Annotated in this window: 53 protein-coding genes (2 of these 53 cut by a window edge); 20 read left to right on the forward strand and 33 right to left on the reverse strand. The window is 36.2% G+C overall.

What is annotated here, in order from left to right:
* The 3 genes from ACWPWS_RS12800 to recG all read left to right on the forward strand — a co-directional run.
* Positions 1-1,422: the 3' portion of a peptide MFS transporter gene (locus tag ACWPWS_RS12800; protein ID WP_209785885.1), read on the forward strand. It extends 90 nt beyond the left edge of the window; 1,422 of the gene's 1,512 nt are visible here — the last part of the coding sequence; the start codon falls outside the window, past its left edge; the stop codon is at positions 1,420-1,422.
* A gap of 41 nt (positions 1,423-1,463) precedes the next feature.
* Positions 1,464-1,997 (forward strand): thioredoxin family protein, encoded by a 534-nt coding sequence (locus ACWPWS_RS12805; RefSeq protein ID WP_454046744.1) that lies wholly within the window; start codon positions 1,464-1,466, stop codon positions 1,995-1,997.
* Between the two features lie 155 nt (positions 1,998-2,152).
* Positions 2,153-4,240 (forward strand): ATP-dependent DNA helicase RecG, encoded by a 2,088-nt coding sequence (recG, locus tag ACWPWS_RS12810; RefSeq protein WP_454046745.1) that lies wholly within the window; start codon positions 2,153-2,155, stop codon positions 4,238-4,240.
* 627 nt (positions 4,241-4,867) lie between these two features.
* Here recG and ACWPWS_RS12815 read toward each other — a convergent pair.
* The 4 genes from ACWPWS_RS12815 to dapA all read right to left on the reverse strand — a co-directional run bounded on the left by ACWPWS_RS12815 (position 4,868) and on the right by dapA (position 7,681).
* Entirely contained in the window at positions 4,868-5,314 is a 447-nt protein-coding gene (locus tag ACWPWS_RS12815; protein ID WP_209785887.1) for a response regulator, read from the reverse strand.
* Complete coding sequence (locus ACWPWS_RS12820) at positions 5,307-5,888, reverse strand: helix-turn-helix domain-containing protein (RefSeq protein WP_105684247.1); 582 nt, start codon at positions 5,886-5,888, stop codon at positions 5,307-5,309. Before ACWPWS_RS12820 ends, ACWPWS_RS12815 begins: the two co-directional genes overlap by 8 nt.
* Before the next feature lie 296 nt (positions 5,889-6,184).
* Positions 6,185-6,688: a GNAT family N-acetyltransferase gene (locus ACWPWS_RS12825; protein ID WP_454046746.1), complete on the reverse strand. Its 504-nt coding sequence runs from the start codon at positions 6,686-6,688 to the stop codon at positions 6,185-6,187.
* 120 nt (positions 6,689-6,808) lie between these two features.
* Positions 6,809-7,681, reverse strand: a complete 873-nt coding sequence (gene dapA, locus ACWPWS_RS12830) for a 4-hydroxy-tetrahydrodipicolinate synthase (RefSeq protein WP_454046747.1) — start codon at positions 7,679-7,681, stop codon at positions 6,809-6,811.
* Between the two features lie 107 nt (positions 7,682-7,788).
* Here dapA and ACWPWS_RS12835 point away from each other — a divergent pair, with 107 nt between their 5' ends.
* The 4 genes from ACWPWS_RS12835 to recO are packed head-to-tail and all read left to right on the forward strand — an operon-like array spanning position 7,789 to position 12,446.
* On the forward strand, positions 7,789-8,547 hold the full coding sequence (locus ACWPWS_RS12835; protein WP_454046748.1) for a 5'-nucleotidase C-terminal domain-containing protein: 759 nt from the start codon (positions 7,789-7,791) through the stop codon (positions 8,545-8,547).
* Positions 8,547-9,497, forward strand: coding sequence for a bifunctional metallophosphatase/5'-nucleotidase (locus tag ACWPWS_RS12840; RefSeq protein ID WP_454046749.1), 951 nt, complete (start codon positions 8,547-8,549; stop codon positions 9,495-9,497). The genes ACWPWS_RS12835 and ACWPWS_RS12840 overlap by 1 nt, the downstream gene beginning before the upstream one ends.
* 1 nt (position 9,498) lies before the next feature.
* On the forward strand, positions 9,499-11,760 hold the full coding sequence (gene porZ / locus ACWPWS_RS12845; RefSeq protein ID WP_454046750.1) for a type IX secretion system anionic LPS delivery protein PorZ: 2,262 nt from the start codon (positions 9,499-9,501) through the stop codon (positions 11,758-11,760).
* On the forward strand, positions 11,760-12,446 hold the full coding sequence (gene recO, locus ACWPWS_RS12850; protein ID WP_105684253.1) for a DNA repair protein RecO: 687 nt from the start codon (positions 11,760-11,762) through the stop codon (positions 12,444-12,446). Before porZ ends, recO begins: the two co-directional genes overlap by 1 nt.
* 15 nt (positions 12,447-12,461) lie before the next feature.
* Here the strand turns inward: recO and ACWPWS_RS12855 are convergent, their stop codons facing one another.
* The 4 genes from ACWPWS_RS12855 to ACWPWS_RS12870 all read right to left on the reverse strand — a co-directional run bounded on the left by ACWPWS_RS12855 (position 12,462) and on the right by ACWPWS_RS12870 (position 17,248).
* Positions 12,462-15,131 (reverse strand): MGH1-like glycoside hydrolase domain-containing protein, encoded by a 2,670-nt coding sequence (locus tag ACWPWS_RS12855; protein ID WP_454046751.1) that lies wholly within the window; start codon positions 15,129-15,131, stop codon positions 12,462-12,464.
* Positions 15,132-15,269: 138 nt separating this feature from the next.
* Positions 15,270-16,079, reverse strand: coding sequence for a glucose 1-dehydrogenase (locus ACWPWS_RS12860; protein ID WP_454046752.1), 810 nt, complete (start codon positions 16,077-16,079; stop codon positions 15,270-15,272).
* Positions 16,080-16,152: 73 nt separating this feature from the next.
* Positions 16,153-16,626, reverse strand: coding sequence for a GNAT family N-acetyltransferase (locus ACWPWS_RS12865; RefSeq protein ID WP_454046753.1), 474 nt, complete (start codon positions 16,624-16,626; stop codon positions 16,153-16,155).
* A gap of 4 nt (positions 16,627-16,630) precedes the next feature.
* On the reverse strand, positions 16,631-17,248 hold the full coding sequence (locus ACWPWS_RS12870) for a DUF1684 domain-containing protein (protein ID WP_454046754.1): 618 nt from the start codon (positions 17,246-17,248) through the stop codon (positions 16,631-16,633).
* Positions 17,249-17,378: 130 nt separating this feature from the next.
* Here ACWPWS_RS12870 and ACWPWS_RS12875 point away from each other — a divergent pair, with 130 nt between their 5' ends.
* Positions 17,379-18,959 (forward strand): GMC family oxidoreductase N-terminal domain-containing protein, encoded by a 1,581-nt coding sequence (locus ACWPWS_RS12875; RefSeq protein WP_454046755.1) that lies wholly within the window; start codon positions 17,379-17,381, stop codon positions 18,957-18,959.
* 2 nt (positions 18,960-18,961) lie between these two features.
* On the opposite strand, the gene ACWPWS_RS12880 is transcribed toward ACWPWS_RS12875, so the two are convergent.
* The 3 genes from ACWPWS_RS12880 to mqo form a co-directional block, all read right to left on the reverse strand.
* Entirely contained in the window at positions 18,962-19,828 is an 867-nt protein-coding gene (locus ACWPWS_RS12880) for an AadS family aminoglycoside 6-adenylyltransferase (protein ID WP_454046756.1), read from the reverse strand.
* Position 19,829: 1 nt separating this feature from the next.
* A complete protein-coding gene (locus ACWPWS_RS12885) occupies positions 19,830-20,231 on the reverse strand; it encodes a hypothetical protein (protein ID WP_105684260.1) in 402 nt (133 codons plus the stop codon).
* A gap of 67 nt (positions 20,232-20,298) precedes the next feature.
* Positions 20,299-21,804, reverse strand: a complete 1,506-nt coding sequence (gene mqo, locus ACWPWS_RS12890; RefSeq protein WP_454046757.1) for a malate dehydrogenase (quinone) — start codon at positions 21,802-21,804, stop codon at positions 20,299-20,301.
* A gap of 512 nt (positions 21,805-22,316) precedes the next feature.
* Here mqo and ACWPWS_RS12895 point away from each other — a divergent pair.
* Genes ACWPWS_RS12895 through ACWPWS_RS12905 form a run of 3 tightly spaced genes read left to right on the forward strand, consistent with a single transcriptional unit; the run spans position 22,317 to position 25,034 of the window.
* Entirely contained in the window at positions 22,317-23,420 is a 1,104-nt protein-coding gene (locus ACWPWS_RS12895; RefSeq protein ID WP_209785896.1) for a hypothetical protein, read from the forward strand.
* Between the two features lie 10 nt (positions 23,421-23,430).
* Complete coding sequence (locus ACWPWS_RS12900; protein WP_209785897.1) at positions 23,431-24,252, forward strand: hypothetical protein; 822 nt, start codon at positions 23,431-23,433, stop codon at positions 24,250-24,252.
* Positions 24,253-24,263: 11 nt separating this feature from the next.
* The gene (locus ACWPWS_RS12905) at positions 24,264-25,034 is read left to right on the forward strand and encodes a hypothetical protein (RefSeq protein WP_454046758.1); all 771 of its coding nucleotides are present in this window, start codon (positions 24,264-24,266) and stop codon (positions 25,032-25,034) included.
* 76 nt (positions 25,035-25,110) lie between these two features.
* Here the strand turns inward: ACWPWS_RS12905 and ACWPWS_RS12910 are convergent, their stop codons facing one another.
* Positions 25,111-26,151 carry an NAD(P)H-dependent glycerol-3-phosphate dehydrogenase gene (locus ACWPWS_RS12910; RefSeq protein ID WP_309513074.1) on the reverse strand — a complete coding sequence of 347 codons (1,041 nt, stop codon included), beginning with the start codon at positions 26,149-26,151 and terminating at the stop codon, positions 25,111-25,113.
* Between the two features lie 224 nt (positions 26,152-26,375).
* On the opposite strand from ACWPWS_RS12910, the gene ACWPWS_RS12915 reads away from it, so the two are divergent.
* Positions 26,376-27,407 (forward strand): M23 family metallopeptidase, encoded by a 1,032-nt coding sequence (locus ACWPWS_RS12915; protein ID WP_454046759.1) that lies wholly within the window; start codon positions 26,376-26,378, stop codon positions 27,405-27,407.
* A 157-nt stretch (positions 27,408-27,564) separates the two neighbouring features.
* On the opposite strand, the gene ACWPWS_RS12920 is transcribed toward ACWPWS_RS12915, so the two are convergent.
* The 5 genes from ACWPWS_RS12920 to ACWPWS_RS12940 all read right to left on the reverse strand — a co-directional run bounded on the left by ACWPWS_RS12920 (position 27,565) and on the right by ACWPWS_RS12940 (position 31,470).
* A complete protein-coding gene (locus tag ACWPWS_RS12920) occupies positions 27,565-28,740 on the reverse strand; it encodes a MoaF-related domain-containing protein (protein ID WP_454046760.1) in 1,176 nt (391 codons plus the stop codon).
* Between the two features lie 15 nt (positions 28,741-28,755).
* Positions 28,756-29,409, reverse strand: a complete 654-nt coding sequence (locus tag ACWPWS_RS12925; protein WP_105684268.1) for an NAD(P)-dependent oxidoreductase — start codon at positions 29,407-29,409, stop codon at positions 28,756-28,758.
* A gap of 59 nt (positions 29,410-29,468) precedes the next feature.
* The gene (locus tag ACWPWS_RS12930) at positions 29,469-29,879 is read right to left on the reverse strand and encodes an Rrf2 family transcriptional regulator (protein ID WP_454046761.1); all 411 of its coding nucleotides are present in this window, start codon (positions 29,877-29,879) and stop codon (positions 29,469-29,471) included.
* Positions 29,880-29,944: 65 nt separating this feature from the next.
* Positions 29,945-30,895, reverse strand: a complete 951-nt coding sequence (locus ACWPWS_RS12935; protein WP_454046762.1) for a hypothetical protein — start codon at positions 30,893-30,895, stop codon at positions 29,945-29,947.
* A gap of 140 nt (positions 30,896-31,035) precedes the next feature.
* Positions 31,036-31,470 (reverse strand): FKBP-type peptidyl-prolyl cis-trans isomerase, encoded by a 435-nt coding sequence (locus ACWPWS_RS12940; protein WP_105684271.1) that lies wholly within the window; start codon positions 31,468-31,470, stop codon positions 31,036-31,038.
* A gap of 297 nt (positions 31,471-31,767) precedes the next feature.
* Here ACWPWS_RS12940 and ACWPWS_RS12945 point away from each other — a divergent pair, with 297 nt between their 5' ends.
* Positions 31,768-32,775 carry a catalase gene (locus ACWPWS_RS12945; protein ID WP_454046763.1) on the forward strand — a complete coding sequence of 336 codons (1,008 nt, stop codon included), beginning with the start codon at positions 31,768-31,770 and terminating at the stop codon, positions 32,773-32,775.
* Between the two features lie 162 nt (positions 32,776-32,937).
* On the opposite strand, the gene ACWPWS_RS12950 is transcribed toward ACWPWS_RS12945, so the two are convergent.
* The 9 genes from ACWPWS_RS12950 to ACWPWS_RS12990 form a co-directional block, all read right to left on the reverse strand.
* On the reverse strand, positions 32,938-33,351 hold the full coding sequence (locus ACWPWS_RS12950; RefSeq protein ID WP_454046764.1) for a DUF1348 family protein: 414 nt from the start codon (positions 33,349-33,351) through the stop codon (positions 32,938-32,940).
* A 3-nt stretch (positions 33,352-33,354) separates the two neighbouring features.
* On the reverse strand, positions 33,355-33,882 hold the full coding sequence (locus ACWPWS_RS12955; protein ID WP_454046765.1) for a TetR/AcrR family transcriptional regulator: 528 nt from the start codon (positions 33,880-33,882) through the stop codon (positions 33,355-33,357).
* Between the two features lie 365 nt (positions 33,883-34,247).
* Positions 34,248-35,291, reverse strand: a complete 1,044-nt coding sequence (locus ACWPWS_RS12960; RefSeq protein WP_209785907.1) for a TerC/Alx family metal homeostasis membrane protein — start codon at positions 35,289-35,291, stop codon at positions 34,248-34,250.
* 85 nt (positions 35,292-35,376) lie between these two features.
* Positions 35,377-35,985 carry a TerD family protein gene (locus ACWPWS_RS12965; protein ID WP_047382295.1) on the reverse strand — a complete coding sequence of 203 codons (609 nt, stop codon included), beginning with the start codon at positions 35,983-35,985 and terminating at the stop codon, positions 35,377-35,379.
* 68 nt (positions 35,986-36,053) lie between these two features.
* Positions 36,054-37,001 carry a hypothetical protein gene (locus ACWPWS_RS12970; RefSeq protein WP_209785909.1) on the reverse strand — a complete coding sequence of 316 codons (948 nt, stop codon included), beginning with the start codon at positions 36,999-37,001 and terminating at the stop codon, positions 36,054-36,056.
* A 16-nt stretch (positions 37,002-37,017) separates the two neighbouring features.
* Entirely contained in the window at positions 37,018-38,193 is a 1,176-nt protein-coding gene (locus tag ACWPWS_RS12975; protein ID WP_454046766.1) for a toxic anion resistance protein, read from the reverse strand.
* A 2-nt stretch (positions 38,194-38,195) separates the two neighbouring features.
* Complete coding sequence (locus ACWPWS_RS12980; protein WP_047377805.1) at positions 38,196-38,753, reverse strand: TerD family protein; 558 nt, start codon at positions 38,751-38,753, stop codon at positions 38,196-38,198.
* On the reverse strand, positions 38,743-39,567 hold the full coding sequence (locus ACWPWS_RS12985) for a phosphoribosyltransferase family protein (RefSeq protein WP_454046767.1): 825 nt from the start codon (positions 39,565-39,567) through the stop codon (positions 38,743-38,745). The genes ACWPWS_RS12980 and ACWPWS_RS12985 overlap by 11 nt, the downstream gene beginning before the upstream one ends.
* An 8-nt stretch (positions 39,568-39,575) precedes the next feature.
* Positions 39,576-40,244: an HAD family hydrolase gene (locus ACWPWS_RS12990; RefSeq protein WP_454046768.1), complete on the reverse strand. Its 669-nt coding sequence runs from the start codon at positions 40,242-40,244 to the stop codon at positions 39,576-39,578.
* 627 nt (positions 40,245-40,871) lie between these two features.
* On the opposite strand from ACWPWS_RS12990, the gene fusA reads away from it, so the two are divergent.
* Entirely contained in the window at positions 40,872-42,938 is a 2,067-nt protein-coding gene (gene fusA, locus ACWPWS_RS12995) for an elongation factor G (protein WP_454046769.1), read from the forward strand.
* 772 nt (positions 42,939-43,710) lie between these two features.
* On the opposite strand, the gene ACWPWS_RS13000 is transcribed toward fusA, so the two are convergent.
* A complete protein-coding gene (locus ACWPWS_RS13000; RefSeq protein ID WP_454046770.1) occupies positions 43,711-45,249 on the reverse strand; it encodes a SulP family inorganic anion transporter in 1,539 nt (512 codons plus the stop codon).
* Between the two features lie 622 nt (positions 45,250-45,871).
* On the opposite strand from ACWPWS_RS13000, the gene ACWPWS_RS13005 reads away from it, so the two are divergent.
* The 5 genes from ACWPWS_RS13005 to ACWPWS_RS13025 all read left to right on the forward strand — a co-directional run bounded on the left by ACWPWS_RS13005 (position 45,872) and on the right by ACWPWS_RS13025 (position 48,461).
* Positions 45,872-46,300, forward strand: a complete 429-nt coding sequence (locus tag ACWPWS_RS13005) for a transposase (protein ID WP_105684282.1) — start codon at positions 45,872-45,874, stop codon at positions 46,298-46,300.
* An 11-nt stretch (positions 46,301-46,311) separates the two neighbouring features.
* On the forward strand, positions 46,312-46,650 hold the full coding sequence (locus tag ACWPWS_RS13010; protein WP_105684283.1) for a hypothetical protein: 339 nt from the start codon (positions 46,312-46,314) through the stop codon (positions 46,648-46,650).
* Positions 46,637-46,774 carry a hypothetical protein gene (locus tag ACWPWS_RS13015; RefSeq protein WP_454046771.1) on the forward strand — a complete coding sequence of 46 codons (138 nt, stop codon included), beginning with the start codon at positions 46,637-46,639 and terminating at the stop codon, positions 46,772-46,774. The genes ACWPWS_RS13010 and ACWPWS_RS13015 overlap by 14 nt, the downstream gene beginning before the upstream one ends.
* 636 nt (positions 46,775-47,410) lie before the next feature.
* Positions 47,411-47,644, forward strand: a complete 234-nt coding sequence (locus tag ACWPWS_RS13020; RefSeq protein ID WP_454046772.1) for a hypothetical protein — start codon at positions 47,411-47,413, stop codon at positions 47,642-47,644.
* Between the two features lie 13 nt (positions 47,645-47,657).
* Positions 47,658-48,461: a GLPGLI family protein gene (locus tag ACWPWS_RS13025; RefSeq protein WP_454046773.1), complete on the forward strand. Its 804-nt coding sequence runs from the start codon at positions 47,658-47,660 to the stop codon at positions 48,459-48,461.
* A 1,244-nt stretch (positions 48,462-49,705) separates the two neighbouring features.
* Here the strand turns inward: ACWPWS_RS13025 and ACWPWS_RS13030 are convergent.
* From ACWPWS_RS13030 to ACWPWS_RS13045, 4 genes are all read right to left on the reverse strand, one after another.
* Entirely contained in the window at positions 49,706-49,927 is a 222-nt protein-coding gene (locus ACWPWS_RS13030) for a phosphate ABC transporter substrate-binding protein (RefSeq protein ID WP_454046774.1), read from the reverse strand.
* 344 nt (positions 49,928-50,271) lie between these two features.
* Positions 50,272-50,799, reverse strand: coding sequence for a DUF6584 family protein (locus tag ACWPWS_RS13035; RefSeq protein WP_454046775.1), 528 nt, complete (start codon positions 50,797-50,799; stop codon positions 50,272-50,274).
* Between the two features lie 238 nt (positions 50,800-51,037).
* The gene (locus tag ACWPWS_RS13040) at positions 51,038-51,700 is read right to left on the reverse strand and encodes a hypothetical protein (RefSeq protein WP_454046776.1); all 663 of its coding nucleotides are present in this window, start codon (positions 51,698-51,700) and stop codon (positions 51,038-51,040) included.
* Positions 51,701-51,859: 159 nt separating this feature from the next.
* On the reverse strand, positions 51,860-53,377 hold the full coding sequence (locus ACWPWS_RS13045) for a TROVE domain-containing protein (protein WP_454046777.1): 1,518 nt from the start codon (positions 53,375-53,377) through the stop codon (positions 51,860-51,862).
* A 588-nt stretch (positions 53,378-53,965) separates the two neighbouring features.
* On the opposite strand from ACWPWS_RS13045, the gene ACWPWS_RS13050 reads away from it, so the two are divergent.
* Positions 53,966-54,421 carry a VOC family protein gene (locus ACWPWS_RS13050; protein WP_454046778.1) on the forward strand — a complete coding sequence of 152 codons (456 nt, stop codon included), beginning with the start codon at positions 53,966-53,968 and terminating at the stop codon, positions 54,419-54,421.
* A gap of 137 nt (positions 54,422-54,558) precedes the next feature.
* Here ACWPWS_RS13050 and ACWPWS_RS13055 read toward each other — a convergent pair whose 3' ends face one another.
* Positions 54,559-55,902 (reverse strand): SWIM zinc finger family protein, encoded by a 1,344-nt coding sequence (locus ACWPWS_RS13055; RefSeq protein WP_454046779.1) that lies wholly within the window; start codon positions 55,900-55,902, stop codon positions 54,559-54,561.
* 3 nt (positions 55,903-55,905) lie between these two features.
* Positions 55,906-57,671, reverse strand: the 3' portion of a protein-coding gene (locus tag ACWPWS_RS13060) for a DUF6493 family protein (protein WP_454046780.1). 931 nt of this gene lie beyond the right edge of the window; the window shows 1,766 of its 2,697 coding nt (coding positions 932-2,697); the start codon falls outside the window, past its right edge; its stop codon occupies positions 55,906-55,908.

The following is a 57,671-nucleotide window of genomic DNA, read 5'->3' on the forward strand; positions in this document are numbered from 1 at the left end:
TTCTGTTTCTACGGAATGCGTGGAATGTTGGTTTTCTTTATGATCTCGCAACTTAATTTCCATGAAAAAGAAGCCAACCTTCAATACGGTGCCACCCAGGCTTTCGTATATGCCTTTACTTTTATAGGCGGTCTTTTTGCCGATAAAATTTTAGGATTCCGAAAATCCCTGTTCTGGGGTGGTCTCCTGATGATCGTAGGGAGTTTAATCCTTGCTACTGATCCACACAAATTCTTTTTCTTAGGAATAGCATTTACCGTAGTAGGTACAGGTTTCTTCAAACCTAATATTTCATCTATGGTAGGACAACTTTACAAACCTAATGATTCAAGAGCCGATGCAGGATTTTCACTTTTCTATGCAGGTATTAACCTAGGTGCTTTGCTGGGAGGTTATTTATGTATTGCCATTGGAAAAGGAGAATTTCTAAGTAATATTATCCCAGAAGAGATGAGATGGCATATTGCTTTTGGATTGGCTTCAATAGTAATGGTAATAAGCCTGATTAACTTTGTATTCACCCAAAGAACACTGGGAACTATTGGTCTACAGCCGGGACATCCTTTAGCAGAAGAAAAAACAGCTCCCATACCAAAATGGAAAGAATATGGAGTATATGTTTTGTCATTGGTTTTTGTACCCATTATTATGACCATGGTTGCCAAAACAGAATACACAGATTATTTCATGTGGACAATCGGGCCATTGACTTTAATCTATTTATTCTATGAAATGTCTAAAGTAACAGCTTCCGAGCGTAAAAAACTTTGGGCAGCATTGGTTTTCATTATATTCTCCATCATCTTCTGGGGAATCTATGAACAAAGTGGAGGTTCTTTAAGTATTTTTGCGGCTAAGAACCTGAACAAAGATCTTTTCGGGTTAGACCCAAATGGTGTGAATAACTCAGGTGGTGCTTTCTTCATTATATTCCTTGCTCCAATAATCGGACTTCTATGGATCTGGCTGAATAAGCGAAAAATTGAACCCAACACCATTATCAAATTCGGATTAGGATTCATTTTCCTGGGATTAGGATATTATGTCTTATTTGCTACCCGTTTATTTGCAGACCTTCAAGGAATTACTTCATTGAATTTCTTCACTCTGGCCTTATTAATCATTACTCTCGGAGAATTATGCCTCTCTCCTATCGGATTATCCATTATGACAAAGCTTTCTACCAAGAATCTTCAGGGGATGATGATGGGAATGTGGTTTCTTGCTTCAGCTTACGGACAGTATGTTGCAGGGATTATCGGAGCCAGTCTTGCCACGTCAAAAGAAGGTTCTACCAACTATGATGAATTGATCACTTATACTGATGGATATAAACAATTGGGATTATATGCGATAATTGCCGGAGTGGTATTAATTTTGATATCTCCGTACGTGAAAAAATTAATGCAAGATGTAAAATAAAAAATAAGTAATTATGCTTATTTTTACCTAAATATCACAATATGAAGAAAATTTTAAGCATAATCCTCTTACTTTTATTAAATTTCAGTTTTGCTCAGGTAAAGTGGATAACCATTGAGGAAGCTTTAAAAGCCCAAAAAGAAAATCCCAAGAAAATACTGATTGATTTTTATGCAGACTGGTGCGGCCCATGCAAAATCATGGATAAAAAAACATATGGACATCCTGTGATTGCGCAAATTCTCAATGAGAATTACTATCCGGTAAAGTTTAATGCAGAAGAAAAAAAGAGCATTGAAATCTTTGGAAGAACATTTTCCAATCCGAACAGTGAGCACAAAAAAGGAAAGAATTCCCTGCACGAGTTTACACAATACATGAATGTAGGAGCTGTTCCGAGTACGGTATTTCTGGATGAACACGGAGACCCTATTACCATTCTTCAGGGAGAATTATCCGCTAAAGAACTGGAACCTTATCTGGAACTGATCTCAAAAGATTTGTTCAAAAAGATTAAAACCAGAGAACAGTGGGAAGACTACCAAAAAAAGTTCAAATCTAAAATCAAAGAGTAATTTAGAACTTCAAAACCCCAATTTTCGGGTTCAATTCTAAAAATTCACTATACAGACTTCCAATTTTTTTGGAAGTCTTTTTTATTTTACCGAAATTCGAACCTTTGTTTTTTCATACAGATCTGGAGATATTGAAACCAGATATCAAATCAAAAATGACTTTAGAAACTTCCATAGAATACGTAAAAGGAATAGGTCCGGAAAGAGCCAAACTCATCAAAAGTGTGTTGGGATTATCAACTGTTGAAGACCTGTTGAACTTCTACCCTATCCGCTACCTGGATAAAAGCAAAATTTATAAAATATCCCAGCTTCAAGAAGAAAGTAGTCAGGAAATCCAGCTGAGAGGAAAAATTACTCAGGTACAGGAAATCCAAACGGGGAAAACCAAGAGGTTATCTGCAAAATTTAATGACGATACCGGCAGTATGGATCTGGTGTGGTTTCAGTATTCCAAATGGCTGAAAGAACAGCTTCCCATCAACAAAGAGGTTTATATTTTTGGAAAGATCAATGTTTTCAACCGGCAGTTTTCTATGCCTCATCCGGAAATAGAAGCGGAAGAAAAAAAAGAAGGTGAAACGCGGCTTAAACCGATTTATCCAAGTTCTGAAAAATTGACTAAAAGAGGTTTAAATCAACGATTTTTTCAGAATGCTTTAAGAAATATCTGCAAAGAGATTCCGAATCTTATTGAAGAGAATTTTCCGGAGTATCTGATGAAAACCTTTAAATTTATGTCCAGGCAACATGCTTTTCTGAATGTTCATTTTCCAAAAGATCAGGAACATTTTGATAAAGCAGATTACCGGTTGAAATTTGAAGAATCATTCTTCTTTCAGTTAGGATATGGTTTAAAGAAATTACATCATAAAACGCAGTCTCACGGTAATCCTTTTCCAATTATCGGGGATCATTTCAATGATTTTTATGAAAACCACCTTCCTTTTGAACTTACCAATGCACAGAAAAGAGTTTTAAAGGAAATCAGAGTGGATATGAAGAGGCCTATTCAGATGAACAGGCTTTTACAAGGTGATGTAGGATCAGGAAAAACAATGGTAGCCCTTCTTACCATGCTTATCGCTATGGATAATGGTTTTCAGAGCTGTTTGATGGCACCTACGGAAATTCTCGCCCAGCAGCATTATAATGGGATCAAAGAACTTTTAGAAAAAACAGGAATCAATATCCGTCTCCTGACAGGTTCAACCAAAGCAGCGGAAAGAAGAATCATTCATGAAGAGCTGGAAAATGGTACACTTTCTATTTTGGTAGGAACTCATGCGGTTTTAGAAGACAAGGTTAAATTTAAAAACCTGGGATTAGCCATCATTGATGAGCAGCATAGATTCGGAGTTGCTCAGCGGGCTAAACTTTGGGCTAAAAATAAAATTCCGCCACACATTCTTGTGATGACCGCTACACCGATTCCCAGAACTCTCGCTATGAGTTTTTATTCTGATCTTGATGTTTCCGTTATTGATGAAATGCCTGTAGGAAGAAAGCCTATCATTACTGCTCACAGACGTGAAAAAGACAGATTGTATGTATATAATTTCTGCAAAGATGAAATTAAGAAAGGCAGACAGGTTTATTTCGTATATCCTCTTATTGAGGAATCTGAAACCTTAGATTATAAAAACCTGATGGAAGGCCTGGAGCATGTCATGGAATATTTTTCAGAATACAATGTAACCATGCTGCATGGTAAGATGAAACCTGACGAAAAAGATGCTGCAATGGCTTATTTTGCTTCGGGTAAAGCAGAGATTATGGTGGCAACTACGGTCATTGAAGTGGGGGTAAATGTTCCCAATGCTTCCGTAATGGTGATTGAAAGTTCAGAAAGGTTCGGGCTATCACAGCTTCACCAGCTCAGAGGACGTGTGGGAAGAGGTGCTGAACAGAGTTACTGTATCCTGATGACTTCCGATAAATTATCCAAAGAAAGCAGAACACGTATCAAGACCATGACTGAGACCAATGATGGTTTTAAAATTTCTGAAGTGGATATGCAGCTTCGCGGTCCGGGAGATATTCTGGGTACGCAGCAAAGTGGCGTGGTAGATTTTAAAAGACTGGATCTTATTAATGATTCGGCAATCATTAAAACTACAAAAAATACGATAGAAAGAATACTGGAAGCAGATCCAATGCTTTCCAGACAGGATAATCTGATGATTAAAAACTATTATATCAGGTACTACAAAGGGAAAAATAAATGGAGTAAAATATCATAAAAAAAACCGCAGAAAATTTTCCTGCGGCCCCCTTATAAAACTGTTATTTAGAAGAAATTACTTTTGGTCTGTTCAAAATAAATTTATTTTAATAGTTAGGCTTAATATTTTGTGATGTGGTGTGGTGTGGTGTGAAAAAATATTTATATAACAATATAATAGATAAATAGTCTAAGACCTAACTATTAAAATAAATTATAAAAAACAAAATGAATTATTTTTTTCCAACTTGCTTATTATAAAAACTAACTGTTTTTCGGTGGAGATGAGGGAATGAAACGAATAAAAATACCTCCAACTACTTATTGAGTTTTCATGATTGTACCGTTTTGTTTAAAGATCTTCTATGCTTTAAAATTGGAAAATTATTATAATTCATTTTGTTAACTAACATCGTGATTTATATAATTCTTTATTTTTAGAAACAATTACCTTTCATTCATCTGTATCTTCTACTATATAATGAAATTTGTGTCTGAGTTTACTTTTACAAATGTCAGTATATTAATTCAGATGCCTTTTATATTATTTTAATTATTCGTTATAAAATTATCACTTATTTGTGAATAGTATGCAGTAAATATGATTCATATTTTTTTAATATTAAATTAATAAATCCTTTATCCATCATACTTTCAGGATTAAATTATCTTTATTCAATCCTGACGTGTGATACTGCCAATTGATGGTAATAACTTCCGTAAGTACCTTTTTAAGCTTATCAAAACAATCCTGTTTTTTCATAAAAATGTGAGCTCCTTTTACAAAAATATCTTCTATTTCATTTTCCGGAATCGGTTCAGAAAAAATAGCCGTCACCATATTCTTGAATTTTGAATTTGAAGTGATATCTTCCAGGCACTCCATGCTTGTCTTTCCAGGAATAGCGTAGTTGATAAAAACAATTTCCGGAACTACAGCATCATCATTATTGAGATATTCCATCAGGTTTTTTCCGTTACTGAAACATTGAACTTTTACAGAGATTTTCAACTCTTTTAGAATGTTTTTAAAAAAAATCAATGTATTGTCATCGCTATCTGCTACTATTACGTTCAGAAATTCTTTATTCATACTGCATTTTAGGATTTATTACCATGCTTTGTACTCTTCTTCGCCTGCCAATAATCTTTTGAAACTGGGATGGAGTGATTCCTGTTGTATTTTTAAACTGGGTGCTCAAATGCGCCACACTGGAGTAATTCAGCTTGTGGGCAATTTCTGTAAGGCTTTGCTTGTTTCTTATAATCAGGGCTTTTGCATGCTCTATCTTTTGCAGAATGATAAAGTTCTCTATAGAGGTGTAAGCTACTTCTGAAAATAGATTGGAAAGATATCCGTAGCTGTGATTCAGCTTCTCAGAAATATAGATCGATGCTTTTACCGGAATAATCTCATCAGAAAAGACCAGTTCTACAATGGCATCTTTTATTTTCTGTACCAAAGCAGTTTTTTGGCTTTCTATGATCTCGATACCATAATCTTCAAGATTTTTCTTAAAAAGATTGTGCTGTTCTTGGGTAAGGGGCTCATAGAATTCCACTTCACCGAAGTTCAGTAACCTGTACTTCAGCCCGTGTTCTTTTAGTTTCTCGTCCAATACCTTTTTGCAGAGGGCATTGAAATCAAATTTAACATACATTTTCATCCTAGTAGATATAAAGCCAGTTTTATTTAGTAAATATAATAATTTATTTCATTTAAAAGTGAAATAGGTGTAAATTTTTTATATTTGCCATATAGACGCAAAAACTCCTGTATTTAAGAATACAGGAATTTAAACACTAAGGATGAAAAAAATATACTGATAAAAAGCTGATTCAGCTCAAAACCAAGCATATGAATGTATTGTAATAAGTGATTTGGTTCTGAAGCAAAGATGAATTAAAAAAAGAAGTCACTTGTTATAGAATTACAGGATAAAGTTACAAAATTTTAAGTCATTTATCTGTGAATTAGAAATTCCATCAAAAAATCATCCATTACAAACCCGTTCCCGATGTCAAAAACACCTTCATCGTAAACCCTGTATCCTTGGGATTCATAGAAGTTTCTGGCAGAATTGTATTTATTGACATTCAAAATAATTCTATTGTTTCCGTTTTCAAAAACCTTCTTATTGAGAAACTGGAGTGCTTCTTTTCCAAACCCCTTTCCTTTGCTCTCCGGAACCAGATAAATGCGATGCAACTTGGTGGTTTTTTCTTCATAATGATGCTCGTATCCGATAAAGCCTTCATAAGAATCATTATCTTCATCCTGAATAAGGTAATAGTGATAATGCGGATTTTGGAAATGATTGAGAATTTCAGTTTCAGAATACATTTCAGAAAGCATGAATTCCATCTGCTCCTTCGAAAGAATATCTGCATAAGCATTTTCCCATGATCTTCGCGCAAGATCCTGAATCAACGGGATATCTGCAGCTGTTGCCTGTTTTAATTTCATGATTTGTTATAGTATGATGATTAAAAAAAGTGAAAAGCCTAAACTTTTCACTCTTTATATTATTCAATGATGACTGATGAGTTTTAAAACATGATTAAAATTCATCCTGCCAGTTCATTATTAAAGGGTTGCCATTTCAGCCTTAATTTTTGCATGAAGACCTTCTGAAGCCTTTACCAAAGGAAGTCTCAGATAATTCTTAATAATCCCTTTTTCTGTCAATATTACTTTAATACCGCAAGGGTTTCCTTCTGCAAAAATCAGACGGGTAATATCTACCAGCTTATTGTGGATTTCATAAGCTTCTTTTACCTTTCCTTCAAAAGCCAGTTGTACCATAGTAGAAAATTCTTTAGGATACGCCTGCCCGATTACGGAAATTACACCATCACCTCCCGCTAATGTTACAGGTAATGTATATTCATCATCTCCGGAAACTAAGGAAAAACCTTCAGGTTTCTTTCTCAGAATATCAAAGTACTGTAAAATATTAGGTGCAGCTTCTTTAATCAAAAACAAATTAGGGAATTCTTTTGCAAGACGAATCGTAGTATCTGCTTCTACATTCTGCCCGGTTCTTGAAGGAACATTATAAATGATAATATTTTTTCCTGTGGAAGCTAACGCTTTATAATGCTGATAAAGACCTTCCTGGTTAGGTTTATTATAATATGGAGATACAGAAAGTACTGCTTCAAATGCAGAAAGGTCTGCTTCTTCAATCTGTTTCTTGACATCAAGAGTATCGTTACCGCCAATTCCCAACACTAAAGGAAGACGTTTATTATTTACCTTAATGATATGCTCAATTACCTGTTTCTTCTCCTCAGCAGAAAGCGTTGCGGCTTCTGCCGTTGTTCCCAATACAACCAAATAATTGGTCCCGTTGTCGATATTGTACTCCACAAGTTTTGTTAAACTATCGAAGTCAACGGATAAATCTTCATTAAAGGGTGTTACCAATGCAACACCTACTCCTTTTAAAATGCTCATCTGTTAGAATTATTTTTGCCAAATTTAATAATTTACGGTAAGAATTTGTAATAAATAATAATGTTTTATTATACATATAGTTATATTTGCATATACTAAAAGAGATTATGAAAAATAAATTCTTGTTACTAGGAATTGCTCTGGCGTCCCTTACAGCATGCAAAACGGCTTCTGCGCCGATGCTTGTGAATGTAAAGACCCAGAAAAATATTTCTATTAATAATGAGCTAAAGAATGATGAGGAGTTTGTAAAGTTTATTGAGCCCTATAAGCAGAAACTGGACAAAGAAATGAACCAGAAGATCTCACACACGAATGTGGATCTTACCAAGCAGGGTGATAACAGCAATCTGGGAAATCTTTTAGCTGACTATACGTTTGAAGGAGGTAATGAATGGATTAAAACTCATCTTAAGCAAAACGTAGATGCTGCGCTGATCAATATCGGAGGTATCCGTACCACTATCGGAAAAGGAGATATTTTACTTAAAAATGTATTTGAAGTAATGCCTTTCGAAAATGAGGTAGTCATTGTAAAAATGAAAGGAGCAGATTTACAGGGGCTTTTTGAGTATTATGCAAAAACGCAGGTCAACAATCCTGTTTCTCATTTATACATTGAAACAAATAACGGACAGGTAATCAAAACCTTAATCAACGGAAAAGCAGTAGATCCGGCAAAAGATTATTATATTGCCACTTCAGACTATCTTGCTCTGGGAGGAGACAATATGAAGTTCTTCGCAAAAGGAGAATCCATTGCAACAGGGATTAAAATGAGAGATTTATTTATTGATTATTTTAAGAAATCACCTGAAGTTGTGGCAAATTCTGAGGTTCGTTTAAATTTTATCGGGAAGAAATAATGGATAGAAAAAGTTTTTTAAAAGCAATAGGCGGCGGATCTTTAGCAATGGCTTTAGCTCCCAACATGATGATGGCGGAAGAATTAAAAATCCTTACTGTAAAATCAGCAAATAAACTGACCATTCTTCATACCAATGACCAACATAGCAGAATAGAGCCTTTTGATGCAAGCTATACAAAAAACCCCAATCAGGGAGGCTTTGCAAGAAGAGCGAATTTAATTCAACAAATCAGAAATCAGGAAAATAATGTTCTTCTTCTTGATTCGGGAGATATTTTCCAGGGAACTCCTTATTTTAATTTCTTCGGAGGAGAACTGGAGTTCAAATTAATGTCCATGATGAAATATGATGCCTCTACCATGGGAAATCATGATTTCGACAATGGTCTTGATGGGTTTTTAAAAGTGCTTCCTAATGCGAAGTTTCCTTTTATCTGTTCCAATTATGATTTTAAAAATACCGTTCTTGATGGGAAAACTTCCCCTTATCAGATCTTCAACAAGAATGGCATCAAAGTAGGAATCTTCGGAGTGGGAATCCAGCTGGATGGTCTTGTAGGCAAAAAACAGTATGGAGAAACCGTGTATTCCAATCCAATTGATGTAGCACAGCATTATTCAGATTTCCTGAAAAAAGATCAGAAATGTGATCTGGTAATTTGCCTTTCACACATTGGCTACGACTACAGAGATGAACCGAATAAAATAAGCGATAAAATTTTAGCCGCCAATACAGAAAATATTGATATTATCTTAGGAGGCCATACTCATACATTCTTACCAGAACCTCAATCTTTTACCAACAGACAGGGCAAAAATGTTCTTGTCAACCAGGTTGGATGGGCAGGACTTCTTTTGGGCAGAATAGATTTTTATTTTGATACAAACAAAAACGTACAGCATATTTCCTGGAACAATCAGGTAATAGATAGCAGCATAACCGCATAATATGAAAAAACTCTCTATAATTTCTCTTGGTATTTTAGCATCCCTGCAGCTGATAAAGGCTCAGGTTATTTCATCCAAAAAATGGGCTGATCTTTTTTCTTACAACAAGATCTTAGCAATGAAAGAAGACAATGGAAAAATCATTGCAGCTACAGAAAACGGAATATTCTATTATACCATATCAACGGGAGAAATTACGAAGTTATCCAAGGCCAATGGCCTGCACAATATCGGAATCACAGCCTTTGATTATAATCCACAGACTAAAACCGGGCTTATCGGTTATGAAAACGGATCTATGGATGTGATCACGCCACAAGAGATCAAATATATTGTTGATATTCCTATTGCTACAGGATACAACGGGAATAAAAAAATCAATCATATTTCCATAACCGGAGATCAGGCGGTAATTTCTGTAGGATATGGGCTATCCATATTTAATCTGCAGAATAAAGAATTTGGTGATTCAGCATTTTTCCTGTCTGGCGGGGTTTACCAGGCAAGTAATGAAGCCACAATATTCGGGAATAAAGTATATTCTGTGACTGACACAGGATTGAAAAGCCATCAAATGAATACTACATTTCCGGTATATTCTACCTGGACAACGGAAGCTCCCGGAGCTTTTAAACATATAGATTCAGAATCAGAACTGGTTTTCTCAACGGAGACATCAGCCTATATTTATAACAACGGTACCCCAACACAACTTCCTACTACTTTTGAAAAAATCCGGGATGTTGTCATTACCTCCAATAGTATTGTTGTTACAGATAACAGAGTGTACACTTACGGCATCAATGGAGTATCACAAAATGCAGTAAGCCTTGGTGAAGAATGTAATACTGCACTAACAGCCGGTGGAAAAATTTTAGGAGGAACAGTATTGTCAGGGATAAAGGATGAAAGTAACAATACTTTTAAACCCTCAGGCCCTTTCTTCAATTTTGCCTATAATATCAATCTTTTTGATAATAACCAGCTTTTGGTTTCTTCTGGTGCCAGAGCAAATAACTATAACCACCCGGCTATTCCTGCACAAAAACCAAGTCCTGGTTTTTATTATTTCAATGGTACAGAATGGATTTATCCTTCATTCTTTGTTAAAAATCCTCCAGAGTTCGTTAATGTACTGGATGCTATTATTAGTCCTTACAATGGCAATGAAGTACTCTTTACCAATTATACAATGCGTGCTAACGGAGTATATAGAATGAAATATAATGCCACAAGCAAAGATTTTGAACTGGTAAAATATTATGATCTTGGAGCACAACCTTATTACAGACGTCCTGTAGGTTTTGCTGTAGATCCTCAGAATAATCTGTTTGTTTCTTTTGGATTCAACGATGGAAACCCTTCTATGGGAATCTATGATAAAGCAAGCGATGATTTTCTTATCAAGAAAATAGTTCTTGCCAGCGACGGGATACAGAAGCCTGTTTTCCATGAAAATATGCTTTGGACACCGCTACCAAGATCTAATAATTTTTGGGTATATGACTATAAAAATGCAACTAATCTTTCCGATGACACTGATTATATCTTAGGTAGTTCTAACGGATTTAATAGTTCAGGAGGAATATTATCCGTTGCATTTGATAAATCCGGTGATTCCTGGATCGGTACGGATGGAGGTTTAAGAATCATGCGCAACGCAGCGTCCGAAATAAAGAATGCCCAACCTGAAGTAGAACCTATAGTTATAGAGCAGAATGGTTTGGGTGAAGAACTTTTCAGAGAATCAGCAATTCTGCAGATTGCAGTAGATGCCGGTGATTATAAATGGGTATCTGTTGATGGTGGTGGTGTTTATTACCTTTCTTCTGATGGTCAGAGAACCATAAAGCATTTTACAAAGGAAAATTCACCTCTTCCTACAAATAGTGTTACTGATATAAAAGTTGATAAAAAAACAGGGAAAGTATATTTTGTAACATATAATGGTATTGTAACCTATCAGGGAGATGTTGCAGATGTGACCTCTAATTTCGGAGATGTTATGGTGTATCCTAATCCTGTTGTTTATTCCAATTTCAAAGGAAAAGTTACGATTAAAGGTCTGGCAGAAAAAACCAATATAAGAATTGTGGATGCTGCAGGAAATGTAGTTCACTCTGCAGTAGCAAGAGGAGGTTATTATGAATGGGATCTTAATAACCAGAAAGGAACAAGAGTAGCATCAGGGATTTATTTTGTCCTGATGACGAATGAAGACGGATCTGATAAAGCTACCGCCAAAATAGGAGTGGTTAATTAATGAATTCACAAAACGGTTTTTTACTTTCGTTTATAAAATATGGGGAAAATGATGCTGTATTGCATTGTTTTACAGAAGAAGAGGGTTTTCAAAGCTATTTTCTGAAAGGAATATATTCCAAAAAGAATAAAAAGAAAGCCCTGCTTCAGCCATTGAGCCAGCTTAATTTTTCTGTAAATCCATCCAGAGGCAACGGTATACCGTCTGTTTCAAAGTTTGAACTGGTAAAAAACAATGATATTTACACCGATATAAGGGTCAATACTGTGATTTTCTTTATCTCAGATTTTCTGAGCCATATTCTGAAGTATGAGAATAAAAATATTCCGATCTATTCCGGTATCAATCATTTTATCAGTGAACTGACTCATAAAAATTATCAGGCACACCTTCTGTTTTTGCTGGCTTTTTTAAAAATACAGGGCGTTGCTCCTTTGCTGAGTGAAGGCCGGTTTTTAGATCCTGAAACGGGAACTTTTTCCCCGGGAATATGTCATCAGCTTTTCAATGAGGAAATTTCCACACTGTGGAAAAAAGCCCTTTGTGCAGAAGATTTTTACTCCACAAAAATCCATTCGTCTTTAAGAAAAGATTTCCTTGACAGTCTTTTGGTATACTATCATTATCATATTACGGATTTCAAAACTCCGGCCTCACTGGAGGTTATACAACAGATATTTGAATAAGCCCAATTTGTCTTCTTACTTTTCTTTTGTTTTTTCAACATCATCCGGCATTTCCGTTTCGGATTCTGCCATTTCTTTTTTGGAAAACCGGGGTTGTAGAATTTTGGCAATAAGTCCCGTCCATCCTGTCTGATGGGAAGCTCCTACTCCACGACCGTTATCACCGTGAAAATATTCATAGAACAGGATATAATCTTTGAAATCCGGATCTGTCTGAAATCTTTCATACTGACCATGAACCGGTCTTTTTCCATTTTCATCTTTCAAAAATATCTTGGCAAGCCTCTTGTTTAGAGCATCTGCAATCTGATCCAGATTTGAATAGTTTCCGCTTCCCGTAGGATATTCCACTAAAAAATCAGGGCTATAGTAAAAGAAAAAACGCTGAAGACTATCAATAATAAGGAAATTGATAGGAAACCATACCGGACCGCGCCAGTTGCTGTTCCCTCCAAAAAGTCCGCTATCACTTTCTGCAGGTGTATATTTTACACTATAATTCGTGTCATTCAGCAGTAATGTATAAGGATTGTTTTCATATTCCTTGGATAAAGCCCTCACCCCATAATCGCTTAAAAACTCATCCGGATTCAACATCCGGCTTAGTAGTCTTTTCAAACGGTGCCCCCGAAGTAAAGATAAAAGGTGTTTGGAATCCTGCCCTTTCACTTCCCACCTTGAAACCAAAGAGGCAAGTTCCGGTTTATTATCCAGTACCCATTTCATTCTTTTCTTGAAATTGGGAAGGTTTTCAATCATTTCATCATCAATGACCTCAACGGCAAACATTGGAATCAATCCAACAATGGTTCTTAACTTCAGGTACATATGTGTTCCATCATTGGAAGCTATGGCATCGTAAAAAAATTCATCCTGTTCATCCCAAAGGCTGAAATTTTCATCACCCATATTGTCCAGTGAGTGGGCAATAGCCAGAAAGTGTTCGAAAAACTTCATCGCCATTTCCTCATACACATTGTTATAGAGAGCCAGTTCCAAAGCAATTCTCATCATATTCAGGGCAAACATAGCCATCCAGCTCGTACCGTCCGACTGCTCCAGCTGTTCTCCGTTTGGTAAAACAGTATTCCGGTCAAAAACACCAATATTATCAAGCCCTAAAAATCCGCCTTCAAAGATATTGTTGCCATTAAGGTCTTTTTTGTTAACCCACCAGGTGAAATTCATCAACAGCTTCTGGAAAGCACTTTCCAAAAATTCCAGATCAGGTTTGTCTTTTAAGTATTCATCAATTTTGAATACTCTGAATACGGCCCATGCATGTACCGGAGGATTCACATCACTGAAATTCCACTCGTAAGCAGGAAGCTGTCCGTTAGGATGCATATACCATTCAAACAGGAAAAGTTTAAGCTGATGTTTTGCAAAATCCGGATCTATCAGTGAAAAACTAATGGTATGAAACGCCAGATCCCAGGTGGCATACCACGGATATTCCCATTTATCAGGCATGGAAATAATATGTTCATTATTAAGATGCTTCCAGTCGTAGTTTCTTATTTTCTCTCTGGACTTTGGAGGAGGCATTTCTGCAGGATCTCCTTTGAGCCATTTTTCAACATTATAGTGGTAAAACATTTTGTTCCACAACATTCCTGCAAAAGCTTGTCTTTGTACCAGTTTTTCATCTTCGGAAGAAATACCTTTCTGGATTTCTGCATAAAATTCATCTGCTTCTTTCTGTCTTTGTTCAAAAAGAGCATCGAAGTCTTTAAAGGGTTCTCTTATATCCTTATCTGTAAGTCTGAATTCAAATATTTTAGATTCTCCCGCCTGAAAATCCTCATCAATGAAAAAAGAAGCTTTTGTTCCGGTATTCTGAGGATTGACAGACTGGGAATTTCCTGTCATCACAAAATTATTAATCCCGTCTTTACAGTATTTTGATTCATTGGAAGACTGGTAAAGCCTTTCATTATTGGTTTCATTGTTGCAAAACAGGGTCTTTAAAGATTGTTTTGCATACACATTTTTTATCTCAATATCCTTATGGCTGACATTCATATGATCAGAATCTTCAGCAGACAATTGAGGCTTGTAGTCATCATATCCCCAATTCCATGTATTTCTGAACCAAACTGTCGGCAATAGTAAAAGAGGAGCTTCTTTTCCAGATTTATTGACAATTGTTATTCTGACAAGAATATCATTCTGGCTTTCCTTTGCATATTCAATAAAGATGTCAAAATATTCATTGTGATCAAAAATCCCTGTATCAATCAATTCATATTCCTGTTCTTCTTTTCCTCTCGCTGCATTTGTTTTTATCAGATCTTCATAGGGGAAAGTATTTTGAGGATACTTATACAGCATTTTCATATAGGAATGCGTAGGAGTGGAATCTATATAATAAAAGTATTCTTTTACATCTTCACCATGGTTTCCCTGCCCGTTCGTGAGTCCAAAGAATCTTTCTTTTACCATCTTATCCTTTTTGTTCCAGAATCCCACAGAAAATATCAGCTTCTGGAGATCATCACAGATTCCGCATATTCCTTCCTCACCCCAGCGGTAAGTTTTGGCTTCTGCCGTATCATGGCCTGTATAATTCCAGGCATCTCCATTTTCACTATAGTCTTCACGAACAAGTCCCCATTCACGGTTACTGACATAGGGTCCCCATTTTTTCCATGAAACATCTGAAATTCTCTGTTTTTCTGACATAAGCGATAATTATAAGTAATGAATAATGAGCAATGAGTAATATACATTTCATTCAAGCTCTGAGAACAACCTCAAAACTTTAAACCTTAAACTTTAAATTTTGAACTTTGAACTTTGAACTTTGAACTTTGAATTCTTCTACCCTCCCGTAGAAAAACTTTCAAACGTGGTCATTCCACCATCCACAAAAATGCTGGCTCCCGTTATATAATCGGCAAGATCACTGGCAAGAAATGCCGCCAGATTTCCGATATCCTGCGGCTGTCCGATTCGGTTATAAGGAATCAGAGTAAGAAGGGAATTGAGGGCTTCCGGAGTACTCCATGCATTTTGATTAATAGGAGTCTGGATGGCTCCCGGACAAATAGAATTCACACGGATTTTATCTGCTCCATATTCCTGGGCAAGGGTCTGCATGAGCATTCTTATGGCGCCTTTACTGGATGCATAATTAGCATGTCCGGCCCAAGGGATAATTTCGTGTACTGAACTGATATGAATGATTTTTCCACAAGCCACAGAACGTGAAGGATCTATTCCTCTCCGAAGAAACTCTTTAATGGCTTCTCTTGCGCATAGAAACTGTCCCGTCAGATTAACGCCTATGACAGCATTCCATTGATCCAAAGTCATTTCAGTAAATTTTGCATCTTTTTGAATCCCTGCATTATTGATCAGGATGTCAACGGTTTGAAACTCAGAAACAACATCCTGAAACATTCTGACCACCTGATCTTCCTTGGATACATCACACTGATAGGTCATTCCTTTTCCTCCTGCATCCGTTATTTCTTTTAAAACGGTTTTAGCTTCTTCTGCGGATCTCTCCGAAGAATGATTAACAATGACTGTTGCCCCAGCTGATGCTAATGATTTTGCAATCCCTGAACCAATTCCACTGGAAGCTCCTGTAACTACAGCCACCTGATTTTGAAGTGATATTTCCATGTTTTGTAATTTGATGTTACTCAAAGTTATGGAAAGATATCAGCAGATAAAAAATTATGATTTTAAAATTTTATTAAAGTTTTTTGTACATCAGGTATTGGGGACCACTTCTTCCGATTCTGGTTTTGCCATCATAAATGTATCCAGCCTGAAGATAAATATGATAAGCAGAATTGTTTTTCTGGTTTACTGCCAGTACAATTTCATCACAGGTATTGAAGTTATTTCTGACAAAAGCACCTACTTCCAGCATAGCAGCTTTCCCAATTCCCTTTCCCTGCATCTGAGGATTCACAGATAGAGAGCGTAATAAAACGGAATTTTTATTATCGGTAAGCTCAAGTTTATCATTCCCAAAATCAAGCACAAAAAAACCAACGGCTGCATCATTTTCAAATATGGTCACCGGAAATGCGTCTTCATCATTACGTTCACTGATGCTTTGTAAAGCCTGTTGAGCAGTTGCAGTAAAGCGCATCTGATTTTCATCCAGAGCATAGCTTACCCCAGAGAGATCTTCCTGTTTAAAGAATTCTAAGTGTATCATAATATTAGTGATGGTAGACATCTTCATACATTACCCCGGCACGGATTTCCACGGGAAGTTTATTTTCCTCAGGAACAATAGGGCAATTGTAATCGTAAGCGTTATAGGCACAGAAAGGATGATATGACTGGTTAAAATCAAGCACAATCGTATTTCCTTTTGGGATTTTTAAATCCATATATTTTCCTCCTCCATAAGTTTCTTTTTCATTGGTAGCATCACGGAAAGGAAGAAAGAGATAATCTTTGTATTTGTCCTGTTTGATCAAATCCAGACTCTGGTATAAAGTAACGGTATAAGGCTTTCCATCCAGTGTAAATGTTGCTTTTCCATATTCCTGATACGACTTTGTTTTTCCTGAAGACGTAGGAAGATCGAAGGGTTTGGTATCTTTTGATTGGACAAATTGTGCCGTAACTCTGTATTTGGCATCAAAAGGAAAGAAAGGATGTCCTTTAAAGTTTTTAAGGTTATCTCCTCTTAATGGAGTTTCTTTTGGATTGAAATATTCTGCATTCAGTTCTTTCTGAAATTTCTGTACCTCTTTTTCTTCTTTTGATATCTTTTTTTGAGAAAAACCCCATAACGGAAGCAGTAAAAAGAGTATTATATATTTTTTCATGAATTTAAAATTATAAGTAAAACTATGAATTTCCGAAACAATAAAAGTTAAAATTGTAATAAAAAATATAATCTGTAATAAATAAAATACGAGCCTGCACCTCTAGCATACTTTTTGAAAAACAAAGCTCATGCACAGAAAAAGCTTCATTAAGACCAGTGCTTTGGCGATATCAGGATTTTATTTTCTTCAATCCGAATTACTTCACGCTAAAGCAAGAACAAACAATGAGATAAAGGAATACAATGATGTTCCGATTATCATTATTGGCAGTGGCTACGGAGGTGCTGTATCTGCCCTGCGTCTTTGTGAAGCCGGAAAAAAAGTAATCATCCTTGAAATGGGCCTTAACTGGGAAAAAGCAGGAATTCCCTTTTCCAATCTGCTGAAACCCGGGAAAAGTTCTGCATGGCTGAAAAAGAAAAGCATTGCTCCTTTTATGAATATTTTCTCTCTGACTCCTTTTACGGGAATACTGGACCGTCTGGATTTTGATCATATTAATATCTGGGTAGGGAGAGGTGTTGGCGGAGGTTCTCTGGTGAATGGAGGAATGGCCGTTACTCCAAAAGAAAGTTATTTCAAAGAAGTTTTCCCAGATCTTGATGCGGAAAAGTTTTACCATCATTACTTCCCTCTGGTACGGGAAGAACTCCGGGTAAATGTTATTGATGAACAGTTTCTGAAAGACTGCCCCTATTATAAGTTCACACGGGTAGGTGAAGAAGAGGCTCACAAGGCTGGTTTCAAGACAATGAGAGTTCCCAATGTCTATGATTTTAAGTATATGGAAAAAGAATTCAGGAATGAAGTTCCGCGGTCTGCCCTTAATACTGAAGTGATCTACGGAAACAACTATGGGAAAAACAGTTTAGATAAAACCTATCTCAGAAAAGCTCTTGAGACCGGAAATCTGGAGATTCTTGATCTTCATCGTGTGCAGACCATTCAAATGAATGATGATAAAAGCTATACATTACATGTGCAGCAGATTGATACCTCCGGAACTCTGGTTGCTCAGAAAGTTTTCAACTGTAAAAAACTGATTCTTTCCGCAGGAACCATGGGAACATTACAGCTTCTGTTGCAATCCCATGCAGAAAACGGATTTCCTGTCCATGAAAAGATTGGTAAAAACTGGGGAAATAACGGAAATTTTATGACGGGACGAAACTGGGTAAAACCTTTATCAGGAGGCACGGGAGCTAAGCAATCCACAATTCCTGTGGGAGGAATTGATAACTGGGATGATCCAGAGCATCCGTTTTTCACGGAAATTGCTCCTTTACCTATGGGAATGGATGTCGCTACAGCTTTGTATCTGCTGATCAACAGGGTTGATAAAAAGGGAGAAGTTGCTTACAATACAGCCAACAAATCTCTTACCTTGAACTGGAATGAAAGCAATACTGCCAAAATGAAAGAAAATGCTCAATACTTTATCAGAAAAATGAATAAGGCTAATGGAGGAACCAGAAGTCATTTACTTTTCAATAACGGCTTTGGCGCAGATATTTGTTATCATCCGCTTGGCGGGTGCGTTTTAGGTGAAGCTACCAACGAATATGGAAAACTCAAAGATCATGAGAATCTGTATGTTCTGGATGGTTCCTTAATTCCTGGAACTATTGGTGTCAATCCGTTTGTTACCATTACGGCTATTGCAGAATATTGTATTGAAAACCTTATCAGACAGAATGAATTTGCCTGAAATTAAGACTTTGTCTGTACTTCCTTAAGATAGTTTCTGATCTCATCTTCCAGCTTTTCCGGATAGATAAAATGAAGCTTTTCAGCCAGTGAAGTTCCCAGCTCATGTACCAGATCTGCATATGCAGACAAGGCCTGCCAGTTTTTTTCAATATTGCTATCAGAGAATGTAGCTTCTATTGTATTCCATAGTTCCTGAGATAAGTATTTTTTGAAAAGTCTTCCGTGTTTATTGGTTGTAATAGTATTCCAGTCATGATTTCCGGCGATATACCATTCAATTAAAGGGACGAGATAATCTGTACGAAGAATATTTTCAGACATAAATTTAGCATAAAAAATATCTCCGCGCTTCAAACACTTTGCAACGTAGGTTGTATCCCACCAGAAGTCATTGATCAGCTGCCGGAACTCTTTTTCCGTTGGCTTCTGAATCATGATTGACTGATATGTCGGGGACTTCAGGTTTTCAGTCAGGTTATCTTTATCCAGTAAAACTTTATACCCTACATCCCAATCTTCGGGCAGGTGCTCTGCATTGACTTCTTCAATAAATTCCAATACCTGATACAGCTTAAAGTCAACTTTCACATGATCTTTATACAAAACCATTTTCATTGCATGCTTTCCTTCAAAAACACGATCATCTTCTTCAATCATGGAAATAGGATCACCAAAAAGTTTTATCCATTCATTTCCGGACTCATAGGTTGTTCTGTTTTCAAAAACAAGTTCTATATCAAGGTCACTAAAATCATCTACAGGAGCGTAAGGGTTTACCAATGAACTGGTCAGGAGAACAGCACGGATATCCGGATTGTTTTCAGCCCAATGAATAATCTGTTCTAATTTTTCTTCCCTTACTTTCATATTAATAGGATTCTGATATTTTCACACGATACACATCAGAAGAATTTCTCTTGATTGATTCCACAAAAAAGCCTCCTTCCTCATGAATAACTTCTTTCAGATCAAAACTTTTACAGTCTTTAGGAAGCCCGGAAAATATAAGGGTAAACCAAAAGTCTTTCATAAAAGGAACCGGTGTCCAGTAGGGAGAAATTGAAATATTTTCCGCATGAATCAGCTTGCTTCTATGCTCAGACTGGTTATCAAAAAGATAGGTTGAATGCCAGATCCTGATCAGGTTTCCTAAAAATGGTGATGCGGGAAAACAACAGTGTACAATAACCTGCTTCTCCTCTTCTGTTTTCGCCTGAAGAGATTCCAGGATTTCCTTTGCAATAACTGGTTTTACAATTATTTCTTCCACCTTTTTATGAGTAATAAGTAATGAGCAATGAGTAATAGCCTTTATTCCTCATTGCTCATTAGTGATGTTAATATTCTAATTCTAATTTTTCTTTTGTATAATGCCTTACTTCATGGGTCAGTTCCGGGTTTGCCGCCAGTTTTTGTCCGTAGGAAGGAATCATTTCAAGCAATTTCTCTTTCCATTCTCCATTCAGTTTTTCCGGGAAACATTTTTCCAGCACATTCAACATGGCATATACTGCTGTGGATGCTCCCGGTGAAGCGCCTAATAAAGAAGCAATCGTTCCGTTCTTATTCACTACCACTTCAGTTCCGAATTCCAGTTTACCACCATCTTTTTCATCTTTTTTGATGATCTGAACTCTTTGTCCTGCTACTTTCAATTCCCAGTCCTCTTCCTTGGCATCTTTGATAAATTCTCTTAAATGCTGCATTCTCTGAGATTTCGTCATCGCAACCTGCTGGATAAGATATTTCGTTAGAGGAATATTGTGCCACCATGCTCCGAAAAGTGATTTTAAATTTTTGGTGTTCACACTTTCAGGAAGATCGAGATAGCTTCCCTCTCTTAAAAATTTGGTTGAGAACCCTGCAAAAGGTCCGAAAAGAAGAGCTTTCTTACCATCAATGATTCTAAGATCAAGGTGTGGAACTGACATTGGCGGAGCATCCACCGTAGCCTGTGTATATACTTTAGCATGGTGTTTTTCTACCAGCTCCTGATTATGACTTACCAGCCATTGCCCTGAAACCGGGAAACCTCCATATCCTTCACTTTCTTTAATATCTGAACTGTCCAGTAACGGAAGTGCATATCCTCCTGCCCCGATAAATACAAAATCAGCAATGACCTCTTGTTTATGGCTGTGAATTCTGTCTTTCACTTTCATTTCCCATTTACCACTTTCTCTGGGGCTGATATCTTTTACTTCATGGTATAAGAAAACTTCTACGTTAGAATCCTCCAGAAGGTGTCTTCCCATTTTTCTTGTCAATGTTCCGAAGTTAACATCCGTTCCCATATCCATCTTCGTTGCTGCCATTACTTCAGACTGATTTCTTTTACTCATCACCAAAGGAATCCATTCCCTCAGTTTATCATGATCTGTAGAAAATTCCATTCCTGAGAAGAGTACAGATTCTGCCATTTTATCATGACGTTTTCTAAGATATTCAGCATCTTTTTCTCCGAATACCAGGCTCATATGGGCACATGAATTGATAAACTCTTTCGGCTCATGAATATACCCTTTGGTGATCAGATAAGCCCAGAATTGTTTTGAAATTTCAAACTGTTCTGCAATGCTTTCTGCCTTAGTGATATCAATAGATCCATCCTGTTTTTCCGGAGTATAATTTAGCTCACAAAATGCGGAGTGCCCTGTTCCGGCGTTGTTCCATGCTGCAGTACTTTCTTTGGCAAACCTTCCAAGTCTTTCAAAGATTGCAATTTCCAGATTTGGATCAAATTCATGAAGCAGCGTTGCTAAAGTGGCGCTCATGATTCCTCCGCCTATCAGTACAACGTCGTATTTAGGTTTCGGTGTTCTGTTTGTAAGCGATTGTGACATAATTTTAAAATTTTACTTCAAATTTCGGGAAAAGTTTTAAAAACCAGAACGCGTTTAACGATTTTAACACGTTATTTTTTCACTCAAAAATACTTCTTTAACACACAACAAAAAACAATGGAAAATTTCAATAAACTATTATTGAAATGATTGATAATGTAAAACATTTGTTTACAAAAATGTTAAATTTTTATTTTTTTTAATTCACTGAATGGTAACTAATTGATTGTTTTTTCAGGGATGAAATTTTATAAAAATTTAAGTTTATTTAAGTTCATCATATTAAACACTATAACCATAACCATTTACGCCATCACACTTTATCAACAATAAGTGATAAATCATTACATTAAATTTAAATAATTTCACTATTGATTGATAAATACATAATTTTATAGATGTAATTCTATACATAACATATTGTATGGCTGATTTTTTTACGTACCTTTCAATTGATTTAATACATATTCCAATAAGTATTTAATTAAAATTATTTCGTAAACATACTAAAGATGAAAATCATTAACTTCGTGAGTACACTATTCGCGACAGTGGCTTTTGCCCAAAGCGGAAGTGTAGGAATTAACACGTCCACACCAGACCCCAGTGCTATTCTGCACATTGAGAACTTCAATGGAACCCCAGCCACAGCTACAGCCACCATTTCAGGAGGAGCAGTTACCGGGATTACCATCAGCAACGGAGGCAGTGGCTATACTGCTGTACCAACAATCAATTTCTTTGGAGGAGGATCTATTGTTAACGGAGGATCAAAAGCCCGTGCTACAGCGACAATTTCCAATGGTCAGGTTACAGGTATCACCATTAACAACGGAGGCAGTGGCTACACTACAGCTCCTACAGTAACCGTTTCCGGAGGTAATAAAGGATTATTATTTCCCAACCTGAATATTGCTAACCTAAGCAGCACAACGAGTCCTGTTGCCTCTCCTGCCAATGCGCTCATTGGATTTAATGGAGGAACCAACAGCAATAACAAGGCTCTTCATTTTTTTAATGGGACAAACAATACATGGCAAAGCACCATTGATGCTCAAAATACGCCAAAGGTTGCCTATCTTGATTTTACCGGATCTTTATCTGCTCTAGACAATGCTATAGCCGGTGCCAGTACTCAGCTTATGGTTAATAATCCAGCCGTTTCCGGAGTTTCAAACATTAGCGGATTCAAAGTTCTTCCGAACACTGCCGGAGGATATTCCCTGATTCTTCCACAAGGAAATTATCTGGTAGAGGTTAACCTGAATTTAAATTCACCTCAGGAAAATCCATCGGGACAGGGAGGGACAGCTCCACTTTCAGGAAGCTCTTATTACCTGATGGGATATTTTATAGATTTTATCAACGATACCTATAATAATACAACGAATACCTTTACCGGAGGAGGGGCTACTAGAAAAGAAGTTCCTATTGTTTCTAAGATCAATACCAATCATCTTGCCACCTGGTCTTATTATTACACGGTTCCTGCTAATGCCAATGCCAATATTATAGGAGGGCTCAGATTAAACCTTGGAAGAATGCAGAACAGTACATTCTACGATCTTGTGAATGTAATCCCAACCGGTTCTTATATTAAAATATCTCAGCTTTAAAAGAATGAATATGAAAAAATATTACATGCTGCTATTATTGATTATAGCTCAGACCATATATGCACAGGTTGCTATTGGGAAATCTTCAGTGAACAGCTCTGCAGTACTTGAAGTTTCACAATCTACCAACAAGGGAGTACTTCTTCCAAGAGTGGATATTGTAGACATATTGAGTAATACTTCACCGGTAAATAATCCGGCAGAAGGACTGGTTGTGTACAATAAAGGAAATTCTATCAGTCCAGGTCTTTATATCTGGAAAAACAGCAGATGGACCCAGCTTTCCGATACTTATAATCTGGTAAGTTATATGATGCTTCAGCGTACTACTGATTATGCTGTATTGGGAGGTCTTGCCAACGGGACTTACAAAAATTTCAATGATGCTGCTTTTACTGTAGTATCCAATGATATCGGAGCTTTATACAATACCTCTACAGGAGTTATCACTCTTCCCGGAAACAGTGGTTATCTGGTGAATGTATGCCTGAACATCAGAACAGCTCTTGAGAGCAGTACTGCCGGAATCGGGGGAACTTCTGTTCATCTGCATCAGTATCTTGTAAAACTTATTGACCCGTCTACCGGAAATCAGTATGGGAAAACCATTAGCATCAATGCACAATCTATTGCCAGTAATAAGACTCATACGCTGAATATGAGCTTCTCCTTTGTAACTACTTCAACAGCTCCAATTCTTTTAGTTCCTGCCATTGCTCATGATGCAGGAGGAACTTATCAGAACGGATCAGGAGGAACAGCTCCTAATAACGGAGAAATAATCATTACGAATGCTAAAGTTGACATTCAAAGATCAGCACTTAATCAATAATCTATTGCACAATGAAAACATCTATTTACATAGCCTGTATGATACTGTTGAGTATTTTCTCAAATGCACAAGTTGGTATCAATACAAACACACCCAATGCAAGCAGCGTTCTGGACATTAATTCTTCCAATAAAGGGGTTCTTTTTCCGCAATATGACCTGCTTGCTCTGAACAGTACTTCAACTCCTATCGCCAATCCTGCAGATGGACTTATCATCTACAATAGCGGAGGAGCATCTACTTTTCCCAAAGGATATTATGTTTGGGTAAGAAATCAATGGCAGCGTATTATCGTTTCAGGTTCTGAACCTCAGATCATGTCTCTGCTTATCAGTTCGGGAGTACTTATCCCTACCGGAAGCACGAATAATACATTAGGGAACTTTACGGTAACTTCAAATAAAATTACAGGGGCTTCACTAGGTGCAGATAACTCCACGATTACGCTGCCCGCCGGAACTTATATTGTAAGGTATTCTGTGGATTCCAGTAATGCAAATAATAACAACGGAACAGCTAATACCCAGTATCTTGGCCAGAATTTCACCTGTACAAGATCTTATCTGATTAATTCTGCTACCAGCGCAACCATCACGGAAACCACCAGAATGTGCCAGCTATCCAGTTCTTTTACCTTTTATCAGGGAAGTTATTTTTTAACATTAGCTTCTCCGACCACTATTCGTCAGAAATTTGAATTCGATTCAGGAAACGGCTTTACAGCCAGCAATCTGAATGTGAGATCATCATTAGCACTTGTCATTACTAAGATGAGTCTATAAAAAAAACTTAAGCATGGGAAATGCTTAAGTTTAATTATTTATGTTTAACAGGACCTTACTTCTAAGGTCCTGTTTTTTAATTCAATTTTGCAGTCAGCTTTTTAAACTGCTTTTCAGCATTTTTACCTTCATAAAGAATAGCATAGACTGTATCGATAATCGGGAGCTTAAGATTTTTTTGTTTTGCTGTTTGATAAATGGAATCGGCAGCGTAATATCCTTCAGCCACCATGTTCATAGACTGAATAGCAGATTTTACCGTATATCCTTTTCCAATCAGGTTTCCAAGGTTTCTGTTTCTTGAGAAAAGTGAATAGGCTGTTACCAGAAGGTCACCCAGATAAGCGCTTTCATTCACATCTCTAGGTGCTTCGTAGATTGCTTCAAGGAAAGTTTCCATTTCACGGATGGCATTGGAAACAAATACTGCTGTAAAATTGTCCCCATACCCTAATCCACTTGCTATTCCCGCCCCGATGGCAAAAATATTCTTAAGGATTGCACTGTATTCATTTCCTAAAATATCTTTGCTTGTGTGTACCTTGATAAAGTCTGAACTGAAAATTCCTTCAAGTTTTTCAGCAATCTCATCTTCTACTGTCGCAATAGTAAGATAAGAAAGTCTTTCCATAGCCACCTCTTCAGCATGACAAGGGCCTGCAATAACGGCCTGGTTTCTAAAGCCAATTTTAAATTCATCGCGCAGATAATGCGCTACCACATCATTTACTTTAGGAATAATCCCTTTAATTGCAGAAATAAAGATCTTATCTGAATAATCACAGGTCATCTTATCCAATGTATCAGACAGGTAGATAGATGGTGTTGCCAAAACAATAACATCACAGGCAGAAACCAGTTCATTAATATCTGTTGTCAGTTTTAAACTTTTAAGATTAAAATGTGCTGCTGTAAGATAAGTTGGGTTATGTCCGCGAAGCTCAATGGCTCCCTTTACAAATTCACTTCTTACACACCAGTGTACTATTTTGCAGTTTTCAACAAGCATTTTTACGATAGCGGTTGCAAAACTTCCGCTCCCTACAACTCCTACAGAAATATCCTTTTTATTCTTTTTTGGATTCGAAGATTCTGAAATAATTTTCTTTTTAGCCATAATTGGAATGTGAACTGCAAAGATATTAAAACAAAGACGTAACGCGGGCTTTGAAACTATGATAAAAGCCATTTTCTGAAAAAATTAACACTTCAACACAATTAAATAGCTAATTAGCCGTTAAATACAGAAAAAACTGAATTTTAATTAAAAATAACTCACAAAGGTTATTTTTAATTAAATTTGCAGCTTCAAAACCGTTTTAACTTACTAAGAGAAGAAATATGAAAAAATTTCTAAACAGCAAGAAGAACGTAAACATTCTCCTGGGAGGACTTTTACTAGTAGTTTTTGCACAAGGTGTATTCATTGCAAAGCTCTTTTCCGAAAGAGATGACAAAACCTACGAAGTGAACCTTGTAAAAATAAACACTGAAAAAGACAGTGTAGATTATTTAAAAATGAAAACTGATCTTACCCTTGTAGATCAGACTGTTGCTCAACTCAACTCCTTCCTGAAGTCCAAAGACATTTCCAACGAAAAACTGATGATGCTCAATCAGGACAGTATTTCAAATTCTATTTATCTTTCCAAACAAGCTAACCGATACAGCCAGTATCTGATGGATCTTCAGAAAAAACTGATGCAGGTTCCATTAGGGATGCCTACTGACGGATATATTTCCTCTAATTTCGGAGTGAGAAAAAATCCTATTCCATTCAAAACTGTTTTTGCGTCGGTAAAAACAAGTATTGCAACGGAAGCTAAACCGGCAGTTGCTGCAGCTCCAAAACCTGAAGTAAAAGCTGAACCTGTAGAGAAAATTATCGAGCTTACCGACAGCTATGGAAATAAAAGAGAAGTAAAAGTGATGGTTACTCCAAAAGCGGCTCCAGTGGCTGCTGCTGCTCCAGCTTCTGCTACAACAAAAGCGGTTACCGGAGCCACAACAACCAAAACAGCGGTTGCTGAAAAAAATAATGCCCCTGCTGAAGCTGATCAGATGCAGTTCCACAAAGGATTGGACATTGCTGTTGCCTATGGCTCTGATGTAAGAGCCGCCGCCGCCGGAACCATTATTTTTTCCGGACAGAAAGGAGGTTATGGAAACTGCGTGATTGTTTCTCACGGAAATGGATTGGCTACGCTATACGGACATTTATCACAACTTGTTTCTAAGGTAAATGATAAAGTAAAAGTAGGCCAGGTAATAGCCAAATCCGGAAATTCAGGACGATCTACAGGACCACATCTGCATTATGAAGTACACAAAAACAATACCCCGATTAACCCGAAATTGTTTATGAATTTATAAAAGAAAGGCTGTCAAGATAGACAGCCTTTTTTGTTGATGATGAAATTTTTAAACCATTAAGATTCTATTAAGGTTGTAAGAATATTAAGATGAGCTTCGCTTTAAGCAGAGTCTTTCTTTTATTTTCCTTAAATCAGCTTCAATCCTTCAAAAAATCTTAATGTTTCAAAATCTTAAGAGTTCCTTTCGGATGGGTAAAAGTACCATCAGGACCTGCAATATTTGAATAGATAATATTTTTATTATAATCCTGAATATGAGTTACATTAAAACCAAGGTGTGGCTCATGCCAATAGACCATAAAAACATTTTTTGCTACTTCCACTGCAGTATATTCTACAGTATCGGTACTGTTTTTTGAACTTCCGGCTGTTCCTGTAAACGTCATTGTTTTGTTATCTTTAAAATCAAGAAGGAATTTTACAGCTCCAAAATCCACTTCCACTTGATGTCCGATTGCCGGATATGGAGATCTCAGATCCCAAGCCATTTCGCCAAAGAAAACTTTTGCTCCCATTCCCAACTCATCTTTTCCATGGAGATCAGGATATTTTTTAACCATAAAATCTACAACAGCAGAAGACGTTTTGTTTTCAGTGACTGCCTGTTTATAGTTTTCCAGATAGCTTTTCACAAAATCAAGGGATTTTGGAGTGGTAGAAAGTTCTGCAAAATGGGAAGGAATAACCTGCTCCGGTTTCAATGCTTTCATAGCATCAATCTGCCCGATCCATTGATCAATTGCTTTTACATTCTGTGTATCTGCCATCCAAAGGTGTGAACCTACAGAAACTGAAATTCCGCCTGCAATAGTTTTAATGGAAGGAATCCAAAGAAAACTGTGTGCCGGATCTTCCGGATTTTGTCTGATTTCAATTGTATGACCTTCAAGATCAGGAATTGCAACAGCTGCTTCAGGAACAATAATTTCTGATGGAGCATCTGCTTTCAACTGTGGTTTCCACACGCCCATTTTATCATCTTTTGAAGCTGAGATCAAATAGGCTGTCTGAGCAGTTGAGATAATCTTTGCGCTAGGAAAGGCCTTTTTGATAACATCCAGTCCAAAATAAAAATCAGGGTCACTGTGAGAAATAAAAATGGTTTTCAGATTTTTCCCTGTTGCCTTTATTTCTTTCACGAGCTGCTCTGCATACTGCTTCTGAAACTGAGCATCTACAAGTATGGCATCTTTATCTCCATAAATAATGGTAGAAGTAATAGGAAAAATAGCTTTGGTACCCGGATTATAAACTTTCACTTTAAGATTCCCTGCGAAAATGCTGATAAATCCTAACAAGGCCAATAACGACCATAATTTCTTTTGTATCATTTCTGTCTTTTTATGTTAGTAAGCTGCTGTAAAACGTTCACGGATGTGATTGTTCTGCTCTAATTCATCTACCAAAACTACAGCTACATCTTCTACAGACAGACGGCTTCTTCCGTTTTCATCAAATACCGGAGTTTCCAGTGAAGTTCTGTATTTTCCAGTTCTTTCCCCTACGTTCGCCTGATTCATTTCTACAGCCGGGCTGAAGAAGGTCCAGTCCAACGTATTATTTTCTTTGATTTTGTTTAAATAGTCTCTCGCTGCTGTTGCACCCGGCTTGTAAGCTTCAGGGAAATCCGGAGTATCTACAATTTGTACATGATCCGGTGTATAAAGGCTTCCTGCTCCTCCTACTACGATCAGTCTTTTTACTCCTGACTGTTCTACTGCTTTTTGAATATTCTCAGAACCATTTAAAAAATCGTTGTAAAGATTAGGATTCGTCCATCCTGCATTGAATGTACTGATTACGGCATCGCTTCCTTTCAGTGCTTCAGCCAATTCATCTACGTTGTTGACATCAATGCTCTTTGCGGTTACATTTTCCTGTGTTTTTACTTTGGATGCATCTCTTACCAATGCCTCTACAGCATATCCTCTGTCTGCTAATTCTGATACCACGTGTGCTCCTACAAATCCTGTTGCACCGATTACTGCTACTTTTTTCATAATGTTTTATTTTTTAATTAAATTGTAATAAATTTTGTTACATTTAAAGATAAAAAATTTTATTCGAACTGGTCCGTGAATTCTTGTAATGACTTGTCTCCTAAAAAGTTTACCACCAAACGATCTGTTTCTTCAAATAAAGTATTTAAATGATTGTTAATCTCTTTTCCAACACTGCATGCCGGATTGGGGTTTTGATTTTTCTTCCCTAATACTTCTGTATTTTTTACGGCTTTATAGATCTCAGAAATTGTAATCACATCTGCATTTTTTGCAAGCTGGCTTCCACCCTCTTTTCCCTGTCTGCTGATAATCAGACCTGCTTCTTTCAACACACTGATCTCCTTTCGGACGATCACAGGATTCACATTGATACTACCCGCCATCCAGTCAGAAGTAAGCCACTCCTGAGGACTTTTTGCCAATAAGGTCATAATATGTACTGCCGTAGCAAATCTTGTATTGTTCATTGTAATTACAGTGCAAATATACACATTTTTTAACTGTAACAAAATTTATTACAGTTAAATTTTTCTTAAAGGATTAATTTATCCAGATCAAGCAATAAATAATTGATGTTCTGATTAATGGTACGTGTTGCAGACTGCATCTGATTAAGCATGGCCGCACGGTTATGAAGATCATCTGCCCTGTAAAATCCACCATCACTGAAAATAACAGATTGATCTGCCGTTTCTTTATTGTCATCAAACTGATAGTGAAGCCATCTCATTTTCATATTCCCGATAATGGAATGTTCTTCTCTGTTCGAAAATTTTTTCTCTGTGTACATATACCAGATGAAAGGGGGAAAATTGGGAGATTCTAACTTTTCTCTCCAGATATCTCTCAAAAGATTTCTCTGATGGATAAACTCCACTTTTTTCCCTTTTGGATTAAGGGTTGCCAGACCAAAACCCGCTCCGAGAACCCCTCCGCCGATGTCAATAGCATTGCTCCAGCCCTCATCATGTACAATTCCTCCCGCTATGGAAGCTGCTGCTCCGGCAATAATAGAATAAAGGATCAGTTTATTATTTCTTGACGAATTTAGGTTATCCACATAATTTCCGATCTGTGCTACTCTTTCTCCTTCACAGTCAAATTCTGCGGCCACAGCATCCAATTCCGTAAGAGCAATCGTTATTTTACTGTTTATTTTTGTCTTTAGCTGTAAAACTTTAATCTGGGAAGCAAGGGACGAGTCTTTTTTAAGATCAATAATTTCATGAACCTCATCCAGGTTATCCAGTGCATTTAATATCAGGATACTCTGATCGGAAAAAATATCTTTTAATTCTTTATTGGCCGCTAAAATGGAATCAGAATTGTGAGAGGGAACTTTATTGCTGTAGTTATATTTGAACGGAGCCTTGCAGTAGCTGTCTTTCAACGTAAGAATATTCTGCTGAATAGCCTGATTCTTCCTTGAAACGCAGGAAGTAAGAAGCCCGAAAACAATCAAAAGGTAAAAAAGTTTTTTCATTCAGTCATTTTTTTGTGCAGGATTGATATATTGTATCTCCTTCATTTTCCTCTTCTTCTTTACAATTATCAATACGAATATAGCACAAATAAAAAAATTTACCTGAAATCAGGTAAATTTTAATCTATTTTTAAGAAGGATTATTTAATATCCAGCAATTCAACTTCAAAAATAAGAGTACTGTTGGGTCCGATTTCTTTGCTGATTTCCTGATCTCCATAGGCTAAATGCGGTGGAATAATCAGTCTCCACTTACTTCCAACCGGCATTAGCTGAAGTGCTTCTGTCCAACCCGAAATTACTCTGTTTAAAGGAAAAGATGCAGGCGTACCTCTTTTTACAGAGCTATCGAACACTTTACCGGAAATGGTAGTTCCGTGATAGTGGCACTTTACAGTAGATTTAGGACCTGGTTTTGCTCCATCACCTTCAGTAATAATTTCATATTGCAAGCCGCTTGGTAACTGCACAACGCTTTCTCTTTTACCATACTCTTCCATATATTCTTTACCATCTTTCAGGTTCTTTTCTGCTAATTCTTTTTTACGTTTAAATAACATATCTGCTACTCCCATATTATAATTTTTTACAAAGATAAGGCTTTTTTAAGCTTGGAAGATGGAAGCTCGAGGATGGAAGCTCAAAAAATCAAGTCTTTCCACATCAAACAAGATCTTATTAATTCATTCTTATTAAAAACAATTAAATACTATTAATCAACAACTTAAATGAATTATTAGTTAAAATTATACAATCATATTGACTTATAATTCTTTATCACCAACCTTCTTTTCCACAAAATTCAAATAATTGTAATACTTGCTTAACACAGATTTCAAAACTTGGCGTTATAATTGAATTTTAAAAACTAAATGCCAAATCCATTAAAATATAATAAGAAGTTTGATGAACTGAATGAGGAGGAAAAAAAACTTCTGGAAATCAATAAAAAAACAATTGCGGATTTTGTTGAACAATCCTCTTCCATCAGTGATGTCAATTATGCGACCAGAAATGCCCATGCTAAAACGTATGCGGTAGCAAAGGGTACATTCTGGACTGAACCTGACATTCCTGAATCACTCCAACCCTATTTTGATAAGGAAAAATTTGATCTGACGATCCGGTTTTCCAATGCTCAGCTGAAAATTCAAAATTCAAAAAAAGATATTCCGGCTTATGGGTTTGCTGTACAGATCAAGGATGAGAACGGTGGATTGCTTGCCAATTATCCATTGGTCAATTTTCCTTTGTTTCCTATTAATTCTGTTTCTACGTTTTTGAAGTTGTTTACAGCAATTAACCAGCTTTATATGAAGCAATGGAGAAAAGTATTCCCTTTGTGTATTCAGATGGTTAAAATGATTCCTTCTTTATTCACTGGGGATATGCTCCGCAATATGATAAAGCTTATCGGGAAGAGAAATGATTTTATTCTGTCCTTTGATTATTATTCTGTAGGTGCCTACCGTTTGGGAGACCAGATTATCAAAATAAAGCTATGTCCTCAATCTGTGGATAAGAATTTTGGAAGAAAGCAGAAGGTCAAGGATTCTTTAAAAAATTATCTGCAAACGAATGATTTTGCAGCAGATGTTTTGATACAGATTTGCAATGATTTAAAAGACCAACCCATCAACAGGCTGAATGTTGAATGGAAAAACTCTCCCTTTATCAAAATCGGCGAAGTCAGAATCAATAAAAATTCATTGTTGGATTCACATAATTGTACGACTGAGCTACTTTCATTCAATCCTTTTGAAAGTAAAATATTCTTCCAGCCTGTAGGAAAAATACAAAAGCTCCGCGATGAAGCTTATAAAGTTTCCGTGCAGACGAGGAGGAAGATTAACAAACTGCTGCATGGGAAAAACAGTTAAAATAATGATGAGTGATGAATTTACATGCAGATGTAAAGGTTTTTTTCTCAAATAAAAGAGGTTGTCTCAAAAGTCAAATAATTTGGTCTATGTCATTGACTACGTCGAATCTTTGATTTCTGACGAAGGAAGAATGACACTTTTAAGACAGCTTGCTCTATTTTATCTAAACTTTCGGTCTTCTTCTTTGATAGCAAGGTCATTGATACTTGCATATCTTTTTGCCATCAGACCGTTTTCATCAAACTCCCAGTTTTCATTTCCATATGCCCTAAACCAGTTTCCATCTTTGGTTTGATATTCATACTCAAAACGAACAGCAATACGATTTTCTGTATGAGCCCAATATTCTTTCTTAAGCTTATAATTAAACTCTCTTTCCCATTTCTTCTGGAGAAATGCTACAATATCTTCTCTTCCATTCACGAAGGTGTCTCTGTTCCTCCATTCACTGTTGATGGTATAGGCTTTGGAAACCTTTTCAGGATCCTGACTGTTCCAGGCATCTTCTGCCAATTGAATTTTTTCCAGTGCCGTTTCAAGAGTGAAAGGCGGAAGCGGATGTTTTTGTTCCATGATTTATTGTATTAAATTGGTGACTATTTTTTTTGATTTTACAATTAATTCATTTGATTTAAAAAGCTGACTTTCTATGATACTGCTCTCAAAAAGCATATAAATATGATCTGAAAGCTCATCATCATTCAATAATTCTAAAAAGAAATTTCTCAGGGCTGCTTTATGGGATCGAATAACACTTAGGATTTTACTATTATCCATTGGGATTTCAGACAGAATATTCAGGAAACTGCATCCCCGGAAGCTTTCCTTTTCATTCATATAAACTAAAAAATCGAAAGCTTTGATGGTTTTAGATTTTGCATCTTTTTCTTTTGCTAAAAAACTATTGAGTTCATTGAACCAATAATCATGTCTCACATTCAGAAATTCCACACATAGGTCTTCTTTGGATTTAAAATACTGATAGAAACTTGCCTTGGCAACTTCTGCTTCGGAAATAATCTGATTGATTCCTGTAGAATTATAGCCTTGTCTTGCGAACAATTGAAATGTGGTTTCTATAATTCTTTCTCTTGGAGATTTCATATGCTTTTCTTTCTGGAACAAATGTATGAAAAAAAATAACATACAGACCAGTCTGTCTGTTATTATTTTTAATTTTTTTTTGCTTTGTTGGAAACGCAAAGGCGCTAAAGTTTTTATGAGAATGTATTAAGACGCAAAGATTTTATCTTCGATAAAATTTAATACCGTTAATAATATGGTTTTGAATAATGCGAATAATTAATATAAAGTATCCTTGCTGAAAATCTTTGATTTTCTTGCGTCTTAAAAAGCAGCATAATTTTTATCTTCTTTGCGCCTTTGCGTTCTTCCAACAAAAAAATTGCAAAACAAAAAAAGCCTCCAGAGCTATGCTCCAGAGGCTTTCTATATATTTTAAAATAGAATTATTTTTCTTCTAATTCTTCTTTCTTCTCTTCTTCTTTTTCAGGGAAGATGATGGATAAAAGAACAGAGATAACCAATACGCCTCCTACAATTCCTAAAGAAACCGGAGACGGAATATGAATCCATGGTGCAATAAGCATTTTAACTCCAATAAAGGAAAGGATAATGGCCAATCCATATGGAAGTTTGCTGAACATGTGGATAAAGTTTGCTAACAGGAAGTATAATGATCTTAATCCTAAAATAGCAAAGATATTTGATGTATAAAGGATGAATGGATCATTTGAAATCGCAAAAATAGCCGGAATAGAGTCTACTGCGAAAAGAACATCAGTAAATTCGATAACCCCCACCACTACTAAAAGAGGAGTTGCCATTTTGATTCCGTTCTGAATGGTAAAGAATTTATCTCCATCATAGTTATCGGAAACTTTCCAGAAACTCTTGATCAGTCTTGCTCCTGCTGTATTGCTATAGTCTTCATCGTCATCATCGCCTCCATCGCCCCACGATTTGATTCCCGCATACACAAGAAACAACCCGAATAATGTCATTACAACGTTGATTTTTACGGCTTCACCGAAGATATTCATTTCAGGAAGATATGTCAGATTAATTAATCCTACTCCTGCAAAGATGAAGATAGCTCTGAAGATCAATGCTCCAATGATTCCCCAGAAAAGAACCTTGTGATGAAGGTATTTCGGAACTTTAAAGAACCCGAAAACAAGGATAAATACAAATAAATTATCCACAGACAAGGCTTTTTCAATCCAATAGGCAGCCTGATATTGTGTGAATTTTTCTATTGCCAAAGCATGGCTTTCCGGGCTTCCATCGGTATTGAATACCCAATACACCACTCCTGAAAAGACCATTGAAAGCGAGATCCACACGATAGACCATATGGTAGCTTCTTTGGAAGATACTTCGTGACTTTTTTTATTAAATACCCCTAAGTCCAGGAGCAGCATGATAACGACTGTTACTGCAAATCCCCACACCAGACCTGGGTGCAGTTCTAAAATACTTTGATGTTCCACTTGAGTTATGTTATTATATGATAAAAGCAATAGATGTACAGAGTACAAATATTGCTATTTTATTTATCTTTTGATTTACAATTGATTATAGATAATTCATCTGCACCGTCTGGATCGTCTGCTCCAGTTTTTTATCTGCTGTAGGATCTCCTATAGCGTTGAATTTCCATTCTCCGTTTCTCTTATAGAAAACACCCATTACCATGGCAACATGTCCGTTGAAAGAAGCATCATTGGCAATATCATATTTTGCAAAAACTTCTCTCACATTGGTAGGCGTTCCTTCATAGATACGGATAGAAGCAAAAGGAATAGTTCCGAAATCCTGACCTCTGTAGCTGTTCAAAACCATTGCCACATGTTCTACATTGGGCTCCAGCTGGCTGAAATCTACTGTGATTACTTCGTTATCCAATCCGTCATCTCCATCCACGTCACCCGTAAGGTCATCTCCACTGTGTCTTACAGATCCGTTTCTGGATTTAAGATTTCCGAAATAGATTACTTCCGTAACGTTTTTGTTTGAATCATATAAAATACAGCTTCCATCTAAGTCTACTGCTTCTTTTTTAGTTCCAAAAAATCCTTTCTTTTCAATTGCTCCCCAGTTGATTCCTACACAAGCCTGGGAAAGTTCAGCACCATTTTCTTTTTTAAGGTTAATTCTCTGACCTTTTTGTAAGTTGATAGCCATCTTTTTATGTTTAGTTATTATTTACATTTTGCAAAAAAGTGAATCTTCTTTGCTTTTCAAATTTCGTCTTAGTTATTGTTCAAATTCAAATTAAGCATTGCCCGCAGAATATTTGTTTCTTCGTCAAAATCAAATATTTTGCTCATAATATCCATATTTTCCAGGTTTTTGATATAGTCTTTCAAAACCCCTTCCACTTCTGCCGGCAACGTACGTTTTCTTTCGTTCATACTGTGTTCCAGCAGTTCATTTTTACTTTTCAGCTGATCAATAATGGAACTCTGATTCGATTGATTTTCAGAAATATCCAGCTTGTCCAGTTCTTTGTCAAAAAGATACAATTTCTTTTCGTCAACACTGAAAATAAAATGATCATCAGACTGAAAGATTTTGAAAAGTTCATAATCATGGGTTCCAATGAGGTAACCACATACAAAACGGACTTTAAACCCTTGTATATTAAGCCTTCCTAACAGTTTTCTTTCAATAGAGTAATCTTTATACTGATATGCGGGAAATGAATCGGATTTCAACAGCGTTTCATCTGCTTCCGTTCTGTAAAATTCCTGAGCATATTTTTTATGAAAGTATAATACATTATCCCAATTGGCGGTAAAACTATCTTCCGTAAGATCTTTATACAACGTTTTCAGATGTTGGGAAAATACACCGCTGTACATTTTCCTGTCGGTCTGAAAACTGTCTACCTGTCTTTCTTCAAAACCTGAAATATATTTACTGTTGATGTTAATTTCATTGATGACCGCCAGCATATCATTTTCCTTCTGTTTTTTGATTTTAGTCAGAAGTTCTATGAGGCTGTCTGTATACTGCAGGTGGAAAAGCTCCAGTTTATTGTAATCCAAAGCCGTATTTTCCTGGAACAGATTGTGGATAATATCTGTTTTGATATAGATTGATATGATATCAATATGTTCAAAAAAATTAGCGAGAAGCTTAAGCTTTGTTAATCTTCTTTTGCTTTGCGACAATATGGTTGCTGCATCATCCCCCACCTTAATACTCTATAAATTAACCTCTGACATTAGCTTTAAGTTCATGCTCCAATGTCTGAAGATCCTGATCCAGTTTTCTTCTGTTATCTGCTCCCTGTTTCTGGATTTGTTTCACTTCATTCAGTGTATTGATAAGCATTGACGTTGTTTCTTTCAATATTTCTACAGATACAATAGTTTGTTCGTTTGCTCTGGCAACATTTATTGAATTCTGACCAAGACGCTCTGCATTCTTTCTTAAGATTTCTTCTGTAGTAGAAGATACTTTCTGCTGGATCTCAATATTCTGCTGTTGTCTGTACATTGCTACAGCCAGTGAAAGCTGGTTTTTCCAAACAGGAAGTGTAGTGGTAAGAATAGTCTGTGCTTTTTCAGCAATAGAAACGTTGTTATTCTGTACCAGTCTGATCTGTGGAAGCGACTGCATCATGATCACACGCACCACTTTAAGATCGGCCATTCTTCTGTCTAATCTTGCAATGAAATCTCTCTTATCAGCAATCTGATAATCCTGAAAATTCTGAGGATTCGTTTCCATCTGTGCAAGTTCTGCAGCAGCTCTTTCCATTCTTATATTTCCTGCAATCACAAGACCTTCAATCTGTTTGATAGAATTCACATTGCTTTCAAAGATGGTCTGAAGGACAGCATTATCCTTTGTAGAAGTAATGATTCCTGCATTTACTTTATAAGAGATCTGTTCGATATTGTTGATGATCTTATCGTATTTAGCAAACAGATTTTCTACCTGAGTCATTACCTTTTTCATGAAGGGTAATTTACTCAGGAAACTTTTCACTTTATTTCCGTTAAGTTCTTCTACATCTACATAGTTAAGCTCCACCAAAAGATCATTGATAAGCCCTCCTACTTCTCCTGAGTTGGATCTTCTTACATTTCCTAAGAAGCTGTCACTCTGATTGGTTAATGTTTTCTGAAGTTCTGCCCCGAAATTCACGATAGAACCTGGATTGGCTTCGTCAATAGAGTTTGCAAGAACTTCATATTTCTCACGTTCGTCTGACTGCAGCTGAGTCAGATTTACATTCCCCTCTCTATCCACAAGCACTGCCGGCGTTGCATTTTGAACAGGCTGAGCCGGTGTTGGCGGAACCATTGGAGTAGGTTCAAAGGTTTTAAGAGGTTCTATTGATCCCAGCGGATCTATGGGTTGATTTTCCTGATTGTCCATAATTACTTCTGATAAATTGATACAAACTTCTCAAGGCCGTCTCTCTGTCCTGCACCTACAGCCTCAAATTTCCATTCTCCGTTTCTGTTGTAGATTCTTCCGAATTCTACAGCCGTTTCGATTGAGAAATCTTCATCTAATTCATATTTTAAGATCTCTTCATTCGTATCTGTATTGAAAATTCTGATGAAAGAATTTCTTACCTGTCCAAAGTTTTGTTTTCTTGAATCTGCTTCGTGAATAGTTACTACTACTGTAATTTCTTTGATGGCATCATCAATTTTTGTAAGGTCAATTTTGATCTGCTCATCGTCACCTGCTCCTTCTCCTGTAAGGTTATCTCCTGTGTGGATTACAGATTTGTCCGGAGACTCAAGGTTGTTATAGAAAATAAAGTGATTATCTGAAACTAATTTCTTGTCGTCCCCAAGCAAAAATAAAGAGGCATCAAGGTCAAACCCTGTTCCTGTGGAAGTATTATTGATATCCCATCCTAAACCTACAGTGAATTTAGGTGCGTTAATATTTTCTCTTTGTCCTTTTTGTAAGTTAATAGCCATAATATAATTCCGTTTGTGTTAAAGTATTGATGTTATTTTCGTATTCTTTTATTAAATGATAGTTGTTACTGATAGCCAGCTCCAAAAGCAGGTCCATCTGTTCTCTTTTTACTTTAGACGTAAGATAATCAAAATTACTTGATTCCAGTCCTAAAATATATTTTACAATCCTTGTATTGAACTGAAAACTTTCTTTATTCATCACTTCTGCAACATGTTTTACATTTTTTACTGCATAGTAATTGAAAAAGTTTTCAATTTTAGGGTCAAGGTCAAAATTCATCAGTTCAGCATAATACATGAACATAAAGTCCGCCTCCACATCATATTCATTCAAAATTCTGTTGACCGTATATTCATGACTTCCAGTGATTTTTATATCGTCTATAAAAATACAAAGTTTTCCTCTCAAAAAATCTTTATCGATATAATAAGTATCATTTGCAATCAGATTTTTACGATCTTCAAAATTAAGATTCCCGTAATCTGTGATATATGTATGATTACGATTGATCTTTGATAAAATACTTGACTTCTTTCCTTTCTGAAACAGATAAAAATCCAGGTGTTTTTTAAAGTAAAAGCATAAAAAGTTGGATGCCGTAGGAATAGCCATATAGGGGCTTGGTAGCACAACAATCTCTTTATCGGTATTTAAAAGCTCCTCATTTTCAGAAATAAATCCATCGAATAATTCTTTGGCAAATTTTTCAGCATACGACTTATCGCCATATTTGAAATAGCTGTATTCCGCAGGTGAGAAAGTGAACTCATCCTCCGAATGAATGTGGTGTAAGCTGTATCTTTTATTCATGTTTATTTTTAGTGTTTAAGTAAATGTGCACTGAAACCGAAGTCTCTTGCTCCCTGATAATCTGCCACCGGATTGTCTCCGATATGCAGGATCTGATGCAGCGGCAAATTCTGATCTTTAACCTTGTTCTTCACTTCCTGGAAAATAAGCGGATTCGGTTTGGAACAGTTGATTTCATCAGAATAGATATGAAAATCTATGTACTGATCCAGATTTTCATGGATCAGAAATTTCCTCATTGTTTTTCCTTTGATAAAGCCTGTATTACTCAGAATATTAATCGTCTTTCCTTGATTTCTGATATCCTCAAAAAAATCGTGGATATTTTCAAAAATTACAACCGGCTTATATTCCAGAAATAAATCTTCGCTTTTACTATAAAACGCATTGAGCTTTTCCTTATTCAATTGTTTAACATCTACATCCAGAGCCCTAAGAATCATCAGATAGATCTCAAAAGTATCTATATTCCCTCCAGTAACTTCATTGATGGTATTACAAAGATCATCATAATATTTTACGGTTTTCGCAACTTCCTCTGTCGGTTTTTCTACGTTGAAAAATGAGGAGAACAGCTCAACTCTTTTTGCCTTAAATTCAGGATGAGATTTGATTAAAGTGAGCCACAGGTCAAAGGAAAAGTGACAGTGGTTATGAATGTCGATATCTGTTTTCAATAGGTTTTAAGTTAAAAGTTTTTATTAGCTTCTTGAAAAAGATTTAAAATTTTTTAATCATCAAAAAGTGTTTACAATACTATTCTTCCCAAAGATAAAATATTTATCATAAAAGCATTACGTTACATATCTGTTTTAAGATATTTTTATGAAATCCCATGATTTTGACAGGTTCACAGAAGTTGATTGACGAAGTGTTTACTATCAATCCACAAAAAAATATTTTTAAAAATTCTTTGAAAATCAAAAAAAAATTATAATTTCGCAACCGATTAACAATCAACAATGTCAACAAAAATGATAAATATTATAAACTTAAGTAATCCTGTCAGAGCTGTGTTCTTTGGCAGCACTGAATATTTATCTGAATAGTTCTATAGATCTTTTATACCCAAAAATATATTGAAGACCTGTCTATTCGGATAGGTCTTTTTTGCTGCCCTATTTTCAGACTTTAACAATTCAAAGAACTTCTGTTTTTTGTTAAGATCTCTGAAAATTTCCCTTTGATACAAAATACAAAAATGTTTTGCCGGCTTCATAAGTCCGGAGTGTATTTTGTGCTCATTTTTTTCAGAATCTTTTCTCAACACAGATCTAAAAATCAACAATTTAAAATCAAACAAAATGAAATACAACACACGAAATATAGGGATCATAGCACATGTAGATGCAGGAAAAACAACTCTATCGGAACGAATTCTTTATTACACAGGGCTCATTCATAAAATTGGTAATGTAGATGATGGAAATACCACCATGGATAAGGATATTCAGGAAAGAAGCAGAGGGATTACAATTTCTTCTGCGGCCATTTCTACTCAATGGAAAAAAGATAATAATGTGTATAATATTAACATTATTGATACTCCTGGACACATTGATTTTGCCGTGGAAGTGGAACGTTCTCTAAGAGTTCTGGATAGCGTTGTTGCTGTTTTCTGTGCTTCTTCAGGAGTACAGCCACAGACTGAGAATGTTTGGTTCCAGGCTGAAAAACACGGAACATCCAAAATTTGCTTCATCAATAAAATGGACAGAATTGGAGCCGATTTCTTCGCTGTTCTTCATGAGATAAGAACTAAACTGAATGCTGTTCCTCTTGCTCTTCAGATTCCAATTGGAGCTGAAGTACATTTTGAAGGGGTCATTGATTTGGCCAAAATGAAAGCATTATACTGGACAGATGAAAACGGAGAAACCATTGTGGAAAAAGAAATCCCAGATCATTCTATTGCTGAAGCAGAGGAATACAGAACGATATTACTGGAAACTTTGGCAGAATATGATGAGACTTTCTTCGATATCTTTATGGATGATGAACAATGTCTCACCGTTGAAATGATCTCAGAAGCTATACAAAGAGTCTGCAGATCCGGATCAGCTGTACCTGTTCTCTGTGGTTCTGCCTTTAAAAACAAAGGGATTCAGCCTCTTCTTGATGCTGTCGTAACTTATCTTCCGGCTCCTGATCAACTTGCTGACCTACAGGGAACGGATCCTTATACGGAAGAAACGGTAACATTGGAAAGAAATGAAGCTGCTGTTTTTTCAGGACTTGTTTTTAAAGTCGTTATCGATAAACATATGGGAAGACTGGCTATGCTTCGTGTATATTCCGGAGCGATACAATCCGGAGATACCTTAGTGAATGTAAGAACGGGTGAAAGTTTCAGGATTTCCAGAATTTTACAAATGCAGTCCGATAAGACATTATCCATGGAAGAAGCTAAGGCAGGAGATATTGTTGCTCTAACAGGAATAAAGGATGCCAAGACCGGAGATTCTTTATCTTCTTCGGACCAACCGATATTACTGGAAGCGATTACGATTCCAACTCCTGTTATCAGAGTTGCTATTGAACCGAAAACCAATGGAGATGAGAAATCTTTCGGTTTGGTGCTGGCAAAAATTCAGGAAGAAGATCCTTCTTTGGTAGTTGAAAGAGATCCGCAGACCGGGGAAACTTTATTAAGTGGATTGGGAGAACTTCATCTTGAGGTTACTTTGGAGAAAATCCGTCTGAACCATGGTATTGAAATTAATCAGGGGAAACCAAAAGTTTCTTATCGTGAGGTCTTAACGGAAACCAGAATTCACAGGGAAAAGCTTTCCAAACAAAACGGAGGAAGCGGACAGTTTGCTGATATCACTTTTGAAATAGGACCAAGGAATGATCATGAATATGGATTGGAATTCATCAACATGATTAAAGGAGGAGTTATCCCTACTGAATTTATTCCTTCTGTTGAAAAAGGATTCAGAGAAGCCATGGAACACGGGCCATTGAAGGGATATCCTCTTGAAAACATGAAGATCACTCTTCTGGATGGTTCTTTCCATGCTCAGGATTCTGCAGCTTTTGATTTTGAAATTGCAGCAAGAGAAGGGTTCAAAGCAGCTGCAAAAGGATGCAGTCCTAAATTTTTGGAACCTATCATGCAGGTTGAGATCCAAAGTATTGAGGAATATACGGGAGCTGTCACTGCGGATATCAACAGAAGAAGAGGAATAATTACTTCTATTGATGAAAAATCAGGAAGAAAGATTTTTGCAGCGGAAGTTCCGTTAGCTTCCACTTTCGGATATATTTCTGATCTGAGAACGCTTACAAGCGGAAGAGCTTCCATCAGTATGAAATTGTCGCACTATGCTTTAGTGCCTGATTTTATCGCCAATACTTTAATAACCTAAACAAGCAAGGACTGTAGATTTTTCTTACAGTCCTTGTTTGGTTTATTGGGTAATTTTGTTGTGAAAAGTCAATCGTCAATACGCTGACGCTTGTCAATTTCTATACACTACAAAAATTCACTATTCACTTGCGAAGCAAAATTCACTATTGACTGTGAAATTGTGAATGGGCAATCGTCAATCCGCTGACGCTTGTCAATTTTTTCTCTACTGCAAAAATTCACTATTCACTTGCGAAGCAAAATTCACATATTGACTCTGAAATTGTGAATGGTCAATTGTCAATCCGCTGACGCTTGTCAATATCTATACACTACAAAAATTCACTATTCACTTGCGAAGCAAAATTCACTATTGACTCTGAAATTGTGAATGGTCAATTGTCAATTCGCTGACGCTTGTCAATTTTTTCTCTACTGCAAAAATTCACTATTCACTTGCGAAGCAAAATTCACTATTGACTGTGACAGGTGAATGGTCAATCGTCAATTCACTGCGCTTGTCAATTTTTCTATACTATAAAATTCACTATTCATTTGCGAAGCAAAATTCACTATTGACTGTGACATGTGAATGGGCAATCGTCAATTCGCTGACGCTTGTCAATTTTTTCTCTACTGCAAAAATTCACTATTCACTTGCGAAGCAAAATTCACTATTGACTGTGACAGGTGAATGGTCAATCGTCAATCCGCTGACGCTGGTCAATTCCTAAATACTACAATAATTCACTATTCACTTGCGAAGCAAAATTCACATATTGACTTCTCCCCTACTTTTCCGGCATCACTTTATAGGTTGGATCTTCCTGAATGTTCACTTCTACTACAGCTTCTGCATTTTTAAGGATCTTCCGGCAGTCTTCACTGAGATGCCGCAGATGTACTATTTTATTTTCCTGTTTATAGCGTTTGGATAGCTTGTCCAGAGCATCTATTGCACTCATATCTACAATACGGCTTTGTTTAAAATCAACAACCACCTGCTCCGGATCGTTCACCGGATCAAATTTATCTGTAAATGCTGTCACAGAACCAAAAAACAGAGGTCCGTATATTTCGTAATATTTTATTCCATTTTCATCAATATATTTTCTCGCCCTAATTCTTTTAGCATTATCCCAGGCAAAAACCAATGCTGAAATGATAACTCCTACTAAAACCGCTAAAGCCAGGTTATGCAGAATCACCGTAATCAACGCTACGGTAACTCCTACAAAAATATCAGACTTCGGCATTTTATTCACAATCCTGATGGATACCCACTGGAAAGTACTGATAGCAACCATCATCATAACTCCTACCAGAGCAGCCATGGGAATTTTTTCAATGACAGGTGCTCCACACAGAATAATGATCAAAATCAGCAGCGATGCGATAATCCCTGATAATCTTGCTCTGGAACCTGCATTAAGGTTCACCAGAGTCTGTGCTACCATCGCACATCCACCCATTCCGCCAAAGAAACCATTGGTAATATTAGCCAATCCCTGAGCTACGGATTCTTTATTTGCGTTTCCTTTAGTATTGGTAATTTCATCTACCATGGATAATGTCAGAAGGGATTCAATAAGTCCTACTCCGGCCATGATTAAGGCATAGGGAAAAATAATCTGTAAAGTTTCCAGGGAGAAAGGAATCTGGGGAATGTGAAAACTGGGAAGATTTCCACTGATATGGGCTATGTCTGCAACCGTTTTTGTTGGAATATTAAATCCAAGAACTACAGCAAATATGATGATAATAGCCACCAGAGAGGCAGGAACAATTTTCGTGATTTTTGGAAAAATATAGACAATAGCAATCGTGAGAGCAGTTAAACCCGCCATGATGTACAAAGGCATTCCCTGCAACCAGCTTACCGCTCCACTGCTGTCAGTAATTTTGAACTGTTCCACCTGAGCCATGAAAATAATAATGGCCAATCCGTTCAGGAATCCATACATAACAGGCTGCGGAATCAGTCTCACAAATTTTCCGAGTTTAAAGATTCCTACCATCATCTGAAGGATTCCGGCAAGGGCTACAGTGGCAAAAAGATATTCTACTCCATGAGATTGTATCAGGGCGATTAATACCACGATCGTTGCTCCTGCTCCTCCGGAAACCATTCCCGGACGTCCTCCCAGAACCGCAGTTACAAGTCCCATCATGAAGGCCGCATACAGCCCCGTAAGTGGAGACAAACCAGCAAGAATCGCAAATGACAGAGATTCCGGAATCATCGTCATAGCCACAGTAAAGCCCGCCAGCAGTTCATTTTTATAATTGATTTTTTTTGGAAAATCGAATAAGCTTATAGTATTTTTCATTGATAGGCAAAGGTATGGACTGTCCCGATGGTATACAATTTTTTCTTTTTATGATTTTTTCACTGCCCCATCTATCATCTTGAATAATTCACACATTGGTTCTTATAATATGTTAATTTTAATTAAAATAAATATATAAAGTATGATTTTTACATTTTCAACTATTTTTACGTCTTATTTTTGTTTACATTTGAAAGCGAATAAGCAATTATTTGGTACTAATTAAAAATTCATCGTGTAAAAAGCTGTATATCAATTTATCTATAGCTTTTACTCATAGAATTATGTAAAACCTTAATAGGTTATATATTATTTCACACAAATGGCAGGAAAAGAAGTTTGGAAGAGAAGAAGAAGAAACCCATTGAAAATAAAGAATATATCCAAGTAGATTAAGGTGATTCCTACCCGCCTATTTTTTTAAGATGTTTGGTATATCATAAATCTGTTTTCTAAGATAAATTGTCTTATGAAGCCTATTTTAGTATTCTTAAATCATACGTTCTATCTTTTATCCATTTCAATTTCTTGTGAATTGTTTCCTGTTATTCAAAATAATATATATCGCCTGTTTTCGTTTTTTTATATATAAGTTTAAACAAAAGAACAATATTCAGTAAAAATGTTATATAAAGAAATCCATATTGGGAAATTTATTAAGGAGAGGGTTGATGAAAATGAAATAACAGCAGAGAGGATATGCAAATTTTTGAGTAAAGATGAAGAGGCTGTCGAAATGATGTATGACAGCAGATCAATGGATACAGATCTTCTTTTAAGATGGAGCAAATTATTGGAATACGATTTTTTCAGACTCTACAGCTCACATTTGATTTTATATGCTCCACCGTCTGCCATCAACAAGAACCAACAGAAATCTGAAAAAACGCCTTACTTCAGAAAAAATATTTACACCCAGGAAATCAAAGACTTTATTATGAAAAGGATTCTTTCCGGTGAGATGACCCAAAGCGAGGTCATTAAAGAATATTCCATTCCGAAAAGTACCCTCCACAGATGGCTTCAGAAGGGTGACAATGCAAACGGATAAACAGATAAGACATGCGCCCGAATTACAAGAAAATATATATGGATATGCTCAGAATGGAATATCCTGAAAAGCTAAAGGATCCAAAGGTCAAAGAGCTTCTTGAAAAGCTTCATACCAGTGAGGATGTACTTAAGTTCAACGAGAAACTGTTCAAACAGTCCAGAGAAAACCAAAAGCTCAAAACGTATGACCGGCAGACGATGCTAAAATTGCTGCAGTATCAGAAAAAACACGGTCATTCCACAAGCTATATGTCCAGAAAATATAAAATAAGCAGAACTACGCTTTCGAAATGGAAAGGGATGTTTGAAGAAGAGCTTGAAGATACAATGAAAAATGCCGGTAAGTAATCTACCGGCATTTTTTAAAGGTAATAATAAGGAAAAACCGGGCTGTACGTATGCCGGAGTCGAACCGGATAACCTTGCCGGAGTAACCGGCTTCGCTATTCCTCCCATGATTGCGTTACGATGAATTTTTTCCTAACGACACTTTACAATAGTGATATAAAGAAGCTGGAAGTGGAAAGAAGAAAGATCGTAAAGTCTGAAAATTACTCTGACTTTATAGAAAATTATGATACAAAGAAATTGAGCTTACACTTAATCCGACACTAATTATCCTTAATCAGAAATTACAAAAAGTTTACTGGAGTAAAGATTCTATAATTCATTTATCTGATGATGATTTTGAAGAAGAATCAAGTCACTTGACTGATCTACCTGTCAACAACGGCTTAAATCATTTCTGAGAATCAACAAGAAAAAAATGTCTGTTAAATCCATGAATGAAAATGTGGGGAAATTATTACAGAGATTGTGCTCAGAAAAAACATGTTCCTCGTTTGAGGTTAAAACAAAGTATCAAATGATATTTAAATTCTAAAAAATGAGCTTTTTTATCTATTCCCGAACGAGTTTTGGAACTTTTATTTTTAGCGCTTAAAGCAAATTAAAGAATATTATGAAGCTAAATCCATGTCTTACTTAGATAGTACTCTACACAATAACAAAGTTTTAGCAAATACAAACATTCATAATTGTGAATAAAAATTAAATTGTATACTTGTCATAAGATTGCAATCACAAAAAACAATTTAAAAATTAAACAATGATGAAAAAATTAATTTTATTAGCAGCCTTTGGAGCTGCTGGTCTTGTTAGTGCCAAAGAAAGCGTTTTTAATGCTAAAGAAAAAAATGATCAAAAAGCAGTTGAATGGTGTGGAACTGTTACATATCATACATCTTGCGGATTTCCTATTCAAGACTCTTATTGTACGAGTTGGGGAGAACAATGCCTAATGGATAACATGGCCTTACTGGATGAATATTTTTGTGGTTAAAATTTAAGCTTTAATGTTAAAGATATTTTCGCTAATAATAATTTTGATGAACAGTATTTTTGTTTTTTCACAAGACAAGAATACTGTTCTTTATTCTAACTTGATTTGTAAATATCATGTTAAATTCCTCAAAGATTCAACAAATAAATCGAGTGAGAAAGAAGAAATAATGACACTTTTTATTGGAGATAATGTTTCTCTTTTTAAAAGTGATCAAAAGGTAAAAAGTGATTCACTTAAAGAAGCCATTGTAAAAAATAGTATGAACAATATTACTTCAGGAAATCTTAATATTGATTTTTCAAAAGTTCCACGCGTAAATATGAATCAGGAAGTATTCCTAAGAGATGGCAAACTAAAAGTTTATGATAAAGTATTTAAAAATTTGTTTTCATTTGAACCAGCTAATAAAGTTGAATGGAATTTATTGAATGAAACAAAAAAAATAAATGGGTATAATTGTAAAAAAGCTATTGGTAAATATGGAATGAGGGAACTTACTGCCTGGTACACCTTGGATATTCCAATTTCAGAAGGTCCTTATACTTTCAAAGGTCTTCCAGGGCTGGTTATTTACTTGGAAGATCAAAAACAAACATATTCTTTTGAATTATTTTATTTGAAAAAAGAAAAGCGGAAAATTATACCTCTCAAAAATGACGCTCCCACAACCTACGAAAAATTTTTAAATGCAAGACAAAATGCTAAAGATAATGCTGTAAGTAATGTAGGTGGACTTCTTCATAGAGAAATGACAAAACAGGAAATGGACTTAATAAGGAATAACGCAGGTAAGTCAAATAATTATTTAGACTAAAGCACCTGAAAATAAGGTGTTATTATATAAATTATGATACAAAGAAATCTTTCAACGTCCCACTTCCGGCTTCTCATATTATGAAAACAAGGCAATACGCGAATAATGTAGTCGTGCTCTAACCAACTGAGCTACTCTTCCTATTATAGACTGTGTTTTTTGTTGTGGAAGAGACGGGATTCGAACCCGTGACCCCGTCGTGATGAGCGAAGTAACATTTTTCTACGGCACTTGTTTGTTTTTTAAATAAAAAGAGGCAAGATTCGAAAAGACTTGTACAAGATCACTTTCATGACCTTCTGGAGTCGAACCAAATTAAACCGAAGTAGGCCTTTTCTACGGCACTCTTTTATATCAATCAAGGTAATTTTTTCAGAATCTTCCGTGCATTTGCTCTACCTGCTGAGCTACCTCTCCTTTTCGGGGGAAAAGGCAGGATTCGAACCTGCGACCCAATGTTTACTCAATCTCGAAGTATGATTCTAAGACGACACCTGATTTTTATTTTAGTAAGGTAATTAAATCAAACAGAGACTTATACGGGGTGTTACCATTTCTACTATCTGCGATTGCAGAACAGGATTCGAACCTGTATTACCGTCCCTAAAGAAGTAACTCTGTTTTACGACACTTACTTTCTATGTTTATTCATAGTTATTTGTTTTCTTTTTCCAAAATTATATTGTCACTGCGCATTCTATTTACGCACTTATTTTTTAATTAAATTTGTTCGTTTTGCCTTGAAGCAAAAGAACCAAAAGTTCAAGACTTGGAAACTCCAGCTAAAAATAATCTCTACTCTCTAAAAATTCTAAACTTGCGTGAATTTACCATTAGTTCTTCGTTTCCTTTACTGTGTCGCGATTCAAACAATAGAATTTTCTTAACGTTCGCATAGTTTATTTTTTTAACGCCTCCGTTTCCTATGTCACATTTTATAGCTGTCATCGCCGGATATTTCATCCTATTTATTATTATTTTTTCATGTGTGTGATTTAAATAAAAGAAGTCAGGTTCAAAAAGACTGATACAAGATCATTTACATTCTGGAGTCGAACCAACTTATACCGAAGTAAGTATTCTCTACGGCAGTCTTTTATATGATCAGGGTAAAAGTGGCGGAACCTTTTCCTTTCCCTCTGCTCTATCATTTGAGCTACATTCCGTTTACAACAGGAATGGCAGGAGTTGAACCTGCATCTGAAGGAGTAACCCGAAGTATGATTCCAAAACGACACCTGATTTTAATTTTTCCATTGAGTTCTTCTATACTTCTTCCAGTTTCTCTGGAATTTTGTGTACTTTGCATTCACCACTTCATAACCGTGTGGAAAACAGTACGAACAACCCATTTCATTCCCGTACAAGATTCTTGAAATCTGTACACCGGAAATTTTCTTCGGAAAGTCAGTCAATTCATATTCATTGAATCCGAATTTCTTTCTTACTTTTTTATTTTTTTTCATAAGTATTGAGTATTAACCTCAATACAGTGTTCCTTTTAGATTTAGTTTATGATGAATCATAATTATTCGTTTTATCTTTTGCAAATTTATATCGCTAGTGCGCATTCTTTTTACGCACTTATTTTTTTATTAAAAAACCAAGCAAATTAATAATAAGAGTAAATGATATTCAATTGGAAGTTGACGATGAAACTCTTATCAACGGCATTGGTTAGCTAGCGGCAATCATGTGAAAGACTCTGTCTGTTTTTGGAATCGAAGTAGGTCTTTCTAACGGCACCGATAGTATTAACACTGCAAAATTATATTACATGTACGCAATCTTTTTACGTAGTTTATTTTTTTTATTGAAAGAAAAATGATTTTATCAATTCAAACAGCTTATATATTCCGAGAATAGGAATCAAAATAATTGATCCAACGAATAAAAAAGTTCCAAGTGTACTTAGAAAACCTGTTTGACTTTCTGAATATTTTCCCTTCTCTCTTATTTTAGCTTTAAAAACAGGAATATGCTTTGTGGCTTTGAAACTATCCTGCTCAAGTTTAGCCATTACTTTCATGGCATACTCATCAAGACAATCTTTGTCTCCTCTGAAAACAATATCTTTTAGAATTGCGCTTCCTGAATTACTCAATGATTTTCTGTAAATCTCCACAGCATTTTTCATTTCATTATTCTCTGGAGTACATAGAATCCAAAATTTACCTGCTTCATCAAGAAATCCTGCTTCAAAATAAACCTGTCCTAATTTTTTTCTCAGGGAAATATCATTGGGAAACTGATTGATCATATTTCTTAGCCTGTCGCATGCTTTTTTCTTTCTGCCTGCTTTAAGATCCTGTTCAATTCTGAACATTAAATTACCCATAGAATTATTTTAAATTAAACCAAGATTTTTTGATTATGTTCGTTTTGCCTTGAAGCAAAAGAACCAAAAGTTCAAGACTTGGAAACTCCGGCTAAAAATAATCTACGCTCTCTAAAAATTCTAAAACTTGCGCGAATGTAATATGAGTTCTTCGTTTCAATTTCTGTGTCGCGCTTCAAACAGTAGAATTTTCTTAACGTTCGCATAGTTTATTTTTTTAACGCCTCCGTTTCCTATGTCAGTTTCTGATCCCAGCTAAAAGTTCTGAAATTTTTTCGGCTTCGTTAATTTCCATTTTTCTGAGTATTTCTAAGATTCTGTTTTTAAAATTAATTTGTTGTTGTATTACTTTTTCAAATTCTATCTTTAGCTGATATTCATCTACTTCAAAAATGGCTTTTATGTCTTTAAAATCTTGTAGATTTTCATCTGAATAATCAGAAAACTTAATTTTGCCATTTTCTTTTTTATAGAAAATCCAGGGATGCCCAATCCATAAATCTGACCAATCTGAAGATTCTTTTTGAAAGATTCTTTGCCATTCATCACTATTTCCGATATCACTGCAACAATTTGGAGCAATTTTAATTTCATCATCCATCATTAAAACAATTCCGCCATCAAGGGCCAGTATATGATCCAATACTTCAGGATCATCAAAATCTATGTCTTCAAGCCTTGCTTCAACAATGAGTTCCAGATTGTCATCATCAATATCTTCAATATTAACCAGATAAGATCCTTTTTGAATGGTCTTAAAATTGAAATTCAATCGAGAAGCAACTTCTTCCCATTTTGTATACCATTCTTCAGGATCCGGATAATCAGAAATTTCCGGCAGTTCGAATTCTTTTTTAGCATATCTCAGTGGACTAATTTCAATGGTATTAATGAGTTTCATAGCGTATCGTTTTTTTTTAGCCCCGATTGCAACGGCATCCTTTTTCTTAATGGCTTGCAAAAAGCTTTGGCGAAAAAGATACAGTGGAAAGCGGGATTAAGCTCCTAAATATATTGATTGTTTTCGTGGTTATCTGTTTTTATGTAAAAGCAGTGCCTGTTACAGCACTACTTTTTGAATCATTTTTACGGCAGATTTTTTGTCTTCCAAAGCATTCAGTACATCGAAAATTTTGTCGGACCAACCTGCAATAAGGTGTACATCATTTTTTCTGACATCAAGCGGCTGCTGACCGTAACCTGCCAGGTCAAAAATATACAGTTTTGCATGAGGAGCGATGGTTTTATATCTGTTCCAAAGGTCTTCAAAAGAATTTCTGTTTCCAGTGCTATCCCACAGCTGGGTATCGGTGAAAAGCATTACTTTATCCACCTGTTCTTTTCTTTTGATCAGATCTTCGATGACCAGATAACCATTGGTAGAATATCCTACTTCACCTTCTCTCTTGTAGAATGCATCCACATTCCTTAAGATACCGTTTTTCGGCATTGGAACCCTTAACCAGCGGTCGCCAAAGATACCTGTCACCACGTTTTTACACTGTGACTGCAAGATCATAGACATCAGCAAACCGATATCATACAGCAATATTTTACTTTTGCTGGAAACCGCTTTCTGCATAGAGCCTGACACATCCGCGGCAATTACTACAGAAGTGTCAAAGCCAAAACCTTTAATGTTTTTAGCACTTACCACCACCGCATTTTCCAAGGCTTCCAATACTGAAGACAGATAAGGAGAATCTATTGTTTTTAATTCTCTATAGGCTGCCAGGAATCGGAACGGAAGCTGCTTTGAGTTGGATACTGCTTTTTCATCGGAAAGATATCTGCAAACTTTATTCATTGCATCAGGTGACACTCCGGCTTCCAGGATATTTCTCAGGTTTCTCATGGTTGCCATATAGCCTAATTTGTTGCTGAAAATCAATTCTTCCCACTTGTTTTTGAAGGCCATTTTTCTTTCTGCATCATTTGCAAATTTCTTCTGACCCAAAACGGAAAGTTCTACTTCCCAAGTGTAAGGGGTTTCCAGTGTATTATTGGCAATTTTGTTGAAAACAGACTGCTGATTTTCATCTTTAGCTTTCGGATGAACCAGGAAGAGCGCATCTTTCAGGGTTACTTCTGCTTTTCTGTTGTATTTTGCAAACTGATATTCATCAAATTTATTGAATGATTTTACCAAACCTTTCTGAATCTGCTTTGAGAGTTTATTGAGTTTTTTGGTATCCGTTCTTTTATTCGCAAGCTGGTAATACGCCAGTAATTCTGTAATTTCATCCGCTCTCTGTACCACTCCATCTACTGTTTTGCTTACCAGGTCTGTACCGGAAGTCTGCTTTGCCAATTCGGTCGTCAAAACCAAAGGAATGGATCTTAAGTACATATCTTTTCTAGCATACACGGCAAGTTTTGCAACAAACTCAGGGTCGTTTTTTTTGATCAGAGACTGTATTCTTTTCAATCTTTCATTTCCTTTTTCATAGTTGGCATCGGACAGTCCTGTTGTAACAACAGCACTATACAATTCTTCTGCAGGTGTCATCGCATAAGCTTTTGCACCTTCGTAGTTCTGTACTACTTTATTTTCTTTTCTTAAAAAATTAAATTTCATGGTTACTGTTTTTTTTGTTAAACATTGGAGAGATTGATACTTCCTCCCTGATTTCTGATGCAAAGTAAAAACAGTATTGCGCAATCTATTTGCGTATAAAAATTTTCTTAGATTTTTTATTTTAAAATGTAATTAAATGATAATGTATGCTGGATATTTTGTGCTTAAATAACTCTTGCTGATCTTTTAGATTACACAGATTTCTAAGTTTCGGCTAAAGCCATATGAATAGAGCTTTCTTATATGGCGGGCTAAAGCCCACCTCTATTGAATAGTAGGCATGTAGAAATTATTTCAGCAGCCACGAATCTGCTAAAAATGTCTATTAGATAGGTTTCGGCTAAAGCCGGATGAAAGTGATTATATTTGAAAGAGTGGGCTAAAGCCCACCCCTATTGAATAAAAGTTGAAAACTGATATTGATATTTAATGACAATCTAATTCCTAATTCCTAATTCCTAATCCCTAATCCCTAATCCCTAATCCCTAATTATAAAATCCTTCTATCATTCATTTCCATTTAAGAAATCGTTTGTAGTGAGTTTTCCGGAAAGGGTTTTCTAGCTTTGTCATTATTAAAATAAAGCTATGATTAAAGGAATATATGAGACTCATGTTCAGGTGAGCAATCTGGAAAATGCGATAGGGTTTTATACAGAAGTATTAGGATTAACACTGGCTCACAGAGATGAAACCAGACCTATTGCTTTTTTATGGGTTGGCGAAGGGAAAGAATTTATGTTAGGACTATGGGAACAGAAGGAGAATCTCCAGACCAGGCATTTTGCTTTTTCCAGCAGTAAAGAAGATATTTTAAATTATTCAGTAGAATTCCTGGAAAATAAGAATTTAAAACCTTACAATTTTTTGAAAAACGGCAGTATTGAACCTATGGTATTTGCATGGATGCCTGCACTGGCCATTTATTTTAATGATCCTGATGGAAACCAGCTTGAGTTTATTTCTATTCTTGAAGGTGAAAGCAAACCGGAATTGGGTGTGCTGAGCTATGAAGAGTGGATGAAACAGGCCGAAAACTTATAGAAGTACATTCGTTGAATGTAAATACAACGCAGAGGCGCAATAAAAATATGAACTTACCGTAAAGCTCGTCTCAAAAAATTAAATTTTTTGCGCCTGTGCGATTGTTGACAAAATAATAAAACGAGCATCAGCAATTTTTAAACATTTACCAGTTTTTTTACTGCCAATACATGTTTACAGGGTCCTCTTTCACCCTGATATTTACTGAACCATTCGCAGGTACAACGTTCTTTTTCTTCGTCAATGATTACCGTATGATGCACTCCGGTTCCTTCTACTCTGGCTTCTGTTCTTTCTTTACTATTATTTAAAATTTCTACTTTTCCGGATTCTATAAGCTTTTCAGCGTTTTTTATGCGGGGATTGAGCCCGATAATACGGCTTAACTTAAAAGGAAGCCTGCGGTAGAAAAATTCTTTTTCATCAAGATCGTAGCCGAGTAATCCCATTGCAGCAAGCCGCCTGGTAATGTTTTCAGCTTTGATAAAACTAATATTTTCCTCCAAAGCAAGTTTCTCCGGATTGAAAGATTGATTGGCATAAGCATATTTATCCAGAACATCAATCCATTCATCAGAAACATCAGAAATCAGACTTTCCAGAATAGCTCCTTCTCCTGAAAAACCTCTCCAGCTTTCTCTCGACAAAGAAAAACTGAATCTGATATTCCCCATATAGAGCTGCCATGTTGTAGATTGTCTATTGGTATGGGAAAAAACCTTCATACAATCAATATAAGGAAGAAGAGGTTCTAAAAGGCGAAGCCTGTTAAGCCCTCCAATACAAACGGCATCTGCAGATTTTACCGGAGAAAAAATGGGTTTATTTCCTCTGACTATCAAATAATAATCTGACTTCACTATCCCTTTCGGCATTCCGCGAAACAGTTGCTGAGTTTGGATTTTATTAAAAGTATGACGTTCCTCAGATTCTGATAAATAGACCTGAACAGTTCCCAGTCCTTTAATCCATTTTGTAGGTAAAGGCACTTTTCTTTCTATTATTTTATTTTCCTCTTTATATAGACCGACTTCTTTCTGCCCTACAGAAAGCATAATTTTTTCATTCGGACGGATACTTCCCAAAGCCGTTATCATAGGCTGATTAAAATCCACATTCGTTGTTCCGTTTTCCAGAAACTCACCATCCAATCCATCAGGCAGTACATCTACTCTTGCATAAACTCCTGCACAGTGTGAGAAACCTTCAAACCTTAATCTTTCATTTCCTGCTGTCACGATAGGATCTTTAAGAAGTCCCATCTGAAACGGAGAAAGGTTAAAGCTGGATTTCACAATATTGGAAAGCGTGATAAGACATCGAGCTAAAATAAAGGGCTGCCCTACATTTCCCCAGAAAAAACAGGGAGCATCTGTATTTTTATGAATTTCACTGTATTTGGCGAGAAACAACTCTTCAAGAGCAGCTCTTCTGACTAAAGAGGATGCTCCTGAATAGTTATAAATAAGCGTATCTTCCATAATCTATTTTTTCAGAAGAAGATTGCAGATTTTTTTCAGGCTCGAGTTTTCTTTCCAGCTGTTTATTTTTTCTATAACTTCTTTATGGACAGATGACTGGTTCAAAGCCAATACTTCATGATAAATTTCAAGAATTCTTTTCAGATTGGTAACCGGTTCTTCCATTTGAAGCAGAATATTTGAAATCAATTCCTCAAGGGCAATATTATGATTCTTACTTACATTTAGCATATGATGCTGCATAAGATCTGTTAATCTTTTAACCGGAGCCCACTCCAGCTTCTCGTGCAAACCGATCACTCTTCCCAGCCATGCATTATCCATCATCTGGCAAGAAACATGTTCAAGCCAAATTTCAGCAGCTGTTCCACGGATGGTTTTATCACTGTCCAGGAAAATAGTGCCTAGAAACAGATAGCCAATTTCATCCAAGGGCTTTTTGATCTGATACAGTGTACTGGCAGTATTTAAAACAAGGCTTCTTTCATACACTTCTGCAATTCCGGAATAGAAAAGGCAGTACTTGATTACCTTCGCCAGAGCATTTGCAGGGGTATTGGGAAAGCAAAGCATGAGTGCAGGAATTTCATTAAGCTCTTTCTGTTCAGCAACAAAATATTCCATGAATAAAGGTTCTTTTCTTTTTTCAAGATGATATTTTGGAATGACAATATTCAGCTCCACAGGATAGTATGAGTTTTTCTTATTGTCAATTGTTTTCCATTGGTAAGCTCCTGAAAAGAATTCTGCAGGAATATTATCATATCCGAAACTTTTGAATTCCTCAAAAACAGTCTCTGGTGAACGGGTAATCCCAGCTGTCATCCACCATGAAGGGTGTATAAACTTACCTTCAGGATTGGCATTTTTACCAAAGAAGAAAAGCAGTAACTCTTTATATTCACCTTTTAATCTTTTCTCAACTTCCGCGATAGCTTTTGAAGTATCATCTAAAGCACAACGCTGCAGTGCCAGCTGAATATCCAGATGATGAGGCTCTGTATTACTATTCTGATAATGCTCCAGCCTCTCTACCAAAGTGACGGGAGAAATCCAGCATGGAGCATGGGTGATAGGAAATAGCAAAGGAATTTTATCTCCGGATTTTATTTTTTCAACCGCATAGATAGCAATTTCCTTAAACGCCTGCCTTGCAGGACAATCTGCCCCAACTTCTTCTATTGGACCCAATTTTTTCTGATAATTGGAATAAGACTCTCTTGTGGATTCTTCTTCCTGGGTTTTCTGGTATATTTTTTCCAGATTCTTTAGCTGAACCGGATATTCTTCCTTTAAAGCCAGCCCATAATTGATAATCGCATTGCATAACAAAACATTGAGATAAGGGACTTCCCATTTCGCAATGGTTTTACAGGCTTTCAAAAATACAGGTTCTATCAGTTTTACAGATTCAGCATCTACATCTCCGGCAAATTTGATAAACCCTGTTAAAGCAATATCACAATGATAGCTATACGGATCATCCATTGCCAAAGGAAGGTAGAACATCAGATCTTCAAAATTCTGAAGAATCTGTACTGCATTTTCATCTGCTGCCAGCTGTCGTTTTTCTGAAGCTATCGCCTCAAGTTCCGGCTGTTTTTCTTCAATATATTTTGCCAAAAGAGGACGCACATTGGTGAGTATATTATCTGAATAATGAGAAAGCGCCTCAATCATATTTTCTGAAGCCGGAATGTATTTAAGAATAATCTTTGCCGCTTTTGACTGTATCCCGTCATCTTTACTTACAAATGCTGTACTTAAAG

Source organism: Chryseobacterium sp. Marseille-Q8038 (assembly GCF_965111995.1).

Coding starts and splice junctions, on each gene's coding strand:
- ACWPWS_RS12815 (WP_209785887.1), bottom strand. CDS start 5,314: ATGAATAAAGAATTTCTGAACGTAATAGTAGCAGATAGCGATGACAAT.
- ACWPWS_RS13055 (WP_454046779.1), bottom strand. CDS start 55,902: ATGGAAGATACGCTTATTTATAACTATTCAGGAGCATCCTCTTTAGTC.
- ACWPWS_RS13035 (WP_454046775.1), bottom strand. CDS start 50,799: ATGGGTAATTTAATGTTCAGAATTGAACAGGATCTTAAAGCAGGCAGA.
- ACWPWS_RS13030 (WP_454046774.1), bottom strand. CDS start 49,927: ATGAAAAAAAATAAAAAAGTAAGAAAGAAATTCGGATTCAATGAATAT.
- fusA (WP_454046769.1), top strand. CDS start 40,872: ATGAAATACAACACACGAAATATAGGGATCATAGCACATGTAGATGCA.
- recG (WP_454046745.1), top strand. CDS start 2,153: ATGACTTTAGAAACTTCCATAGAATACGTAAAAGGAATAGGTCCGGAA.
- ACWPWS_RS13050 (WP_454046778.1), top strand. CDS start 53,966: ATGATTAAAGGAATATATGAGACTCATGTTCAGGTGAGCAATCTGGAA.
- ACWPWS_RS12875 (WP_454046755.1), top strand. CDS start 17,379: ATGCACAGAAAAAGCTTCATTAAGACCAGTGCTTTGGCGATATCAGGA.
- mqo (WP_454046757.1), bottom strand. CDS start 21,804: ATGTCACAATCGCTTACAAACAGAACACCGAAACCTAAATACGACGTT.
- ACWPWS_RS12840 (WP_454046749.1), top strand. CDS start 8,547: ATGGATAGAAAAAGTTTTTTAAAAGCAATAGGCGGCGGATCTTTAGCA.
- ACWPWS_RS12880 (WP_454046756.1), bottom strand. CDS start 19,828: ATGAAAGTAAGGGAAGAAAAATTAGAACAGATTATTCATTGGGCTGAA.
- ACWPWS_RS13010 (WP_105684283.1), top strand. CDS start 46,312: ATGCGCCCGAATTACAAGAAAATATATATGGATATGCTCAGAATGGAA.
- ACWPWS_RS12975 (WP_454046766.1), bottom strand. CDS start 38,193: ATGGACAATCAGGAAAATCAACCCATAGATCCGCTGGGATCAATAGAA.
- ACWPWS_RS12835 (WP_454046748.1), top strand. CDS start 7,789: ATGAAAAATAAATTCTTGTTACTAGGAATTGCTCTGGCGTCCCTTACA.
- ACWPWS_RS12825 (WP_454046746.1), bottom strand. CDS start 6,688: ATGAAATTAAAACAGGCAACAGCTGCAGATATCCCGTTGATTCAGGAT.
- ACWPWS_RS12865 (WP_454046753.1), bottom strand. CDS start 16,626: ATGATACACTTAGAATTCTTTAAACAGGAAGATCTCTCTGGGGTAAGC.
- ACWPWS_RS12910 (WP_309513074.1), bottom strand. CDS start 26,151: ATGGCTAAAAAGAAAATTATTTCAGAATCTTCGAATCCAAAAAAGAAT.
- ACWPWS_RS12895 (WP_209785896.1), top strand. CDS start 22,317: ATGAAAATCATTAACTTCGTGAGTACACTATTCGCGACAGTGGCTTTT.
- ACWPWS_RS13005 (WP_105684282.1), top strand. CDS start 45,872: ATGTTATATAAAGAAATCCATATTGGGAAATTTATTAAGGAGAGGGTT.
- ACWPWS_RS12940 (WP_105684271.1), bottom strand. CDS start 31,470: ATGGGAGTAGCAGATATGTTATTTAAACGTAAAAAAGAATTAGCAGAA.
- ACWPWS_RS13020 (WP_454046772.1), top strand. CDS start 47,411: ATGATGAAAAAATTAATTTTATTAGCAGCCTTTGGAGCTGCTGGTCTT.
- ACWPWS_RS12950 (WP_454046764.1), bottom strand. CDS start 33,351: ATGGAACAAAAACATCCGCTTCCGCCTTTCACTCTTGAAACGGCACTG.
- ACWPWS_RS12855 (WP_454046751.1), bottom strand. CDS start 15,131: ATGTCAGAAAAACAGAGAATTTCAGATGTTTCATGGAAAAAATGGGGA.
- ACWPWS_RS12930 (WP_454046761.1), bottom strand. CDS start 29,879: ATGAACAATACAAGATTTGCTACGGCAGTACATATTATGACCTTATTG.
- ACWPWS_RS13025 (WP_454046773.1), top strand. CDS start 47,658: ATGTTAAAGATATTTTCGCTAATAATAATTTTGATGAACAGTATTTTT.
- ACWPWS_RS12935 (WP_454046762.1), bottom strand. CDS start 30,895: ATGAAAAAACTTTTTTACCTTTTGATTGTTTTCGGGCTTCTTACTTCC.
- ACWPWS_RS12945 (WP_454046763.1), top strand. CDS start 31,768: ATGCCAAATCCATTAAAATATAATAAGAAGTTTGATGAACTGAATGAG.
- ACWPWS_RS12955 (WP_454046765.1), bottom strand. CDS start 33,882: ATGAAATCTCCAAGAGAAAGAATTATAGAAACCACATTTCAATTGTTC.
- ACWPWS_RS12980 (WP_047377805.1), bottom strand. CDS start 38,753: ATGGCTATTAACTTACAAAAAGGACAAAGAGAAAATATTAACGCACCT.
- ACWPWS_RS12820 (WP_105684247.1), bottom strand. CDS start 5,888: ATGAAAATGTATGTTAAATTTGATTTCAATGCCCTCTGCAAAAAGGTA.
- ACWPWS_RS12860 (WP_454046752.1), bottom strand. CDS start 16,079: ATGGAAATATCACTTCAAAATCAGGTGGCTGTAGTTACAGGAGCTTCC.
- ACWPWS_RS12905 (WP_454046758.1), top strand. CDS start 24,264: ATGAAAACATCTATTTACATAGCCTGTATGATACTGTTGAGTATTTTC.
- porZ (WP_454046750.1), top strand. CDS start 9,499: ATGAAAAAACTCTCTATAATTTCTCTTGGTATTTTAGCATCCCTGCAG.
- ACWPWS_RS12985 (WP_454046767.1), bottom strand. CDS start 39,567: ATGAATAAAAGATACAGCTTACACCACATTCATTCGGAGGATGAGTTC.
- ACWPWS_RS12920 (WP_454046760.1), bottom strand. CDS start 28,740: ATGATACAAAAGAAATTATGGTCGTTATTGGCCTTGTTAGGATTTATC.
- ACWPWS_RS13045 (WP_454046777.1), bottom strand. CDS start 53,377: ATGAAATTTAATTTTTTAAGAAAAGAAAATAAAGTAGTACAGAACTAC.
- ACWPWS_RS12805 (WP_454046744.1), top strand. CDS start 1,464: ATGAAGAAAATTTTAAGCATAATCCTCTTACTTTTATTAAATTTCAGT.
- ACWPWS_RS12900 (WP_209785897.1), top strand. CDS start 23,431: ATGAAAAAATATTACATGCTGCTATTATTGATTATAGCTCAGACCATA.
- ACWPWS_RS12925 (WP_105684268.1), bottom strand. CDS start 29,409: ATGAAAAAAGTAGCAGTAATCGGTGCAACAGGATTTGTAGGAGCACAC.
- ACWPWS_RS12915 (WP_454046759.1), top strand. CDS start 26,376: ATGAAAAAATTTCTAAACAGCAAGAAGAACGTAAACATTCTCCTGGGA.
- ACWPWS_RS13040 (WP_454046776.1), bottom strand. CDS start 51,700: ATGAAACTCATTAATACCATTGAAATTAGTCCACTGAGATATGCTAAA.
- ACWPWS_RS12870 (WP_454046754.1), bottom strand. CDS start 17,248: ATGAAAAAATATATAATACTCTTTTTACTGCTTCCGTTATGGGGTTTT.
- ACWPWS_RS12965 (WP_047382295.1), bottom strand. CDS start 35,985: ATGGCTATCAACTTACAAAAAGGTCAGAGAATTAACCTTAAAAAAGAA.
- dapA (WP_454046747.1), bottom strand. CDS start 7,681: ATGAGCATTTTAAAAGGAGTAGGTGTTGCATTGGTAACACCCTTTAAT.
- ACWPWS_RS13000 (WP_454046770.1), bottom strand. CDS start 45,249: ATGAAAAATACTATAAGCTTATTCGATTTTCCAAAAAAAATCAATTAT.
- ACWPWS_RS13015 (WP_454046771.1), top strand. CDS start 46,637: ATGCCGGTAAGTAATCTACCGGCATTTTTTAAAGGTAATAATAAGGAA.
- recO (WP_105684253.1), top strand. CDS start 11,760: ATGAATTCACAAAACGGTTTTTTACTTTCGTTTATAAAATATGGGGAA.